Origin of the sequence: Pseudomonas californiensis (assembly GCF_021147775.1) — a bacterium.
GTDB classification, from domain to species: Bacteria; Pseudomonadota; Gammaproteobacteria; order Pseudomonadales; family Pseudomonadaceae; genus Aquipseudomonas; species Aquipseudomonas californiensis.
In genome coordinates this window covers 1-54,038 of sequence record NZ_JAGTPK010000037.1, presented here as the reverse complement: position 1 = coordinate 54,038, position 54,038 = coordinate 1, and the positions used below count along the sequence as shown (strand labels likewise).

Sequence of the window (54,038 nt, the reverse complement as noted above, 5' to 3'; positions counted from 1 at the left end):
TACCGCCCAAGGCCGGGAAGGCCAAGGACGGTGAAGATTTCTAAAACCCGGTACCCAGTGGACCGTAAGGCTGCTCCGCTTAAGTGAACAGCATTACGCACAAGGCGGGGCTTCTTTGACGCTCAATACACTTACATGAAGTTGTAGGTGTAGTTGAAGATGACGCGAGCCTGGTCGGCGTTAGTCGAGTTGTTCAGGCCGTCGTCAGCACGGTAGGTGCCGTAACGTACGGTAGTGCCGAAGCCTTTCAACAGGCCGCTCTGAACGACGTAGTCAACACGCATGTCGCGTTCCCACTCTGAGTACTCTTTGCCGAAGGCAGTAGTACCACGAGCGCCTTTGATGTCATCGGCGTGCAGGTAAGCGATAGCAGCTTTCAGGCCTGGAACGCCCAGCTTGGCGAAGTCATACGAGTACTGACCGAAGGTGGTGTTTTCACCGGCACGGTTGAAGCCGTTGATCATCGAGTCAGTGAACGAGTAGAAGCTTGCGCCGCCGTTGCCTTCTGGACGACCGCGACCGTCAACAACGTTGCCCTGGTTCAGGAACACCATGCCGCCGTCGTCGCCAACCTGCTGGTGACCCAGCAAGAACGCGTGGCCGCCGAGGGTGTAGGTGAACATGGCAGACCAGGTCTGGTTATCAACTTCACCGATGGTTTTTGCATAGCCGCTGTTGTTGTTGAAGCCATAGCCAGCGGTGTTGCTGCTGTTCTTGCCGTCAGAGCTGCTGTTGAAGTAGCGCAGGTCAGTCTTGAAAGATTGGTTGTCGGCGATCTGGTAAACGTGAACCAGGCCCAGGAAGTGTTGCTTGTAGAAGTCTTCCAGGTTGGCGAAGTAGTACTGCAGGGTCAGGTCTTTGGTGACTTTCCAGTCAGCGCCTGCGAAACGGAACGCGTCGCTGCCCTGAGTGGCGCCGGCAACGGACAGGTCAGCCCAGTTGCTCGATGCACGGCCGCTCGACTTGGTCAGTTGGCCGCCGGTGAAGGTCACGTTGTCCAGGTCTTTGGAGGTGACGATGCCACCCTCGAAAGCCTGTGGCAGCAAACGACCGTCGTTGCTGACCAGGATTGGCAGGTTAGGTGCCAGAGCGTTACCGACTTTCAATTCGGTTTTGGAGAAGCGAGCTTTCAGGTTGCCACCGGCACGGGACCAGTCGCTGACCGAGGAGCCGTCTGTGTCAGTCGGCACAACGGTGTTGGCCGTTGCAGCGCTGTGGTGATCAATGCCACCGCCCAGATGAACACCCACAACAGCCTGGGCATCAAGACCAAAGCCTACAGTGCCCTGAGTGAAGCCAGAGATGTAGTCGAACTTCAGGCCAGTAGCGGTTTCACGCTGATCTGACGCACGAACGCCTTCACGCAGATCGTTGTTGAAATACAGGGTACGAGAACTGACGGACGCCTTGCTGTCTTCAAGGAAACCAGCTGCACCGGCCTGCTGGGCCAATACACCGACGGTAACGGCCAAGGCCAGGGTGGACTTCTTCATTGCTACGCTCCTCGTGAATCTAATTTTTTATGTCCATGGTGCCGAGCGAAAGCTCTGACCCACGGATTTGCGATAGGCGACAGTCCCGACCTTGAGGTCAATGGTTTCTGTACGCCCCGACTTCTTGACTAGACCGCGTATGTCGGTGGCAGCACGGTAGTGAAAAATCTTCAGGTCCAAAAGAAACTATTTCCGCGCTCTTAAGAACTATTGGATATATGTCACAACCCGTGTCTGCACCGACGTCACGGAGTGTATCGACCTGTATCGCTAATTCCCAAAAAATATTTCACGACCATTCGTCAGATCATTTGGTTTTTGGTAACCAAGCGGCCAAATCGGGACCCGTCAGTCAGCAGCCTCAAAAGCCAAGCCCGCCGGCAAAGCCCTTAAAACCCTTATAAAACGGGTACTTCCAAGAGAATAGAAAACCAATGTTACAGTTGTCATCATTACGCCACCCGCCGTTTAAAAAACGACGAAATAGACTGAAAAAAACCATTTTCCAAGTCAGACGGCGGCGATTTTCGGTCCGCAACGGTCTGCCACGCCACCAATGAACAAAGCGTGTATTTCAGTGTCCTCGGTCGAGCTTTCAGCCTGTCAGCTTTAAAAAATCAGAACGCCAGCCCGTGGTGAAAACGGGCACTCATCCATTCGGCATGCCTGTATCCCTCATAAGCTAATACCTAAACGTTATTTATAATGTGATTCTTAGATCATCTAGTCTCCGTATTCGGCCTGCCCCCTGCCCGCCCGATTCGGAGCATCACCATGAAACTGCACTTTTCCTTACGCCTGCTGACTGCGCTTTCGCTGACCAGCGCAACGTTTCTGGCCAACGCCGCTGACTTTACCGTTGCGTACCAGACCACGGTCGACCCGGCAAAGGTGGCTCAGGCGGACAACGCCTACGAAAAGGCCACTGAGTCTAAGATTGCCTGGCGCAAATTCGATAACGGTGCAGATGTCATTACGGCCATTGCTTCCGGCGACGTGCAGATCGGTTATCTGGGCTCGAGCCCGTTCACTGCTGCCGCAACCCGCAAGCTGCCGGTGGAAACCTTTCTGATTGCCACCCAGATTGGCGCCGCTGAAGCACTGGTCGCCCGCAATGGCTCGGGTATCAACTCTCCGCAGGACCTGATCGGCAAGAAAGTCGCCGTTCCGTTTGTTTCCACCGGCCACTACAGCCTGCTCGCGGCCCTCAAGCACTGGAACATCGATCCGTCGAAAGTGACCATCCTCAACCTAGCGCCACCAGCCATTGCCGCTGCCTGGAAGCGTGGCGACATCGACGCAACCTATGTCTGGGACCCAGCGTTGGGCGTGGCCAAGGAAACCGGCAAAGTGCTCATTACCTCTGGCGAGCTGGCCAAAGTGGGCGCCCCGACATTCGACGCCTGGATCGTGCGCAAAGACTTCGCCGCCAAGCATCCAGAAGTAGTGCGCGCGTTCGCCAAAGTGACGCTCGACGCCTATGCCAGCTACCGCCAGGACCCGAACGCCTGGATCGCCAACCCCGCTAACATCGACAAGCTGACCAAGCTATCGGGCGCCAAGGCGTCAGACATTCCTGGTTTGCTGCAAGGCAACGTTTACCCGCTGGCCAGCGATCAGACGGCACTGCTGGGTACACCGACCATAGAAGCCGTGACCAAGACCGCAGCCTTTTTGAAGGAGCAGGGCAAGGTGGATGCTGTGCTGCCTGACTACTCGCCTTACGTCAGCGCCCAATTCATCACTCGCTGACTGACCGGACCACCAGGAGACACCGTCATGGCCCTACTGCAACTGGAGCGCATCTGCGCACAGTACCCCGGCGCATCCCAGCCGGTGCTCGCAGACATCAACCTCAGTCTCGGCCCGGAGCAATTGCTGGTTGCACTCGGGCCGTCAGGCAGCGGCAAAACCTCGCTGTTGAATCTGATTGCCGGCTTCGTCACGCCGAGCAGTGGTCGCATCACGCTGGACGGCGTAGCGGTAAACGGCCCTGGCGCAGAGCGTGGCGTGGTGTTTCAGGATGACGCCCTGTTGCCATGGCAGGATGTGCTGGCCAATGTCGCATTTGGTCTGGAGCTGGCCGGTGTGGCTCGCGCTGAACGTGAGGCACGGGCGCGGGAGATGCTCGCGCTGGTGGACCTGGTCGGCTTCGAGCATCGCCGCATCTGGCAACTGTCCGGCGGTCAGCGCCAGCGTGTCGGCCTGGCACGAGCACTGGCAGCGGACCCCAGTGTTCTGCTGATGGATGAGCCATTCGGCGCACTGGATGCCTTTACCCGCGAGCACATGCAGGAGTTGCTGCTGCAAGTCTGGCGACGTACCGCCAAACCAGTCTTTCTGATTACGCACGATATAGAAGAAGCGGTTTTTCTGGCCACTGACCTGATCCTGCTGACCCCAAACCCGGGCCGCGTCGCTGCGCACCTGAAACTGGACTTTGGTCAGCGCTACAGCGCAGGCGAGTCTGCGCGTGCGATCAAGTCCGATCCGCGCTTCATCGAGACCCGTGAACACGTGCTGTCCAGTGTCTTTTCCCAACGTACAAGGGAGCAGCGAGCATGAGCGGCTACGAACTGACAAGCACGGCCAAGCCTGACAAGGCCACACCACAGGTCAGTGCTCCACGCGTTTACCTGAGCACTCAAGCCATCAGTGTGGTGACGCTTGCCTTACTGCTGACGACCTGGTGGGCGGTCACTGCAGCCGGCTGGATTGAACCGTTGTTTCTGCCTCCGCCATCAGACGTACTGGAAAAAGGCTGGTTGCTGGCAACCAGGGGCTACATGGACTCAACGCTCTGGCAGCATCTGGGCGCCAGCCTCCAACGCATTGGCATCGCCCTGGGCGCAGCGATATTGACTGCGATTCCAGTCGGCATTGCCATCGGGCACAACCGTATCGCACGCGGCATTTTTGATCCCCTGATCGAATTCTATCGGCCAATCCCGCCGCTGGCCTATCTGCCGCTGATCGTGATCTGGTTCGGCATCGGCGAGTTCTCCAAGGTGCTGCTGATCTACCTGGCGATCTTCGCGCCCATCGCCATTGCCACGGCCACCGGTGTTCGTACTGTGGACCCGACAAAACTGCGCGCAGCGCAATCGCTGGGCGCCACCCGGTGGCAATTGATCCGTCATGTGATCCTGCCCAGCGCCCTGCCGGACATTCTGATCGGTATACGCATTGGTCTGGGTGTGGGCTGGTCGACACTGGTCGCGGCCGAACTCATTGCCGCCACCAGCGGCCTGGGGTTCATGGTGCAGTCCGCCGCGCAGTTTCTGGTGACCGATGTGGTGGTGCTGGGGATCCTGGTGATTGCCGTGATCGCCTTCGCAATGGAGTTGAGCCTGCGCGCGCTGCAACGTCGTCTGGTGCCCTGGCATGGCCAAAGCCATTGACTGCCGCACCCTCAGCACACTGACCACGCCGACAGCTCGGCGCCTTATAGATAGAGAGCAACCATGAGCCTGCACATCACCCCGTTGAGTTTCGCCTTGGGCGCGCAGATCAGCGGTGTCGACCTCAGCCAACCTTTGACCGATGAACAACGCGATCACATCGAGCAGGCCCTGCTTGAACATCATGTGCTGTTCTTCCGTGACCAACCGCTAACGCCTCAACAGCAGGCACGATTCGCGGCGAGCTTCGGCGATCTGCACATCCATCCGATTTACCCGAACGTCCCCGAACAGCCCGAAGTGCTGATTCTGGATACCGCCCAGACCGATGTGCGCGACAACGCCATCTGGCACACCGACGTGACCTTCCTGCCAACGCCTGCGATGGGCGCGGTGCTCACTGCGCAACATCTGCCAGCGTATGGCGGCGACACATTGTGGGCCAGCGGGGTTGCAGCTTATGAGGCGCTCTCGAAACCGCTGCAATTATTACTCGACGGCCTGAGCGCAACGCATGACTTCACCCGGTCTTTCCCGCTGGACCGCTTCGGCACTACCCCGCAAGACCTTGCGCGCTGGGAAGAGGCCCGGCGCAAAAACCCGCCGCTGTCACACCCGGTCATTCGCACACACCCGGTCAGCGGCCGCAAGTCGCTGTTCGTCAACGAAGGCTTCACCACAAGGATCAACGAGCTGGAGGCAGCAGAGAGCGAAGCGATTCTCAAGCTGCTGTTCAGCCACGCCACGCGCCCTGAGTTTACGATTCGCTGGCGCTGGCAGGAAAACGACGTGGCGTTCTGGGATAACCGCTCAACCCAGCACTACGCAGTGGACGACTACCGGCCGCAACGCAGAGTGATGCACCGCGCGACGATCCTGGGTGACGTGCCCGTCTAGGAATACAACCTGGAGCGCTCTCATGCGGCCTGAATCAAAACGTGCATCAGCTTGGTGTGATGCAGCGTTTCGGTGCGCACATTGGGTGCAAAAACCGGCAAGGGGATAACGGGCCAAACATGGTTCCGGATGCTGCAATCTGCCCTGCGTGCATTCAAGCCCCTCTAATCAAGGGTTTCAGGCCCGGAAAACAGTCTTTATCAGTTGGTTTCTCAAAACTGGCACGAGCTCTGCATTAGGTTAACTATCACCAGTTTTGGGGACCTTGGTACAGGCAGGCCGGGGATTCCCCTCTTTTATTCCTCCCGGAGACTGACCTCCAGTCTCCAGCGCCCGTCCACCTTCTCTGTGCGCCAGTCGCCGTGAAGTGGACGGGCCGCCAGGAGCGTCAGCACCAACCCCTTCTCACCTCGCTCCACCTTCCAGCGCGCAACTTTGTTGTCCAGCTTCAATTGACCATTCCACGGCTGTCCATACGCCTGCACGTTGAGCACTACAGCGCCGTCCACGTTCGCGCTCTGGTAACGGGGCTCTTCGTTGAACCACAGTGCCAGCCCGGCGGGCAGCTCTTCAATCTGCTCCAGCTCAAGCGGGTCAGGTTGCTGCAAGCGACCGATAATCGTACCCACCGTAAAGCCGACAATAGCCATCGAACCCAGAACTCGCGGCCATAGCTTCGGTCTTGGGTCCTCTTCAAGGGTAGAATGCTCGTCGTCCTTTCGTTCGGAGCCGTGCATGTTTCACGTCATCCTTTTTCAACCAGAAATTCCGCCGAATACCGGCAACGTCATCAGGCTGTGCGCCAACAGTGGCTGCACCCTGCATTTGATCGAGCCGCTGGGTTTCGAGCTGGACGACAAGCGCCTGCGTCGTGCGGGTCTCGACTACCACGAGTATGCCACGCTGCAGACCCATCCTGACCTGCCCAGTTGCCTGGAAAAGATCGGCAATCCCAGGTTGTTTGCATTCACAACCAAAGGTTCGCGGCCTTTTCATGACGCAAGCTTCGAGCCGGGCGATGCGTTTCTGTTCGGCCCTGAAAGCCGTGGGCTGCCTGCTGAAGTTCTGGATTCATTGACCAGCGAACACCGACTGCGCCTGCCAATGCGCGAAGGCTGCCGCAGTCTGAACCTGTCAAACACCGTGGCCGTGGCGGTGTATGAGGCCTGGCGTCAACACGGGTTTGCCTAGATAGCAATCAGCCGGACGGCGCACTTCAGGCAGCCTTCGCGAGCGAACGGAACGCCGCCCGGCTCGCTTCAATGGCGAGCTCTCTGTCAGAAACACCCTGCCAAACCCTTACTCCCGGCCAGTAAACCCTGCTTCTACAGTCAGTTGTCCAGGACTGAAGCAAGGCTCAAAGGACGACAGGAAAAGCAGCGTCGCATTGTTTACGCACCGGCAGGGCGTCAAGGGCGCAGGTACACGAACTGGCCCATTCCTTGGCATGGGTAGTGATGCCGGATCATTTGCACTGGTCAATGGAGCTGAGAAACGGAACCCGCCAGAACGCAAAAAACGCCCCGAAGGGCGTTTTTATTGGCAACAGCGCTTACTGGACGGTCGGCGTTTCGCCGGCTTCCTGCATGCGTTGCAGCTCTTGCGCGTACAGTGCGTCGAAGTTCACCGGGGCCAGCATCAGCGCCGGGAACGAGCCGCGGACAACCAGGTTGTCGATGGCTTCACGAGCGTACGGGAACAGGATGTTAGGGCAGAACGCACCCAGTGTGTGGCTCATCGCGCCGTCGTCCAGCCCCTTGATCAGGAAGATACCGGCCTGCTGCACTTCAACGATGAAGGCCACTTCGTCGCCGTTGTTGACGGTTACGGACAGGGTCAGCACGACCTCGTAGAAATCGCCTTCCAGCGGCTTCTGACGGGTGTTGAGGTCGAGGCTGACAGTCGGCGTCCACTCCTGACGAAAAATCGCCGGGCTTTTCGGTGCTTCGAAAGACAGGTCGCGAACATAGATACGCTGCAGGGAGAATTGCGGAGCGTTGTCTTCTTCGTTGGCCACGGCGCCGTTGTTCGGTTGATCGGTCATTTCGGATCCTTCTCAAATGGGGCTGTTAAGTAGGGGGAATCAGGCCAGCAGCGCATCGAGCTTGCCAGCGCGCTCCAGAGCAAACAGGTCATCGCAGCCGCCCACGTGGGTGGAACCGATCCAGATCTGTGGCACTGAAGTGCGCCCGGCTTTCTTGGTCATCTCGGCACGAACCTGTGGTTTGCCGTCGACCCTGATTTCCTCGAAGGCCACGCTCTTGCTTTGCAGCAACTGCTTGGCGCGTATGCAATACGGGCAGTAGTCACTGGAATAAACGATGACTTGAGCCATTTTTCATTTCACCAGGGGAAGATTGTCACCACGCCAGCTGGAAATACCGCCGGACAGTTTGGCCGCCTTGAAGCCGGTCTTGAGCAGCTCGCGAGCAGTGCTGCCCGCATGCTGCCCCATTGCGTCGACTATGATCAACGTCTTGTCCTTGTATTTCTGCAGTTCGGCGGTGCGGGTCAGCACCTTGTCCTGCGGAAAGTTCAGGGAGCCAACGATGTGGCCAGCGGCAAAATCCTTCTTGGAGCGCACGTCGATGACCACGCCCTGGTCGTTGTTGACCAGTGCGGTCAGCTCGCGGGTGCTCAGGCTGGCGCCGCCTTTGCTCAGTTCGTAAGCGATCAGCAGTCCCAACAGAATGACGAAGGCACCGGTGATCAAATAGTGGTTAGTAGCGAATTCAAGCAGATGAGCAACCATCGGTAGGTTCCAGGGCGTTAAAATGTCGGCCAGTATACACAGCACCCAAGGTCGGCCAAAGTCCGTACGGCAGTGACGCCGTTTGAACTTGTCCTTAAAATGCCGATCCCTTGTACTTTCACCAACCAGCCTCGAGTGGGTTCTATGACTGCCACGCCAAAACCTCTGGTCCTAATCATCCTGGATGGCTTCGGACACAGCGAAAGCCACGAAGGCAATGCGATCCTGGCCGCGAAGATGCCAGTCATGGATCGCCTCTACAAAACCATGCCCAACGGCCTGATTTCCGGGTCGGGCATGGATGTCGGACTGCCGGACGGGCAGATGGGCAACTCCGAAGTCGGCCACATGAACCTGGGCGCCGGACGCGTGGTGTATCAGGATTTCACTCGAGTGACCAAAGCGATTCGCGACGGTGAGTTCTTCGAGAACCCGACCATCTGCGCCGCAGTGGACAAGGCCGTCGGCGCTGGCAAGGCCGTGCACATCATGGGCCTGCTGTCCGATGGCGGCGTTCACAGCCATCAGGACCACCTGGTAGCCATGGCCGAGCTGGCCGTGAAACGCGGTGCTGAAAAAATCTACTTGCACGCCTTTCTCGACGGTCGCGACACACCGCCTCGCAGCGCGAAGAAATCCCTTGAGCTGATGGACGACGCCTTTGCCCGCCTCGGCAAGGGCCGTACCGCGACAATCATCGGCCGCTACTTTGCCATGGACCGCGACAACCGCTGGGACCGCGTTTCCACGGCCTATAACCTGATCGTCGACAGCACCGCAGAATTCCACGCTGACAACAGCGTTGCCGGCCTTGAAGCTGCCTATGCCCGCGACGAAAACGATGAGTTCGTCAAAGCCACCCGTATTGGCGACCCCGCAAAAGTCGAAGATGGCGATGCCGTGGTGTTCATGAACTTCCGTGCCGACCGTGCTCGCGAACTGACTCGTGTATTCGTTGAAGACGATTTCAAGGATTTCGAGCGCGCCCGTCAGCCGAAGGTCAATTACGTGATGCTGACCCAATACGCAGCGAGCATTCCTGCGCCATCGGCTTTTGCAGCCGGCAGCCTGAAGAATGTGCTGGGCCAATACCTGGCCGATAACGGCAAGACTCAGTTGCGCATCGCCGAGACCGAAAAGTACGCCCACGTGACGTTCTTTTTCTCCGGCGGCCGCGAAGAGCCGTTCCCAGGCGAAGAGCGCATCCTGATCCCGTCGCCAAAAGTCGCCACTTACGATCTTCAGCCAGAAATGAGCGCACCGGAAGTTACCGACAAAATCGTCGACGCCATCGAGAACCAGCGTTACGACGTGATCATCGTCAACTACGCCAACGGTGACATGGTCGGCCACAGCGGGATAATGGAAGCAGCGATCAAGGCCGTTGAATGCCTGGACGTGTGTGTCGGCCGTATTACCGACGCCCTGGAAAAAGTCGGCGGCGAAGCGCTGATTACAGCCGACCATGGCAACGTCGAGCAGATGACCGACGATTCGACCGGTCAGGCGCACACTGCGCACACCTCCGAGCCGGTGCCTTTCATCTACGTTGGCAAGCGCCAATTGAAGGTCCGCGAAGGCGGCGTTCTGGCTGACGTTGCGCCGACCCTGCTGCAACTGCTGGAAATGGAAAAACCGCAAGAGATGACCGGTCATTCGATCCTCGTCGCGGAGTAAAGGGTGAAAACCGGCGATCCGCCACCAGGCATTGCCGGTTTTTTCATGTTCGAGCCCCAAAGCAGTGGCTTCGGGGCGTTTTTTTTGCAACGCGTGGCGGGCATACTAGGCCTGACATTTTTTCTCACAATTCCTCGGTATCGCCCACCCACATGCTTCGCGCCCTGATCGCCCTTGCTCTGATTTGCCTGCTCAATCCGGCGTTTGCCGAAGATGATCGTGTGCAAACCCAAAAACAGATAGATGCTGCGCGTCAGGATGTGGCAGAGCTGCAAAAAGTCCTGGGCAAACTTCAGGAAGAACGCGCCGGCGTCCAAAAGGACCTGCGCACCACTGAAACTGACATGGGCAAGTTGGAAAAGCAGGTCGAGGTCCTGCAAAAGGAACTAAAAAAGACGGAAGCCGAGCTGCAAAAGCTCGACAGTGAAAAAAAGAAGCTCAACCAGGCCCGTGTAGAACAGCAACGTCTGATTGCGATCCAGGCGCGCGCCGCGTACCAGAGTGGCCGCCAGGAATACCTCAAGCTGTTGCTCAACCAGCAACACCCCGAGAAGTTCGCTCGTACCCTCACCTATTACGACTACCTGAGCCAGGCGCGCCTGGAGCAGTTACGCAACTTCAATGAAACCCTGCGCCAGTTGGCCAATGTCGAAAAAGACATCGACCTGCAACAGGCACAACTGCTGGTGCAAAAGAGCAATCTGGACAGCCAGAGCGAAGAGCTGGCCAAGGTACGTCAGGAGCGTCAGCAGGCATTGGCCAAGCTGAATCAGGACTACAAGGCTCGCGATCAGAAGCTGCAGGCCCGCCAGCAGGATCAGGCTGACCTCGCCAAAGTGCTCAAAACCATTGAAGAAACCCTCGCCCGTCAGGCACGCGAAGCCGAAGAGGCGCGCCAGAAAGCCCTGGTCGCAGCACGCGAGGCTGAGGAAAAACGTCAGCGCGAGGCCGAAGCCGTCGCCCGCAACAGCCACGATAACGATGATGAACCCGCACCACGACGCCCGGTCAAAAGCCCCGGCGCGCTGGTTTCCAGTGCTGGTGTCTCGTATGGCGGTCCTTTTGCTGACGCAAAGGGAAAACTTCCATGGCCTATCAATGGTCGATTGCTTGCACGCTTTGGTGAAGCGCGCGGTGATGACGAGCGGACCAAATGGGACGGTGTCATGATCAGCGCGGCAGCCGGAAGCCAGGTACATGCCGTGCACGGTGGACGAGTGGTTTTCGCTGACTGGTTGCGTGGCGCTGGGCTTCTGGTCATTCTCGACCATGGCAATGGCTATTTGAGCCTGTATGGGCACAACCAGAGCCTGCTCAAATCGGCAGGTGACATCGTGAAAGCCGGTGAAGCGATTTCCACGGTAGGCAACAGTGGCGGTCAGGATACATCAGCGTTGTACTTTGCAATTCGTCAGCAGGGTCGCCCCAGCGATCCAGCCCAATGGTGCCGCACTCAAGGATAAGTCGGCGCCAATACCCGTAGGAGTTCGTTAGACATGCTGCATTTGTCCCGCCTCACCTCGCTGGCCATGGCTATCGCCATCGTTATCGGCGCGCCTCTGGCGCACGCTGCCGAAAAAACCACGCCAGCCCCGGCAGCAGCAGCCGCGCCCGCCAACGTCAATGCGAAGCCGCCATTGCCGCTTGAAGAACTGCGCACGTTTGCCGAAGTCATGGATCGGGTAAAGGCGGCTTACGTAGAGCCGGTGGACGATAAAACGCTGCTGGAAAATGCCATCAAGGGCATGCTCAGCAACCTCGACCCGCACTCGGCCTATCTCGGTCCGGAAGACTTCCAGGAACTGCAGGAAAGCACCAGCGGTGAGTTCGGCGGGCTGGGGATCGAGGTTGGCGTCGAGGACGGCTTCGTCAAGGTGGTATCGCCTATCGACGACACTCCGGCGTCCAAGGCAGGTATCGAGGCTGGCGACCTGATCGTCAAGATCAACGGTACGCCGACTCAGGGTCAGACCATGCAGGAAGCGGTCGACAAGATGCGCGGCAAGATCGGCGAGAAGATCACCCTGACGCTGGTACGCGACGGTGGTACCCCGTTCGACGTGACGCTGGCACGCGCCACGATCCAGGTCAAAAGCGTGAAGTCGCAGATGCTGGAAAACGGCTACGGTTATATCCGCATCACCCAGTTCCAGGTCAAGACGGGCGATGAAGTCGGCAAGGCACTGGCCAAGCTGCGCAAAGACAACGGCAAGAAGATGAGCGGCCTGATCCTGGACCTGCGCAACAACCCGGGCGGCGTTCTGCAATCAGCTGTGCAAGTGGCGGATCACTTCCTGACCAAAGGTTTGATCGTCTACACCAAAGGCCGCATCGCCAACTCTGAACTGCGCTTCTCGGCCGACCCGGCGGATGCCAGTGAAGGCGTACCTCTGGTGGTGCTGATCAACGGCGGCAGCGCCTCGGCGTCAGAAATTGTCGCCGGTGCACTGCAAGACCAGAAGCGCGGCATCCTGATGGGCACCGACACCTTCGGCAAAGGCTCGGTGCAAACCGTTCTGCCGCTGAACAACGACCGCGCCTTGAAGATCACCACGGCGCTGTACTACACGCCTAACGGCCGCTCCATTCAGGCACAGGGGATCAACCCGGACATCGTGGTGCGTCGCGCCAAGGTCACCAACGAAACGGACGGCGAGAACTACAAGGAAGCCGACCTGCTAGGCCACCTGGGCAATGGCAACGGCGGTGCAGACAAGCCGACCCTCAAAGGCGGCGCAGCGGCCAAGGCCCGTCCGCAGGATAATGACTTCCAGCTCAGCCAGGCGCTCAGCCTGCTCAAAGGGTTGAGCATCACTCGCGGCAACTGACGGATGCGTTTTCTTGCCCCGTTATTGCTGGCCTTCACGATCGCTGGCGTTGCTCAGGCAGCGCCAGCGAGCAGTGATGGCGGTAACGGCAAACCTGCTGTCGCCTACCTCAGCCTGATCATTGATGACCTGGGTCAGAACCCGGCGCGGGACAGCCGCACGCTGGCGCTTCCCGGCCCGGTGACACTGGCGATCATGCCTGACACGCCAAATGCGACCGAATTTGCCCGTGAGGCACACCGCGCGCGTAAAACCGTGATGCTGCATATGCCAATGGACCCGGCAACAGGCCCCTACGCCTGGCACCCGGAACTGCCTTTGCCGGAACTTGAAAGCCGTCTGAATGCAGCACTGTTGAAAGTGCCGTACGCAGCTGGCATCAACAACCACATGGGCAGCCGCATGACGGCTGAGCCCGTCGCCATGGGCTGGCTGATGGCAGAGCTGCAGCGTCGACATCTGTTTTTCGTCGACAGCCGCACCAGCGCCAAAACCGTCGCCGCCGCTCAGGCCCAGCGCATCGGCCTGGCCAGCGTTTCCAGGGATGTATTTCTGGATGACGAGCGCACCGCTGAAGCCATCACCCGCCAGTTACAGACCGCCATCAAGCTGGCGCACAAGCAAGGCTCGGCCGTGGTCATCGGCCACCCCTACCCCGTTACGCTCGACGTACTGGAACGCGAACTGCCGAAACTGAAAGCACAGGGCATCGAGTGGATTGAATTGCGGCACATGATCAGCCTGCGCGGCAATCAGGCAATGGCGGGACACGGGAAAGACGGCACTTACCGGTAAGCCTTACAGATACCGGTCGCGAATTTTCTCCAGCAAGCCCTCGCTGCGCATGGTGTCCAGTGCTGACTGCAAGCGATCGACAACACTTTGCGGCGTGTCCTTGTTCAGTGCCAGGTACAACTGGGCGGTATTGAAGCGCAATACAGTTTTAAGCCCGGTAATGCCTTCCTGCTTGGCCAGGTAACGCCCGACCGGATCAGCAGTCGCCCACAGATCGATCTGACCGGTGACCAGCTTTCTGGCGTTGTCCTGATCGCGCAGCGTGACCACAGGCTCAAAGCCCTTCAAGGTCAGGTGCTCTGCCAGCGCATCGCCCTTGTAGGCGCCCACCTGATAAACCTTGGCCTGTTCAAGACTGGTCAAGGCAATCTGACTGTTGGCCGGGGCCAGCAACACCCACTCGACCGGACCGATAGGGCCTACCCACTTGAACAGTGGCTCGCGCTCAGCGGTGCGCACCGTGGAGAACACGCCATAGCCGTGTTTTTCCGACGCAAGCTTGTAGACGCGCTCCCAGGGGAAACGCAGGGTCATGCTGTAGCCAATACCCGCACGCTTGAACATTTCGCGCACTACATCGACAGAGATACCGTCGATATTGTTTTCCTGAGCGAAGTTCTTGCCATCTACCGCCATGTTGTATGGCGGATAATTTTCGGTCAGCAACACCATTGAATAGGCGGGAGCGTCACCGCCGTGGGCAACTTCGCTCAATAGAACGCCCGTCCCGACAAGTGCTAGAGAAAAACGTTTGAACATGTTCCGGCACTCGATCCTTGACGACGCATGCAGAGTGCCGCGAACCTGCAGCAGTGTCTAGCTCGCTGTTCTGCGATGTCGCTTTAAGACAACCCTTACCGACAAAGCCGCCGCCTTGTGGCTAAAGCGCTGATCCGTATAACTATGTAAATCACACCGCAGGCGGAACAGGTATTTGATGGCGCACTAACCCTGCCCTATCAAGGAACGATAATGAGCATCACAAACACGTTTTTTCTCGCCCTGGCCTCAGCATGCGTGGCAACAGCGGCATCGGCGCAAGTCGACGATTATGGCAACGGCATGCTCCCCTTCACGCCTTCTGTATTGCTGGAAAACAAAGACGGGCATTTCAATCACTGGAGCGGTATCGGACGCCTCGAAAGCCTCGGCAACCGAATGTGCACCGCAGTACTTATCGACAGCCATACGACATCTTCTGCCGCCGAAAGCCCGGCCTACGTGCTGACCAGCGGCCATTGCGCCTACACCCGGCCAAGCCAAATGGGCGCGGACATGGAAATTGAAGGGCATGTCGAGTTCAACTACTTCAAGGACACACCAGTTCAGCGCAAGGTGTACCGCCTGAAAAGAATCAACTGGAGCAGCCTGCGCGGCATCGATCTCGCCCTGCTGGAGCTGGACGCACCCCTGTCGCGCTTGCGCGAAGACGGTATCACGCCCATGAAGCTTGCCGAGGGTAGCCCCCAAACAGGCGGTGACGTGCTTTCAGTCAGCGCGCCGCTGGCCTCCAACGGCAATACATTGCGTCTGTCCGCGTGCACGCTGGACTCGATCGCAAACATCATCGAACACCCCTACGCCTGGAATGCCAACCTCAGCAACCGATGCGAAGACGTGCTGCCAGGCAGTTCTGGCAGCCCGCTTATCGATCGTCGTGACAACACCGTAATCGGCATCATGGGCACCACCACGCGGGGCGCGACGCAGCAAAGCCGCTGTTTTGCCGACTCGCCCTGCGAGATCAATAACGGCGAAGCGCTCTGGCGCCCCGATACCAACTACGCGAGCCCGGTAGACGCGCTGCAAACCTGTTTTGCCGAGGGAGTCTTCACGCCTTCACGAGCTGCCTGCACCTTGCAGTCCACTGCCCAGGTGACGCTGCCCAACCCGTATTACCGCAAGAAGCTGATCCGGCTTGAACGCGACGAGCAAGGCGCTGTAATTGCACCGCGCTGGGACATGCAGTTCACCATCAACACGTCGCAGCTCAAGTTCAAGACCACCCGCAACCCTGATGAATGCCGCAAGGCGGACGGCTATCGCAGCTCGCGAGACTCACGCACTGCGCACATCAACTCGGTGATTGGCACCGAGCCAGGCGTGTACTCGTTGTGTATCGTCGGCCACAACGGCAACGAGGGCGATGCGCCGGGCGTAAGAGAAAACGCTTTTATCCATAGCGTAGAACTGATCGAGGGAGGTGAAACACCAGCGCCAAATGTGACGGTTCAGCGCCTGGATAACGGCAAGCACCATGTCGCCTTCAGCCAAAGCGTACCGACGCACAGTAACCATGCCTATAAATTCGGCGCACCGGATTCGACCGACTGCGCGGCCCCGAACGGCTACAAAACGGTTTACTACAATTTCACCATCAGCCAGCGCCTGCTGTCGATCAAGCTGTGCACCCTTGCACGAGACGAATCAGGTCAGGCGTCGGCGCCTCGGACCGATCTGCTGATCGAAGCAGATAAAGCCAGCTGAAACGAAAACGAGCGCCCCGGCAGGCTGCCGGGGCGCTCGTTTTAATCAGCTGCAGACTCAGCGCACGACGATACCGCGGCTGGCCATGTAGGCTTTTGCTTCAGGCACCGTGTATTCACCGAAGTGGAAAATACTCGCCGCCAGCACCGCGCTGGCGTGGCCTTCGATCACACCGGCAGCCAAGTGCTCAAGGTTACCGACACCGCCCGAGGCGATCACAGGGATGCCCAGTGCGTCGCTGATGGCGCGGGTAACGCCCAGGTCGAAGCCGTTCTTCATGCCGTCCTGATCCATGCTGGTCAGCAGAATCTCGCCAGCACCCAGGCCTTCCATCTTCATGGCCCACTCCACTGCGTCCAGGCCAGTCGGCTTGCGGCCACCGTGGGTGAAGATCTCCCAGCGCGGGGTTTCGCCCGGGCCGGACACCTTCTTGGCATCGATAGCCACCACGATGCACTGCGAGCCGAAACGCGCAGCGGCTTCGCCCACGAACTCGGGTGTAAACACCGCAGCCGTGTTGATCGAAACCTTGTCTGCACCGGCGTTGAGCAGGTTACGAATGTCCTGAACGGTACGCACGCCCCCGCCCACGGTCAGCGGAATGAACACCTGGCTGGCCATACGTTCTACGGTATGCAGCGTGGTATCCCGGCCATCGACACTGGCGGTTATGTCCAGAAAGGTGATCTCGTCGGCGCCCTGCTCATCGTACCGACGAGCGATCTCGACCGGATCGCCAGCATCCCGGATGTTCTCGAATTTGACGCCCTTGACCACACGACCGTTGTCGACGTCCAGGCAAGGGATGATGCGTTTGGCTAGGGCCACTGAATCAATCTCCGGTTAATGGGAACCGCGTGCTCCGTCAACGGACGCTCAGCGCTGTTCCAGATCGCACAGCGCCTGTGCTTCGGCCACGTCCAGCGTACCCTCATAGATCGCACGGCCGGTGATTGCGCCGATGATCCCCGGTGCCTTGGCATCCAGCAAGGCCTTGATGTCGCCCAGGTTGTGAATGCCACCCGACGCGATGACCGGAATCCGCGTGGCCGCTGCCAGCGCAGCCGTGAACGGAATGTTGCAGCCCTGCATCATGCCGTCTTTGGCGATGTCGGTGTACACGATGGCCGACACGCCATCGGCTTCGAAGCGCTTGGCCAGGTCGATGACCTGAACGGTGCTGACTTCAGCCCAGCCGTCGGTGGCCACGAAACCATCCTTGGCGTCCAGACCGACAATCACCTTGCCCGGGAAAGCGCGGCACGCCTCTGCGACAAACTCGGGCTCTTTGACTGCCTTGGTACCGATGATGACGTAGCTCACGCCGGCCTTGATGTAATGCTCGATGGTTTCCAGCGAGCGGATGCCACCACCGATCTGGATCGGCAGGTTCGGGTAGCGTTTGGCAATGGCCGTGACCACGTCACCGTTGACCGGCTGACCTTCGAACGCACCGTTCAGGTCGACCAGGTGCAGACGGCGGCAACCGCCCTCAACCCACTTGGCAGCCATTGCCACCGGGTCATCGGAAAAGACGGTGGAGTCTTCCATGCGGCCTTGGCGCAGACGTACGCAGGCGCCGTCCTTAAGGTCGATAGCGGGGATAATCAGCATGCTTTTTCCTTCGTCAAAGAGCCGCACGCTGCATGTTGCAGATGTGCGTATCTACCAATTCCTGCGGCTTCAGGCATCGGGCCTGAAGCTGCTTGTATTTAGTTTTTTTCGAGCGCCCACAAATCGCTTTCGATGCTCTCGAAACGCTCTTTGAGGTGCTGCTGAACATCGAAAATCGCCCGATTGTAATAGTGCGGGGCAATTTCCCGGGTAAACAGCTCAAGGACTTCGGCGACTTCGAACGAACCCAGCTCCATCTCGAAGCGCTGCGAAAACAGCCGTTTGAGCTTGTCGATGGCCTGCTGCTCCTGCTCGGGGCTGAGCGTCAGGATCGGGGGTTTGTTCTTCGCGTTGGCCATGATGATTACCAGCGGCCATCCCACGCGGCGAAGTTCTGCAGCAATTGCAGGCCATGGGTATGGCTCTTCTCCGGGTGAAACTGCACGGCAAAGCGTGAGCCTTCGGCAAGGGCTGCGGCAAAATCGATACCGTAACGGCCGCTCCCTACCACCTGACGCTGGTTGGCAGCGTCGATGTAGAAGCTGTGCACGAAATAGAAACGCGCCATGTCCGGGATGTCGTGCCACAACGGGTGGTCCACTGCCTGAGCGACATGGTTCCAACCCATGTGCGGCACCTTGAGGTGCTCGCCGTCTTCGTGCAGATCCTTGCCGAAGAACTTCACCTGGCCGGGGAACATGCCGATGCAGTCCACGCCACCGCTCTCTTCGCTGCTGTCGAGCAACGCCTGCATGCCGACGCAGATGCCGAGAAACGGACGGTCCTTGCTGACTTCCTGAACCAGCGAGTCAAAGCCCAGACGGCGAATCTCGGCCATGCAGTCGCGAATCGCGCCCACACCCGGAAAAACGACGCGGTCGGCTTCACGAATCACTTTGGCATCGCTGGTGATCAGCACACGACCTGCGCCAACGTGCTCCAGGGCCTTGGCGACCGAGTGCAGGTTGCCCATGCCGTAATCGATGACCGCAACCGTCTGCATCAGAGAACACCCTTGGTGGAAGGCATTTGCCCGGCCATGCGCTCATCCAGCTCGACAGCCATGCGCAGGGCACGACCGAACGCCTTGAAGACGGTCTCGATCTGGTGGTGAGTGTTATGGCCACGCAGGTTGTCGATGTGCAGCGTCACGTTCGCGTGGTTGACGAAGCCCTGAAAGAACTCCTGGAACAGGTCCACGTCGAAACCGCCAACGGTGGCGCGGGTATACGGCACATGCATCTGCAGGCCAGGACGGCCCGAGAAGTCGATGACCACACGCGACAGCGCTTCATCGAGCGGCACGTAGGCATGGCCGTAACGACGGATGCCTTTCTTGTCGCCGATGGCCTGGGCAAATGCCTGGCCTACGGTGATGCCGACGTCTTCCACGGTATGGTGGTCGTCGATTTCAAGGTCACCTTTGCATTCGATGTCCAGGTCGATCAGCCCGTGCCGGGCGATCTGGTCGAGCATGTGCTCAAGGAAAGGCACGCCGATATCGAATCGGGCCTTTCCGGTGCCATCCAGGTTGATCGAGGCTTTGATCTGGGTTTCCAGAGTATTGCGCTCGACGTAAGCCTTACGTTCGGCCATCACCAGCTCCGCAAAATCATTGGGCGAAAAAGGCGATCATTATAGGCCCAGAACGGCCCCGCATGAAGCAAACAGACGACAGACAGGGGATTTACTGTGCATCGTCGTCATATGCAAATTCTATGAACACAAACCTGCGCGCGAAGAGCCCATGCATTCAAGCAAGAGACAGCGCCTGGAACATAGCTTTCGCGAGCAAGAGAGCGTGGTCTGTCCCGCCCTTTCGCAGGTGCATTCAGATCAGGTCAGACGAAGAGGCTGGCGATGGCGTCGCACACTTTGTCGATGTTGCCTTCGTTCAGTCCCGCCAGGCACATGCGCCCACTGCGCAACAGGTAAACCCCATGCACATTCTTGAGCTCATCAACCTGCTCCGGGGTCAGGCCGGTGTAGCTGAACATGCCGTTCTGACGCAGGATGAAGCTGAAGTCATGCTGCGGGACTTTCTGCGCCAGCGCCGAGGCCAGACGGGTACGCATGTCGAGGATACGCACGCGCATGAGCTCGACCTCGGTCAGCCACTGGTCATGCAACTGCGGTGTGGTGAGCACCTGTGCAACTACGTGGGCGCCATGAGCAGGCGGACTGGAGTAATTGCGGCGCACGGTTGCCTTGAGCTGGCCGAGCACATTGGCAGCGCTCGCGGCGTCCTCGCACACAATCGACAAGCCGCCGACGCGCTCGCCATACAACGAGAAGATTTTCGAAAACGAGTTACTGATAACCGTAGTAACGCCGGCGTTGGTCATGGCTCTGATCGCGTAGGCATCTTCGTCCATGCCCTTGCCGAAACCCTGATAGGCGATGTCCAGGAAGGGATCAATTGGCCGGACTTGACGACCTCGACCACTTGGTCCCACTGCGCAGGCGACAGGTCGGCGCCGGTCGGGTTGTGGCAGCACGGGTGCAACAACACGATGCTGCGCGCCGGCAAACCTTGCAGCGCAGCGAGCATGGCGTCGAACCTGACGTCGCCGGTCTGGGCATTGAAATAAGGGTAGGCATGGACCTCAAAGCCCGCGCCGGAAAAGATCGCGTTGTGGTTTTCCCAGGTTGGATCGCTGACCCAGACCTGAGAGTCAGGGAAGGCGTATTTCAAAAAGTCGGCGCCAACTTTGAGCGCACCCGAGCCACCCACGGTCTGAATCGTCGCCACTCGATCCGCCAGCACGACAGGATGCCCGGCACCAAACAGCAAGGTCTGAATGGCGTGGCGATACGCCGCCAGGCCTTCCATTGGCAGATAGACAGATGCCGCCTGCTCGCCTTCGGCCAGTTGCTGCTGCGCCGTGACGGCGGCTGCCAGACGTGGAATACGACCTTGCGCGTCGTAATACAAACCGATGCTCAGATTGACCTTGCCTGCGCGAGAATCCTTGCCGAACGTCTCCATCAGCGAAAGGATCGGATCACCGGCGTATGACTCCACGTGGGCTAGCATTCAAACAACTCCTTAAATAATGAAATCAGGCCGAATAACGATCAGGTCTGTGGTTTTGCGCAATGATGAAGTTCAGCAGCACCGCGCCGAGTACAGAGCAGACGAGTATCGGCAGGCTGATGAACGTCAAGGAAGCCATGAGCACGCAGATGTCGACACCCATTTGCAGCCATCCCGCCTTGAAGCCGAACTTTTCCTGCACGTATAACGCAAGGATGTTTACGCCACCCAGGCTTGCCCTGTGGCGGAAAAGTATCAGAAAACCGACCCCAAGAATCAGATTGCCTAACGTAGCGGCATAGAAAGGTTGAAGCTGGTCAATGTGTATGAACAGTGCATGCCGATCAGAGAAAAACGACACCAGCCCCACGGCGCAAAACGTCTTGAGCGTGAACAGCCAGCCCATCCGCCGCAGCGACAGATAATAAAACGGCAGGTTGAGCGCGAAGAATGCGACACCAAACGGCAGCGCGAACGTGTAATGAATCAACAGGGCGATACCTGCCGTACCGCCGGTCATCACGCCTGCCTGACGCAACAGCGCCACGCCGAAGGAAACCAGTACGGTCGCGATGACCAGTGCAAACACGTCTTCTTGAATCGAGTGACGGCGCATATCGAGGCCGTCGGGGGCGTTGGTAAGAGTGGTCATGGCGATGCCTGCTGAGTTCATGATCAGTGAGTGAAGGCCGTTTTCGACCCGAACTCCTGTTCAGACTCACGTTATGCGCAGCAATCTATCCGCAAAGAACATTACGCGCAAACAAAGTCAAATAAATGCTTTGTTATTTCATTTATACAGAAAAAAATGCACTGTTTACGCACAAAAAACAGCCGGAGAACTATTTCAGTGCGCGGTTGCTGTCACCACGCTGTTGTCTTTCAACCGCTCCAGCACCACCGCTGTGTTGATGTGCGAAACACAGTCACCTGCGGTGATCTGCGCCATCAGTCGATTGAGGCTTTCAAGGTCTGCCACAGCGACCTTCAGGGTGTAGTCAGCATCGCCCGTTGTCTTGTAGGCATCGATGATCGAGTTGAGGTCGGCCACCAGCGTTTGAAAACCTTCCCGATGTTCCGCACGGTGGCTGATCAGACGCACTTCGACCATCGCCAGCACTTCACGGCTCATGGCCTGGGGCGCGATGCGAGCGTGGTAACCCAGAATCAGGTGAGCCTGCTCGAGGCTGATTCGGCGCCGAGAGCACTGCGAGGCCGAAAGCCCGACCAGATCGCTCAATTCCTGATTGGTCAAACGCCCGTTGGCCTGAAGCAAAGTCAGAATTTTCAGATCGTAATCGTCGATTTCATTTGCTTTCATGAGTCAATCGCTCGCGCTTGAGGGCTATAGGTCGCGAGCCTACCAGTTTCGCTGCACGATTCGCGAACGCCACACATGGCACCCCCGCTCAGCCTCCTCCGCCCGCTCGCGCAACGCACCGAAGACTGGCGGCCTGCCAAAACGCACGCAAAAAAAAGCGCCTGCACCGAAGTGCACGCGCTTTTTGGTTACCGGCAGGCTTTTAGTGGAACAGCACTGCGGTTTTTTGCAGGGTAATCCAAACGCCCCATGCCAGCGGAATACCGACCGCCAGCCAGGCCGCGATAACCAGCGGCTTGCTGCCTGGCGCTGCTTTCCACTCCAGCGAAGTGGTAGCGTCAGTGCCCTTGTCGTGGCCGATGGCTTGCTCAACGGCAAGCTCAGCGTCGGTCATGAAGTACTTGTCGGCAACCGGACGAATCAGCAGGTTGCAGATGAAGCCCAGTACCAGCAGACCGGCAAGGATATACAGCGTGATGTCGTAGGCATCGGCACGCGCAACACCATGGCTGAGTTGATACTCACGCAGGTAGTTGACCAGTACCGGACCGAGCACACCGGCCGCAGCCCATGCAGTCAGCAAACGACCGTGGATCGCGCCGACCATTTGTGTACCGAACAGGTCAGCCAGGTAGGCCGGAACAGTTGCAAAACCACCGCCGTACATCGACAACACGATGCAGAAGGCGGCAACGAACAGCGCGATGCTGCCCATGTGGCTCAATGTTGGTACCGACGCATAAAGCAAAAAGCCCAGTGCGAAGAACACGAAGTAAGTTGCCTTGCGACCAATAAAGTCGGAGCACGAAGCCCAGAAGAAACGACCACCAATGTTGAACAGGCTCAACAGACCGGTGAAGCCCGCTGCAATAGCGGCGATGGCTTTCAACTGGTCAGCATTCAGTTGGCTGAAGGTCAGATCATTGCCCAGCAACTTGCCGGCGAATACTTCCTGCAACAATGGCGACGCCATGCCCAGAATACCGATACCGGCCGATACGTTCAGGCACAACACCAACCACACCAGACGGAATTGCGGAGTCTTCCACGCCACGCTTACATGCACGTGACGGTTGGTGATCATTGCATTCTTGGCCTTGGCCGCTGGAGCGGTCCAGCCTTCAGGTTTCCAGCCGGTTGGCGGAACGCGGTAGCCCAGTGCACCGCCGATCATGAAGATGAAGTAGATCACCGCCATCACCACGAAGCTCTGCCAGACGCCCACGCCGTCAGCCGAAGCGAAATGGCCCATCAGTGCCGTGGCCAACGGTGCACCTACCATCGCGCCGCCACCAAAGCCCATGATCGCCATACCGGTCGCCATGCCGCGTTTGTCCGGGAACCACTTGATCAGGGTCGATACCGGGGAGATGTAGCCCAACCCCAGCCCGATACCACCGATCACGCCAGAACCCAGCCACATCAGCCAGATCTGGTGGGTATAAATACCGAACGCGGAAATCAGCAGACCGCCGCACCAGCACAGTGCCGAAACAACACCAGCCTTGCGCGGGCCTGCGTGTTCCAGCCAGCCACCCCAGATGGCAGCCGAGCAACCCAGGAAGATGAAGAACAGGGTGTAGATCCAGCCCAGCATGGAAATCTGCCAGTCACAGGTCGATGCAAACATCTGTGCAAAGAAACCCATGTCCGGTGTGCAGGCGACAGGTGCCGAAACACCAACTGCCTTCGACAGCGGCAGCCAGAACACCGAGAAACCGTAAGCCATACCAATACAAAGATGGATGGCCAGTGCAGCAGGAGGAACAAGCCAGCGGTTAAACCCCGGCTTGGCAATAATGCGCTCTTTGGACAAGAACGCAGGCTGAGCGGCATTGCCGCCCAAGGCTGTACTTGTGCTCATTATGATTAACCCCAATGTGTAAAGCTTGCAGAATGGTCCGCTGATCCGCCACAGACTCCATGCCAGGCGGCCATGTCTGTTTTATCGGCAGGTTGTTCAAATACGTGACAAAAAGACGCACCTGAATCAGCGAACGCGGAGATTATCACTTACTGACGGGCATTAACTATTTTGTTACACCCTTTTATCTGCAACTTAATCCGCCCCATCTATGACCTCATAGATGCAATCAATTAACCTGTTAAGGATGCCCATGCCGGTCTTAGTTGAATTAATAAGTTTGCCTACTTATCAGGATCAGGAAGACCTGCAAAAGATATATCGTGACGCTCCGGACGATCTGTTCGCGCCCTTTGTCGACGCCTCGCAATTGATCGAAACCGCCCTGACCGAACAGGCACTGCTGGCGGGCCGTTTCAATGACCGTCTGTTGGGTGCAGCCCTGTTGCAACGCTCGGAAAAAATCTGGTGGATGTCGCATCTGTGCGTCCGCAAACCGACCCGCCGGCGCGGGGTTGCCGAACGAATCGTCGTCCACGCTCAGAAACTGGCCCTTGAGGCGGGCTGCGAACTACGCTTGCTGACAACCGTCGAGCGTCCCGAAGTCCTCGCTCTGGCGGCCCGGCTCAATGTGCCGACCGTGCTTGAAAAACCTGCAGGATCAGGCACGTGTCAGCCATAAGAGCATCCGGAGCCCGAGACGCTCGCCAGAGCGGTATACTCGTGGGCTAATTTTGAACATCGACACAAGGACTCGCCCATGAAAGCGTTCGGCAAAATCCTGGGGCTGTTTATTCTCGGGCTGTTGCTGATCATCGTGGCTCTCGGCTTTGCCTTGACCCATCTGTTTGATCCCAACGACTACAAAGACGAGATTCGACAACTGGCACGCGACAAGGCGAATGTCGAGCTGACGCTCAACGGTGACATCGGCTGGAGCCTGTTCCCGTGGCTTGGCCTGGAACTGCACGACGCCCATGTCGCGACGCTCACCGCCCCTGACAAGCCGTTCGCCGACGTGCAGATGCTCGGTCTTTCGGTTCGTGTACTGCCCTTGCTGCGCCGTCAGGTGCAGATGAGCGATGTGCGCGTCGAAGGCTTGAACCTGACGCTTCATCGCGATGAAACAGGCCATGGCAACTGGGAAGACATCGGCAAGCCCGCAGTGGCGACGTCAGGGTCGACACCTGAAACCACGCCCGCCCCGACGCCTGACGCACCCAAATCGGAACGGCCTTCACAACCTCTGCGGCTGGACATCGACAGCCTGACGGTCAACAACGCCCGTGTGGACTACAGCGATGCCCGAAAAGGCCAGACTTTCATGGCCGAAAGCATCCAGCTGAGCACCGGACCGATACGCGAAGCGTCCGACATCCCGATCAAACTGACTGCATTCCTCAGCACCAATCAGCCGGTGGTGCGCGCCAAGACCGAGCTGGTCGGCGAATTGCGCATGGACCGTGTGCTCAAGCGCTATCAGTTCGAAGACATGCGCCTGTCCGGCGAAGTGGCGGGCGAACCACTGCAAGGCAAGATCGTGACCTTCTCGGCCCAGGGCCAACTGCTGGTTGACCTTGCCGCCAACATCGCCGAATGGAACAGCCTTAAAGTCTCGGCCAATCAGTTGCGGGCTCTGGGCGAATTGCGCGCACGCGATCTGGACAAAACTCCGCAGATCAGCGGCGGCCTGTCCATCGCTCAACTCGACGTGCGCACCTTCTTCGACAACATCGGCCAACCCCTGCCTGCCATGGCAGAAGGCGCGCTGAGCAAGGTCGAAATGGTCACGCGCCTCAGCGGCACGCCCAACAGCCTGGTGCTGGATGGCCTGAACCTGAAAGTGGACGACAGCACCTTTACCGGTCGCATTGCTGTGGAAGACTTCGCCAAACAGGCGCTACGCGTTCAGCTCAAGGGCGACACCTTCGACGCAGACCGCTATCGCCCGGCAGAAACCGAAGAAAGCAAAGGCGCCAAGGCAGCCCGCAAATCCGAAGTGCAGAGCGATGAAGCCGCCGCCATTGCAGGCGCTGGCACCACACCGCTGCCCGACCAGCCAACCAAGGCCGCCTGGAGCACGAAAAAACTGCTGCCACTGGAGCGTCTGCGCACGCTCGACGTCGAGGCCGACCTGAGCTTTGGCAAACTGACCGTCGACAAACTGCCGATCGCGAATGCCGCGTTCAAGACTCAGGCCTTGGGTGGCGTCATCAAACTCGACACCTTGAGCGGTGACCTCTACAACGGCAATTTCGACGTCAAAGGCAACCTGGACGCACGGGCTGATGTGCCTGTCATAGGCGTGCAGACCCGCATCAGCAAAGTGCCGGTCGAGCGCATCCTCGAAAGCCAGGGCCAGACCCCACCGGTACGCGGCCTGCTGACCCTCAACAGCGACCTCACGGGCAAGGGCAACAGCGAAAAAACCTTGATCGACAGCCTCAACGGCACCGCCAGCTTCGTGCTCAACAACGGTGTACTGGTGAACGCCAACCTGGAACAGCAGCTTTGCCAGGGCATCTCGACCCTGAATCGCAAGCCGCTGACCAGCGAGCCACGCGGCAAGGACACCCCGTTCCAGCAGCTCAACGGCAACCTGGTGCTGCGTAACGGTGTCGCCAGCAACCCTGATCTCAAGGTCCGTATTCCGGGCATGACGGTCAATGGCAACGGTGACATCGACCTGCGCGTCCTGGGCATGAACTATCGCGTCGGCATCATCATCGAAGGCGACAAGAGCGACATGCCTGACCCGGCCTGCGAGATCAATCCACGCTACGTCGGTATCGAATGGCCTGTGCAATGCCGCGGCCCGCTGGAGCTGGGTGCCAAGGCCTGCCGACTGGACAAGGAAGGCATCGGCCAGATCGCCGCAAAACTGGCAGGCGACCGCATCAGCGAAAAACTTGAAGAGAAGCTGGACGAGAAACTCGGCGACAAGGTCAGCCCGGAACTCAAGGATGCACTCAAGGGATTGTTCAAACGATAAGCGTACAGCACAGGCCTCGACAACGCAGTGTGTCTGACACACTGCGTTGTCGTTCGCCAGGGGCCTACGCGCTGCTGCATTGCGACTCACCGACACCCTGAATGACGAGAACCCGCCAAACCATGCAACCCGAACAATTTTCCAGCGCGGTACTGGACTGGTACGACCGTCACGGCCGACAGGACCTGCCGTGGCAGCAAGGCATCACGCCGTACCGGGTCTGGGTGTCGGAAATCATGCTGCAACAGACTCAGGTCAGCACCGTTCTCGGCTATTTCGACCGTTTCATGGAAGCCCTGCCAACCGTGCAGGCGCTGGCCGAAGCGCCTGAAGATGAAGTGCTGCACCTGTGGACCGGACTGGGTTATTACACCCGCGCCCGCAACCTGCAGAAGACCGCAAAGATTGTCGTCGCCGAGCATGGCGGCGAGTTCCCCCGTGACGTCGAACAGCTCATTCAGTTGCCCGGCATCGGCCTGTCCACCGCAGGCGCCATCGCCAGCCTGAGCATGGGCATTCGCGCCTCTATCCTGGATGGCAACGTAAAACGCGTTCTGGCGCGCTTCACGGCGCAGGAAGGCTATCCGGGCGAGCCCAAGGTCGCCAAGCAGCTATGGGCAACGGCCGAGCGCTTCACACCGCACAGCCGGGTCAACAATTACACCCAGGCGATGATGGACCTCGGCGCCACGCTCTGCACCCGCAGCAAACCCAGCTGCCTGCTCTGCCCGCTCGAACGCGGCTGTCAGGCGCACATGCTGGGTCTGGAGACCCGCTACCCCATTCCCAAACCGCGCAAGACCGTCCCGCAGAAGCGCACACTCATGCCGATGCTCGCCAACCGCGACGGCGCGATTCTGCTTTATCGTCGTCCGTCCAGCGGCCTGTGGGGAGGCTTGTGGAGCCTGCCAGAGCTGGACCATTTCGATGATCTGCAGCATTTGGCGACACAACACGGTCTGGAGCTGGGAAAACACCACGAACTGCCGGGCCTGATCCATACCTTCAGCCATTTCCAGTTAAGCATCGAACCCTGGCTGGTCCAGGTCGAAGAGTCCGCTCATCACGTGGCCGAGGATGACTGGCTCTGGTATAACCTCGCCACCCCGCCGCGCCTGGGCCTTGCCGCCCCGGTGAAAAAGCTGCTCAAACGCGCAGCCGACGTATTGAACGCAGGAGAGTCGTCATGACCCGCACCGTAATGTGCCGCAAATACAAAGAAGAACTGCCAGGCCTGGAACGCGCCCCGTACCCTGGCGCCAAAGGCGAAGACATCTTCAACCACGTTTCGCAAAAAGCCTGGGCTGACTGGCAGAAGCACCAGACCCTGCTGATCAACGAACGTCGCCTCAACATGATGAACGCCGAAGACCGCAAATTCCTGCAGACCGAGATGGACAAGTTCCTGTCCGGCGAAGAATACGCACAGGCCGAAGGCTACGTTCCCCCCGAGAAATAAAGCGTTTCACGCAGTGAAGGTCGTAAGCGACGGTAATAATTCAATTTTTTTCGATACCACGCTTGACGACCTCCTGAAAAACACGTTTAATGCGCCCCGTTGCCCAGATAGCTCAGTCGGTAGAGCAGGGGATTGAAAATCCCCGTGTCGGCGGTTCGATTCCGTCTCTGGGCACCACTAATTGATTTCAGGTGGTGTCAGCATCATCTGAAAGCCCACAAGAAGCCCGCCTCGTGCGGGCTTTTTGTTGTCTGTCGATTGGTAGTCCCGGCGTCCAAGGCAGCGACAACACGGAGGAACACATGACTCCAGGCGAAGAGGGACGGCCACTTCGTCTCGCTGCTGTTCCGTTGTGCGCAGGGCTGGTAAGCGCGAGTGCGCACGGCGTACTTCAGGGCTGGAATGACTCGATGTTGTTCTCAGGCTTTTTGCTGGGGACGATTATCGGGGTTGTGGTGGGAATTCCACTGTTGCTGCGTGGCGATGCGAAAAACACGAATTCCATCAGACTTCATTTGTTGAGCGCGCAGATACAAGCCCTGTTGGTATGGCTGCTGTCGGGCGCGTCGCTTGAAGATCTCCCGGTGGCAATCGGCGCCGGCACCCTGCTCGGTCTTTTGTTTTTGATCACCATCGCCTTCATCGAACACCTGAGCAAACGCAACGACGGTTTACCTCGCCCACAACAAGGGTGGGTATACGCCGTTCCGCTGTCAGGCGGGCTCACACTGGGCGCAGCCGCAGCGCTGAGCTTCGCGAGCCCTGAGGAGCGAGTGCCAGCATTCATCTTCGCGTTCATGGTTGGTGGATTACTGAGCATGCTGGTCGGATGGCCGGTTCTCTGGATAATCGAACGTTACCTGAGAACCCCTTTGCGCTACGTTGCCGGAGGCACGATCACAAGCATGGTGATCTGGACGCTCTCTGTCCTCCCCAACCTTCTCGAGGCCTTCTGGAGCCCAACGGCGCAAGCATTCGCCTGGCCGACACACTTTGTGGGAGGTGCCGCGACGTTCCTGCTGATTGGCGTGGTAGCGGGCTGCGTATGCACAGCCATCAACTGCTTCGCCAAAAAGATTGGCAAGTCGACAGAATAGAAAGCGGCGCGAGCGGCATCAGAGATCATGAGTAAACGCAGGTGCTCACGGGATGCGTTGCGAAACAGCGTCACCCGGAATTTTCACCCTCGAACTCCCCCACTCTAAGCTCTCGAACACCGGTTTGGGCATCTCACCGGATGACGGCGCCCTTTCCGCCGGTCATTGTCAGAACATGTTCGATAAGCGCTGCCTGATGATCGGCGTGCAGGATAGGTTTGTAACCGTGGACTTTAAGCAACGTCCATTGCCCGTCGTTGAACTCGATTCTGAAAACGTCCATTGCAGCAGCCTCCGCCCCCTTTCTCGGTGGATCAGTTGGCCGCGATGACGTTCCGCGTTTGCGCCGAACATCATTGAACTAATGCCACCTCATTTCCCTCGAATCGACTCATTTGCTTCGATTAGGAAAATTTCGTGCTCAAGTTTACTGCTTCCGCCCTCATCATCGCCGCCACGCTCGGTCTGGCTGCCTGCGACAGCAAATCCGAACAGAAAGCACAGGATGCTCAGGCTCACCAGGAAAATGCCCAGCAGAAAATGGAATCTGCTCAGGACAAAGTGAACGATGCAGCCAAAGAGAACAAAGAGGCCGCCAAAGACAAGGCGTCGTCCAAGGAGGCCGCTGCTGAAGAATCGAAAACGTTCGTGCCGACCTCGGAAGTGACCAATACGATTCAGACCCCTGAAAAAAAGTAAAAAAAGGCCCATTTCTTCACAAAGTTTTCACAGCCGGGTTGGCATTGTAGAGCTGCTCCCAAGTGTGAATCCTTAAGCCCGCTCCCCCATCGCGGGCTTTTCTTTGTCTGGAATTTGGCTACAACACTACGCCGTCGCCAACCGATGTCATCCGTCCTCCCTCAACCTCAACCTCACCCCTACCCCTGCAAGCACTGATCCAAAGCAGTTCCCACCACTGCCTGCATGATCATATTTTTGACGCCAGAATTCCTGATAACCATTGATCAGATCGCCGGCTCGACAAATTAATGTCGCCACATTCCGGGTCGATAGCCTTCAAGCGATAGTCTGCAAAAAACAACATCAGGGGCAGGTTATGTTCGGAAAAAAAACCAAGACTGAACTGGCAGCCATGAAGGCCGAAGTTGATGGAATCAAAGGACTGATGGGCGCGCTCGAACGATCAATGGCCGTTGTCGAGCTTGAGCTCGACGGGAAGATCATTCGGGCAAACGATAATTTTCTGACCACCATGGGGTATAGGGCAGAAGAGCTTCCAGGCAAAAACCACCGGGATTTCTGCGAGCCAGAGGTGGTGCGTAGCCGAGAGTACGCTGACTTGTGGGCATCACTGCGCGCAGGCAAATACATGTCGGGCACGTTCAAGCGCGTCAGCAAGCAGGGCAAGAACGTTTGGCTGGAAGCCAGCTACAACCCCGTTGTAGACGCTCAGGGCAAAGTGCTGAGAATCGTCAAGTACGCGTTGGATGTAACCAACAAGGTCATGCTTGAAAACGAAACTCACAGCAAGCTTGCCGCCGTTGATCGAGCCATGGCGGTATGCGAGTTTGATCCAGGCGGGCATGTTACTGCGGCCAATAATAACTTCCTGAATGTCATGGGTTATGCCTTGACCGACATCAAGGGCAAACACCACAAAATATTTTGCGAACAGTCACTCGTCAACAGTTCGGAATATGCCGAGTTCTGGCGCAAGCTGAATCAGGGCGAGTTCGTCGGTGGACAGTTCAAACGCCTGGGTAAACACGGCCGAATTGTCTGGCTGGAAGCGACTTACAATCCGGTCTTTGACGCCGAAGGCAAACTTTACAAGATCGTGAAGTTTGCCAGCGACATTACCGAGAAGGTTGAACGGCAGGAAGCAGACTCTCACGGTGCCTCACGCGCTTACCATATCTCGGCTGAAACCGAGAAAGTGGCCGAGCAAGGCACTCTGGTCATTCAGGAGACAGCCCGCGAGATGCGCCAGATTGCCGATAATATCGGTTCGTCCGCCAAGCTGGTCGGACAACTGGGCGACCGCTCGGAGCAGATCACGGCCATCGTCAACACCATTCGCGGTATTGCCGACCAGACCAACCTGCTGGCACTCAACGCGGCCATTGAAGCCGCTCGCGCGGGCGATCAGGGTCGTGGCTTTGCGGTGGTTGCCGATGAGGTCAGGCAACTGGCCGGACGCACCAGCGGGTCCACTACAGAAATCGCGGAGATGATCGGCAAGATCCTTGCCGAAACGCGAGAAGCCGTAGCGAGCATGAGCGCGACGCAGGAAGGCGCCATTCGTGGCGTGACGCTCGCCGATCAGGCGGGCCAGGTGATCGTTCAGATTCGTGACGGCGCCAGCGATGCGGTAGAAGCTGTCAGCATGTTTGCCAACCGAATGGACGAGGCTGACGTGTCTTCAACATTGAGCAAATACAAGTAGACGTTTCTGTACAACCAAAACCCGCCGAGTGCGGGTTTTTTTATCAGTGCAAACAGCCAGTAAAACAATAAGTTACACCAACGAAGTATTTAGCCCTGCACGTATATACAAGACCAGAGCAATCGCTGATCCGGACTGGAGTCAGAGAAAGGATTGCCCGCGATCTCCTGACAAAATCGACGCAAAGGGGATAAATCCGGCCAACTCAGAAATCACTTTGACGAAGGGTACCTAATGCAGGGATGGCATAGTAATATCGCACTAATACTTTCGTGTGATGTCCGCCCCTATGCGCGCCGCCCCTGCTTTTAAACCTGCCGGTTTCACCTTGATTGAGCTCATCATCACGGTCGCTATCGTGGGGATTCTCGCCGCCATCGCCATACCTGCTTATGACAGCTACATCACCAAGAGCAAGCTCAAGGCCGCGCAGACGGATCTGGTCGCGCTGAGCCTGGTGCTGGAAAACCGCTTTCAGAAACAGCTGGTTTATCCAACCACCACTGCCAGCACCACCGCCGAAACACGCTGCGTGTCCAGCAGCGGCAGCAGAACATGCACCAGCGCAGCATCGGCCTGGCAGCCCAGCCAGACTGACTCCTTCGTCTACAAGATCACCACCGCGACCACCACGACCTACAAGCTGGAAGCCACCGGCAGCTCTGGCAAGGTCAACGGTTGCAGCATCACGCTGACGCAGGACAACGTGCGCGCCATTGCCAGTTGTTCGCCTTACAACGGCGGCTGGCTGTAATGAATCGCAGCAAAGGCTTCACGCTGGTCGAACTGATGATCACGCTGGCCGTGTTCAGCTTCTTGCTGACCATGGGCGTACAACTCACAAGCGCCTGGATGGACAGCGCGAAACAGCGCGACGCAGCGGGGCTTTTGAAGCAAGGAATCAGCCGCGCCAAAGCCACCGCGCTGCGTAATCCGGGAGCCGCGCCCGAAGGTTCTTCTGCAGCAGTACTGTGCCTCTCGGGCCAGGCGCTCAAGCTGTTCGGCGCCACTCAAAGCGGTGCTATCAACTGCGCTTCGACCACCGGCGTTCTGTGGACCGCTCAATTGCCCGCGTCAGCGACGCTTCAGGCAAACGGCTCAGACCTGAGCTGCATCGCGTTCAACAGCCGAGGCCTGCCCAGCGCCGGAGGCAGTGCCTGCGCGACCAGCAGTGTCGATGTGACGGTCGGCAATGAGAGTGCTTTCAATGTCCTCATCATTTAGAACCGGCAGACGTCGTCAGCGTGGCGATATTCTTATCGAGTCATTGATCGGCGTTGTGCTGATGTCGATCATGGGGCTGGGCATCACCTACATCACGTCGCGGGCAGTGGTCAGCCAGCGTGACATGAAGCTACAGAACATCGCCGTCAGCCAGATGCGCAATCTGCTGGCCCTCAACGGCAAGGCGCTGTGCACCAACACTGCGCTGGCATCCATCACCCTGCCGACGCAAACCGCGCCGGTCCCGCTGAACGTCACCTGCGCGGCCGCCACTGCGGTGACCATCGGTGGGCGCTCTGTCACAGGTGGCAGCACACTGGGCAGCGTGGTCCTGACCACTCGCACAGAAGACACCAGCCTGTTCGACGGGGTCATCCGCGTGGGTGATGAAACATGAGGCGACCCCAACAGGGCTTCAACCTGATCAGCCTGATGATTGGCTCAAGCCTTTCGCTGGTCAGCATTCTGGCCATGCTTTCGCTGTACAAGAACATGGTGGGGATCTCTGTTTCGTCGATTCAGGATGCCCGCCAGGACGGTCAGATAGCCGCCAGCCTGCTGACCGCTCAGCAAGAACTGCGCAATGCCGGATTCCGGATTGATCCTGACGCGGTGCCGCTCGCCAGCCGCGTCTTGCTTGTCAGCGGTGCCGCACTGAACAACGGCACCCTGAGTGGTACAGCACAAACGCTGTCGACCGCTGCCAGAACAGGCAACGCAATTGTCTGGATCTACAAAACCAGCAGCACCGGCACCGCAACCTGCGCCGGGCTATTGGTGCAGAACGGGCAACTGAGTCGCCTGCAAGGCGCTACAGGCTGCACGCAGGTTTCGCAATGGAACAGCACAACCTGGACAACCACTCCGCTGATCGAGTCGGGGCAGCCCGCGAACTTTTTCAGCGTTCAATACACCGGCTGTTGGCCTTTCGGTAAAACGGCGGACACCACCAGCGGTACAACACGTGCTCAGGTCACCATGACCGCGCTCACCAGCACGGCCGACGCCAATAGCACCGATCCACAATCGCCGTACGTCAAAAATATAAGCACGGTCTGCCTGCCCAATCTTCAGAACACCTAGCAGGATGACCATGCCCACACACCGATTGTTCAAGACAACGGCCCGGTCCGCTCAGCGCGGCATGGCGACGACGCTGGTCATGATGCTGACAGGCGTGGCAATGACTGCCACAACGATGGGCATGATGTACGGCATCCGCAGCGCTCAGGAACAGCAGATGGCGAGCCACGCAACGGTGCCGTCCGAGTCTCGCGCCTGGGAAGGCGTCGAGCTGGTGCGTCTGTACTTGCAAGGTGTCTCGGTCGGCGACGTGGTACCGGGTGCGCTGGCGACCAGCGCGGCGGGCATCACCGCACAAATCATGAGCAAGGAGGCGGTTGGCAGCACCACTCAGGTCACCGTCAATATCACTGGCCGTGGCGCATTGGCGAGCTCCACGCTGCAAGCGGTCTATGTGCTGGGCGGCGCAGGCACCGCTGGCGTCAGCTCGACCAAGGCACTGGTGTTCAACGGCAACCTGAACTACACCGGCGGCTCGCTCTCGATTCTCAACGGCGCGCACATGGCCAACATCGCGCTGAGCGGCGTGCTGAGTATTTCCAACGGAGCCACGGCCTACGTGTCGGGCTGCGCCAAAGGCGGCATCGAGCTGTCGGGCGGCGGGGTTGCCGACAACGCCATCCTGCTCACCGAAGGCACGTTCAGCATGAGTTCCAGCTCGGCGGCCAGCAACATCACGGTAGGCGCCAAAACCGTCAACATTGCGCAGGAAGGCGGCAGCTATCTGTCGATCAAGGCCGGTGCGTTCACGGCGAATGTGTTGTCGGGCAGCACGAAGATCGGCACAGCGCTGGTGGGTGGCATCCGCAACACCGACAACTCGATCACCGCGCTCAACGAAGGCACGGCGTTGATCACCCTCACCAACGGCACGGTGTATACCCTCGACCTGTCCCAGGTGACGCAAAGCAACAACGTCATCACCACGACCGCTGGCGCGAAAAAGATCTCAGGCAGCGGGACGCTTCCCGCCACCATTGCCCTGACCTACAACGCTGTTTATGGCGGCGATGTGCAGTTCAAGACCGCGACGGTCAATACCTTCTGGGCAAACAACATTGCCTTCACTGGCTGGAGCGGCACCTATTCGCTGCTCAAGGCCCACGGCAACGTTTCGATCCTGACCGCCAACATCGGGCAGTTTCAAGGTGGCGGCAACCTGAGCGTCACGCAATACAACACGCCATCGTTCAGCAGCGCCAGCCGGATGACCGGCCTCGTACGTAGCGCCGACGGCAGCACTTACACCGGCACGCCGATCACCAACCTGAGCTTCAACGTGCCGAACGCCTCCCCCGGTTTGCCCGGAGTGCCGTATTGCGATCTCGACCCGCAACCGGTGGATGTCGACCCACTGAGGGATCAGGCCAACTATGTTTTCTACTTCGACGGCAACAAGCCGATGCTCAGGATTCAGAACGTCAACAAGGCCGATGGCACAGCGTTGCCCGCCGGGCCTTACGACCTGACCACGCAAGACTTGCGCAGGATCGGCGGGACCAACTTTTTGATGTGTGGCTACAGCTTCGAGGCCAATAACACCTGCGGCAAGAACGCGACCCGCAACAGTGGCTGGAACCTCAACGGCATCATCGCCTTCCCGCCTGGCGTGATGTGGTTTCAGGGCAACGTCACGTTCGACGGCGTGCAGGGCTCGCGGCTGACCAACACCATTCTGGCGACCGGCGACGTGACACTCACCAGCGGTGGCCACATCCCGCTTTACGCGCCCAATTTCTCCGGCTACAGCAACGTGTGCTCGGGCTCGTTCTACCCTTCCAATCTGTGTAACAAGACCGCCAGCCCGCCCGGCCTGACGACCTGGACAGACTCGGCCAATGTCGTTCACACCGGCATGCCCATCGGTAACCTGGCCATTGAGGCGGAAGGCTCGCTGTCCTCCGCTGGCTGGGACATTCACGGCAATGTGATTCTCGGCGGACTGGTCAGCACCACCGGCGCAACGACAACGATTCAAGGCGGGTTATCCACAGGCGGCAATGGCAGCGCGCCCACGTCCATCAATCAAGGCGGGCTGGCGCTCGATGTGTCCGGGCTGACCAAAGACCAGACCTTTACCGGCACGACCATCCCCGGCACCGGGTCGGGCACAGCCAGCGCAGCCACCGCCCGGTTGCTCTGGGTTCGTGCTTTGTAGCCAAAGCCTTGGCTATTACGGCCGTCTGCGCTTCAATAGTCGCCATTGCCCACATTGCCCGCCAAAGGAACGTTCATGGCTTCGCCAGACAAACAGCAGAAACGTGCCAAGCGCGCCAAGATCAAAGCCAAGCAGAATCGCTCCGCCAAAACCTCGACGAGCGCCGTGCACCCGGTCTTCAATTCGGCACTGGTCAACCAGCCGTTCGATGACGTCGAGCTGGATCTGAATACCTTTGATTTCAAAGACATCGTCGAAAACGGTTTCGACCCGGCCGACTACGATGATTTGTTCGAGGCCATGCACCAGGCCGAAGCTATCAGCCAATTGGCGATGTGCCTGGTCTTCCTGCAATTTCCGGTGCTGGCGATGGTCATTTCCGAGGAAGACGAAGAGCAGGCAACCGACTTCATGATGGGCCTGCTGATGGTCTACCGCGCCATTAACCACGACGAAGATGAAGACACCGCAATCGAATGGATCAGCAGCAAAGCCTTCCAGGCCGACTACAACCTCGCATCCGAACTGCTGGTGAAACGAGACAGCAAAGCCGCACGCTGAGGGATGCACAGGTGCTCAAGCCAGCCTGCAGGTTGAAGTGCGAGCCAGCTCTGCGGGAATCAGCTTACTGACAAAAAGGCCGGTACATCCGCTAAAAATGTACCGGCTGCACGTCAGTCTTCGCGTTCAGAACAATGCGTTCTGACACACACGCAAGCCCAGTCAGCCCAGCACTGCCCCGCCCACTCGGCCTGTCTTGCGGCGACGGGAGACGATCAGGCCGGCGCCGATAACCAGCAGGCTGAGCACACCGGTGGCGATGATTTCTACACGGTGGTCTTCCTGGACCAGCATGATCGTCAGCACCGCGACGATGAACACGATCACAGCCCAGGTCAGCCACGGGAACAGCCACATCTTGAAGTCGATGGCTTCGCCCGCTGCAATGCGCTTCTGGCGCATGCGCAATTGAGACACCGCAATCACCAGATACACCAGCAACGCGATAGCACCGGAGCTGGCGAGCAGGAAATCGAACACCGCCGCTGGCGCAATGTAGTTGGCGAATACGGTCAGGAATGCCGCCGCTGTCGACAACAGCACGGCCCAGTATGGCGTACCGCCTTTGCTGGTGCGCTTGGACAACGCAGGTGCATCGCCGCGCTTGCCCAGTGAGAACAGCATGCGCGATGCCGTGTACAGCGCCGAGTTCAAGCAACTGGTCACCGCCACCAGCACCACCAGATCGACGATCAGTTTGGCGTTGGGGATGCCCATCGCATCCAGCACGGTCTGGTACGAACCTACTTCTGCCAGACGCGAATCATTCCACGGCACCAGCGCCACGACGATGAAGATCGAAACCAGATAAAACAGGAAGATCCGCCATATCACCGAATTGGTGGCCTTGGTGATCTGCTTGCCCGGGTTCTTGGATTCCGCCGCCGCAATGGTGACGATTTCTGTGCCCATGAACGAGAACATGGTAGTCAGCATCGCCGCCAGCACTGCGCCCATGCCGTTTGGCAAAAAGCCGCCGGTGTCGAACAAGTGACTGACACCACTGACCTGACTGGTCGGCAGCAGACCGAAGATGGCCGCCACACCCAGCACTACGAAGGCAATGATCGCCACGACCTTGATCAACGCAAACCAGAACTCGAACTCACCGTAGTTCTTCACGCTGAACAGGTTGGTCGCGGTCAACAGCAAGGTAATCACCAGCGTAAACATCCAGATGGCGATGTTGGGGAACCAGGCATGCAGAATCGTCGCAGCGGCGTTGGCCTCCAGCGGGATCACCAATACCCAGAACCACCAGTACAACCAGCCGATGGTAAAACCGGCCCAGTGCCCGATCGCGCGGTCGGCGTACGTCGAGAACGAGCCCGTGTCCGGCGAGGCAACGGCCATTTCGGCCAGCATGCGCATGACCAGCACAACCAGCGTACCGGCGGCGGCGTAGGCCAGCAGCACGGCCGGCCCGGCTTCGGCGATGGCGTGGCCGGAGCCCACGAACAGACCGGCGCCAATAACGCCAGCAATCGACAGCATGGTGATGTGTCGAGGTTTCAGCCCTTGTTCGAGCTCGGAAGAATTAGCGGTACTGCTCATAAAACCACCTATACAAGACGAGCGGAGCACACCCAAGCGTTCGTAAAGAGAAAGCAACGGTGCCGTTCTTTATTTTTGACGCAAGAATTACGCCAAAATATTTCAAAAACGACGTCGCTCCTGAATCACAAGGGCTGTAGCCCTAGTCATAAATAAACGAAATGACGATTTTTTCTTTATCAACGCAGGATTTGTTACCGAACGCCTCAAAACCTCTCTCAAAATACGCACCGAAATAGACCTCTTGCGCACAAATGGTGCACGCCGAGTGCGAAACAGAGGGCGCTGCCCAGCAAAAGCTGCTTCCAACACCCGGTCAAAACTGGCAACATCGCGCCCTTTTCGCGCACGCCAACCTCAAACGGATACTCAAAACAGGCTCACGCTTGTCGTTTGGCGACAGTCGGCTGCTGCGATGCGACACCTTGGCAAACGCTGTCACATTGACCGTTCAACGCTGTTGGTTGTCTTTAAAACGCTGTGCTAGCTTGGCGCTCGCCAGCAGAAAGAGCGCACAACACTATGAGGACCCCACATGGCTGAGGCCACGCCCGCCCTGGAAATCCGCGATCTGCACAAGCGCTACGACCAGCTTGAGGTGCTCAAAGGCATCTCGCTGACCGCGCGCGACGGCGACGTCATCTCGATTTTGGGTTCATCCGGTTCCGGCAAATCCACCTTGTTGCGCTGCATCAACCTGCTGGAGAACCCGCACAAGGGCCAAATCCTGGTGGCAGGTGAAGAACTCAAGCTCAAGACCGCCCGTAACGGTGAACTGATCGCCGCCGACAACCGGCAGATCAATCGTCTGCGCAGCGAGATAGGCTTCGTCTTTCAGAACTTCAACCTGTGGCCGCACATGAGCGTGCTCGATAACATCATCGAAGCCCCACGTCGCGTGCTCGGCCAGAGCAAGGCCGAAGCCACCGAAGTCGCCGAAGCGCTGCTGGCCAAAGTCGGTATCGCCGATAAACGCCATGCGTACCCCGCTCAGCTGTCAGGTGGGCAACAGCAACGCGCCGCCATCGCACGCACGCTGGCGATGCAACCCAAGGTCATTCTCTTCGACGAGCCGACCTCGGCACTCGATCCGGAAATGGTTCAGGAAGTGCTCAACGTCATTCGTAGCCTGGCTGAAGAAGGCCGAACCATGCTGCTGGTGACTCACGAAATGAATTTTGCGCGTCATGTTTCAAGTGAAGTCGTGTTTTTGCATCAAGGATTGGTCGAAGAACAGGGCACACCACAGCAAGTATTCGAAGATCCGCTGTCGGTAAGGTGCAAACAATTCATGTCGAGTCACCGCTAACGGAGCAACATCCATGCAGACGTACAAAAAGATCTTGCTGGTCGCAGCTGCCACCCTGGCTTTCACGACCAGTGCTTTCGCTGAAACCCTGAAAATGGGCATCGAAGCGGCCTACCCTCCGTTCAACAACAAGGACGCCAGCGGCCAGGTGGTGGGCTTCGACGCGGACATCGGCAAGGCCCTGTGCGCCAAACTCAAGGTCGAGTGCGAAATCGTGACCTCCGACTGGGACGGCATCATCCCGGCCCTGAACGCCCAGAAGTTCGACTTCCTGATCTCGTCGATGTCGATCACCGATGAGCGCAAACAGGCTGTCGATTTCACCGACCCGTACTACTCCAACAAGCTGCAGTTCATTGGGCCGAAAACCTCTTCCTTTGATTTCTCGACGATAGACAAGGCCAAAGAGAGCCTGGCTGGCAAAGCTGTTGGCGCGCAGCGCTCGACGCTGGCCGCCACCTGGCTGGAAGACAAGCTCGACATTCTCGACCCCAAGCTCTATGACACCCAGGAAAACGCGTTCCTCGATCTGGTTTCCGGTCGCGTCGACGCCATGCTCGCCGACAAATATGTCAGCTACGAATGGCTGAAAAGTGATGCCGGCAAGAACTTCGAGTTCAAGGGCGAGCCTGTCGAGCAGAACGACAAGATCGGTATCGCTGTGCGCAAGGGTGACCCACTGCGCGAGCGTCTGAACGAAGCGCTGAAAGAGATCATCGCTGACGGTTCGTACAAGAAGATCAACGACAAGTATTTCCCTTTCAGCATCCTCTGATTCACCAGACGGTGCCGCCGCTGCTTTCTGAACCAGCGCGGCGGCCTGTCCTGACAAAGCCTGCCCATGAACATTGATTTACACGGATTCGGCCCGGCCCTCGCGGCTGGCGCGCTGATGACTGTCCAGCTTGCACTCTCGGCCCTTTGCCTTGGGCTGGTGCTCGGGCTGCTCGGCGCCTTGGCAAAAACTTCGCCCTACAAGCCACTGCAATGGCTGGGTGGAACCTATTCCACACTGGTGCGCGGCGTTCCGGAGTTGCTCTGGGTGCTGCTGATCTACTTCGGCACCGTCAACGGCATGCGCGCACTGGGCGAGCTGTTCGGCATACCTGATCTGGCCCTGAGCGCCTTCGCTGCGGGCGTCATCGCGCTGGGCCTGTGCTTTGGCGCATACGCCACCGAAGTGTTTCGCGGCGCGATTCTGGCCATCCCCAAAGGTAACCGTGAAGCAGGCCTTGCGCTCGGCATGTCGCGCCCGCGCATCCTGTTCAAACTGATCCTGCCGCAAATGTGGCGCATCGCCCTGCCCGGCCTCGGCAATCTGTTCATGATCCTGATGAAAGACACCGCACTGGTATCAGTCATCGGCCTGGAAGAAATCATGCGCCACGCGCAGATCGCGGTGGGCTTCACCAAAGAAGCCTTCACCTTTTATATGGTTGCCGCGTTCATGTACCTCGGCCTGACCGTGCTGGCCATGATCGGCATGTACTTTCTGGAAAAACGCGCCGCTCGCGGCTTTGCGAGGAGCGCGACATGAACTGGGAAGTCATCATCAAGTGGATGCCGCGACTGGCACAGGGTGCAACGCTGACGCTGGAACTGGTAGCGATTGCCGTCATCGCGGGCCTGATCATCGCCATCCCGATTGGCATTGCCCGCTCGTCACGGCACTTTCCGGTACGTGCCCTGCCCTACGCCTACATCTTTGTCTTCCGTGGCACGCCGCTGCTGGTCCAGCTGTTCCTGGTCTATTACGGCCTGGCGCAGTTTGATGCAGTGCGTGAGGGGCCGCTGTGGCCATACCTGCGCGACCCGTTCTGGTGTGCCGTCATCACCATGACCCTGCACACTGCTGCGTACATCGCAGAGATCCTGCGCGGCGCGATTCAGGCCGTGCCAGCGGGCGAAGTCGAAGCGGCGCGGGCGCTGGGCATGTCGAAATGGAAGGCGCTGTTCTACATCGTGCTACCGCGTGCCGCACGCATCGGCCTGCCCGCCTACAGCAATGAAGTGATCCTGATGCTCAAGGCCAGCGCGCTGGCGAGCACCGTGACCCTGCTGGAACTGACCGGCATGGCCCGCACCATCATCGCCCGCACCTATCTGCCGGTGGAGATATTCTTTGCCGCAGGCATGTTCTACCTCGTCATGGCGTTTGTACTGGTGCAGGGCTTCCGTTTGCTGGAAAAGCTCTTGCGCGTAGACGCCAGTCAAGGTCGCTGATATGAAGGGGGCTGGCCTTTTTCCTGCCAGCACTCCATCACGCGAAGTCTTCGACCATGGCCTCTGACACTTGCTTGCGGGACGAACACCTTCGTAGCCACTTTCGTGCGCTGGACAGCTTTCTGTTCGCGCATCAGGCATTGTGGCGCCCCAAACCCTTTACCCACCTGCGCCTGCCGTGGGAAGACACCTATCCCGAACTGGCTGACTGGCTGCGCCAGCAATCGCTGGAACAGGCGGAAGCAGCAGACCTTGGCACGCAACCGTCCGATGCGCCCTTTCCGTTCGCGCCGTTATTGGTTGAAGCCAATGAGCTGAGCCATGTTGCAGAACTGCCCAGCTACCCGCTGGAACCGGTCGAAGCGCGCATGAGTGTCGACGTACCGGGCCGCAAATGGCAGCAGATCGAAGCCTTCGCCCGCCACCTCGACACCCGTGATGTCGCCACCCACTGGCTCGACTGGTGCGCAGGCAAAGGGCATCTGGGACGTCGCCTGACCCGTCCTGGCCAACAGCTCACCTGCATGGAGCGTGATCCGGCGTTGATCGAAGCAGGCATTGCACTCAGTACCCGCCAAGGCATCCCGGCCCGGCACCTTCAGCAAGACGTCATGGCCGACGATACTTGGCGCACACTTCAGCCGGAACACAGCCCCGTCGCGCTGCACGCTTGTGGCGACTTGCATGTACAACTCATTGAATTGGCCAGCCACACCGGCTGCCAGCACATGGCAATAGCACCGTGCTGCTACAACCGCACCGAGCATGACCACTATCAGCCTCTTTCCGCCGAAGGCAAGGCGTCCGGCCTGAAGCTCTCGCGCGACGAACTCGGCCTGCCCCTGAGCGAAACTGTAACCGCTGGCGCGCGGGTGCGTCGCCAGCGCGACACTTCCATGGCGCGACGGCTGGGTTTCGATCTGCTGCAACGTACCTTGCGCGGCATCGATGATTACCTGCCCACGCCATCGCTGCCGGTTTCATGGCTGGATGCGAGCTACGAAGACTATTGCCGCCATCTGGCACAACTGAAAAAACTGCCTGCGCCGGACCGACAGGACTGGGCGAAACTGGAAGCGGCAGGCTGGCAGCGCCTGGCTCAGGTGCGCAACCTGGAACGGGTCCGCAATCTGTTCCGACGGCCGCTGGAAATGTGGCTGGTACTGGACCGGGCCATGTACGTGCAAGAGCACGGTTACAGCGTCAGCGTCGGAACCTTCTGTGACTGCCAGCTCACCCCGCGCAATCTACTGATACTGGCCCACAAGTCGTGATCCAAAACAACAGAATATCCTGTGGATAAGTCTGTTGATGAAAATTCCGATTGGTGCGTTAAAGCTTGGTGCGCCAGTAACTGAAGCCCCTGATTTTTTCTGCTATCGCGTATGAAGGGCCGCAAAAACAGTGCTTTGCGGCCGTATCACGCCCTTTGCATCCTTTCGGATGCATTCGCCCGTTGCTATAGCGCAATTGTGCATAACGATTTTGGCGAGGGCTCTGGCACAAGGCTGAAACGCCATCGGATCACACCTGCATGGCCGTGCGCACACGACCGGACCCGCTCAGGGTTTCAGTCCTCTTCGATGCATTCCAGAGAGCGTTCGACCATCACTTTGGCCATCTCGACCAGGTGCATGGACGCGAAAGCGAGGTCGCGACGCGAACCGGTAAGTTCATCGCCAAGTTCGTAGGCCGTGACGGATGCGCACCGCAGAAAATCCAGTGCGTGCAGTAGCGTTGCTTCGAGGCTGACGTAGTCGGTACTGCCGTCCTTGATGCTTTCTGCTGATCGGCCAACGGGCAGGTAACACGCCATGGCACGCTTGACCACGGCCTGGTCGAAGATCGGCTTGGACGACAGATTTACAGGCGGATCGGGGTTGACTTTGACCATGGTTTAGCTCTCCTCAATGAAACTGCCACTGAGTCGCGACTAAATGATAGAGGTGGCAGCTGTACGAAGGTTAGTCGACCGGGAGCTAAGACCGGCGCACCCGAGGGTGCCCTACGCACAGCCGCCATAAGCGGCGCGATGCGCCTTAACTCATATCCGGGCGACTAAACCCGATCGCTGATGAGCAGCGACGGCGGCAGAGTAGAAGCATGGAACGAGGGGCGCAAGCGGGCGGGGATTCTCTCGGAAATGTCTTTCAAAAGAAAGAGAAAAGCCCTTCAAAACAGGGCCTTAAACGTTGCAAATCGTCACAGATCAGAACATCGCAGCCACTTCCAGCCTGGGGCCGTCGGGACGACAAGCCATTACCGAGCGATCAGAACTGATCTTCCTTGAGCCTGGAAAACGGCACGTTGCGGCTCTGCAGTTTGCGCAGCGTCAATTTGTACACACTGGACTTGATCTGACTGCCCATTGGCGTCTCTTCCATCAGGATCCGCCCCGACGCAAACGCACAACCGGTGTCGAGCATCTTGTACTTGAGCAAATACAAGCCAGCGTCCATCTTGGCAAACGTGAACGCCGAACCCGCCGGAATGAACGCATGACGAAACGCCTTGCGCCCGACCGCGTCCGTCACCTTGGCGTAAACCGCTGAGCCGCCAGCAGTGTTGTCGATGGTGATCTGCGACCAGCCGTTATCCCTGAGCACCGGCATGTCGCTGACGTAACCCGCCTTCTTCGGCCATGGCGCCCCCATCGGGTCAAGGTCCGGCACCTGACACTCTGGCTCAGCCGGGTCGACCAACTTCACGGGAGTAGACGTTTCCTCGACGGGTTCCGGTAGAGGCGCAGGCTTGACCCACGTCTGCGCAACCGGCGGCGGTTCGCTCGGCACAAACGACTTGCCCGCGCCGGGGTCGTAACCCATCCATGCACCTGCCGCGCAAAAAATCACGAACAGCGACGCCCAGCGCAGCAGGCTTTTAGGCTTGCCACCGGGAGACCTGGGTACTGAGGATTTCGCCGACGACCCTGACTGAGCAGGACGCCGCGGCCCAGCAGAGGCCGTCTGAGCAGAACCAGCGGCTGCCGTGTCCGCCATCGACGCCGACGCCGACGCATAAACATGGACCGCACGCCCCCGCACTGCCTGCACCTGTCGACGGCGCGCAGCCTCCTCACGAGCCTTTTGCTCTTCGGCAACCAGCTGCGCGTCATAGGCCGCGCGCTTCGCGGTATCAGCCAACACATCGTGAGACGCGTTGACGATGCCCATCATGTCCGAGGCGTAAGGGTCGGAATTCCTGTCCGGGTGCAGCTTCTGCGCCAGCTTGCGATAAGCCCTCTTGATCTGATCAGGAGAGGCATCGCGAGCGACATTCAGCAGCTCGTAATGCGTAGGCGTTCTTTGCATTGCACTTGCTGTCCATGGCCGACTGCCATTTTGATACAGCTGTATCGGCCAAAACCGCCTGAACTCCAATCGCAATGCTACAGAGTGGATACAAACGCCAAAGAAAATGCCCGGATCGCGAGATCCGGGCATGTTTTTGCAGCATCGATTCAGTCAACGCATTGCCTGAGCAACCTTGACCGTACTCGACTCGGTGATGACTCCATCAACGTTCAGACGCACATTCATGCGATTCAAACGTTCATGCACAGCCTTGTATCACCAGACGCACTACCCGAAGGGCAAGGCGCGATCACGAATTTCTACAACCGCTTCTCAGTGAATGGCCGGCCTTCGGTGCACTGCACATCCGAAGCCCCGCTACGATCCTTCGTATCACTCATTGGATAATCCATTATCCGAACCTGAAAAGTGAACGCCCCGCGCCGCTGTCTCAGTGGCTTGGGCCGTTGAGAACAAGCCTATGCAAACCCGTCCGGTCACGCAAACAGCCAAAACCGCCCTGCCTCATCACCATCCCGACAACCACCCAAAAAGCCACCAGCGCCTAACTCGTTGATCTCAATCACCCACTCAAAAAAACCCGGCACCCAAACGCCGAAAACCACCTGCATCATCGAGCAAATCAACACCCACAAAACCCATTCTTACCCCCATCAAACAGCCCGATCCGCACAAACCAAAGGAAACGTCCTGCACCGCCAATCACCCGCTTCCGAGAAAGCCCTCTCCCGTCCAACCATCGGTCAAATTTTTTCAACTGAATCAGACAGCTAGGCTTTACAAGGTCAACAGAATCTATATACTCGCAGCCCAACACGCCGGTATAGCTCAGTTGGTAGAGCAACTGACTTGTAATCAGTAGGTCCCGGGTTCGACTCCTGGTGCCGGCACCACATTAGGCTCCATTGCATTCCACAGAATGCTCTGGAAGCTCCAAAAACCCGCCCTTTGGCGGGTTTTTTCGTTCCAGGACCCTCTGTCGGGATCCAACAAAATCCCCCTTCCCCGAGGGTATGTTAGGGGTACTGCGATTTCCCGGTCAGGAGCGCGTACCCCTATGCCACGTCTTGCGATCCCCCTCAGCGACCTGCAATGCCGCACCGCCAAAACTCGCGAACGCGCCTACAAACTGTTCGACGGCGGCGGCATGTACCTTTTCGTCAAACCCAATGGCGTGAAGACCTGGCGCTTGAAGTACACCAAGCCCAGCGGCAAGGAAGGGACGCTCATCATCGGCAATTACCCCATCGTTACCCTTTCCGTCGCGCGACGTAAGCGAGACGAAGCCAAGGCGTTGCTGCTCGACAACCTCGACCCAATGGAAGAAAAGAAGAAGGCCAAGATCGTAGCCCAGCGGGCGGCACTGCTTTTCGAAACCGTTGCTCTGGAGTGGCACGCCGACATGTCCCGTCGCTGGACCGAAGGACACGCAAAAACCGTGATGAGCCGACTGCGTACCCACGTCTTCCCGCTGATCGGCCAACGACCCATCGCTGAACTCGATACCCATGACCTGCTAGAGATCACCCAGCGCATCAAGGAACGCGGCACCATGGATGTGGCGTTAAGGGTACAGAACTACTTATCCACCATCATGCGCGGGGCCAAAAGGGCTCGGCAGATCACCATGAATCCTGCACTGGATCTGGCAGGCTCGATTCACGCGCCGCGCACAGTCCATCGCCCCGCCCTATCCCTCAACCGCCTACCCGAACTGCTACAACGCATCGACAACTACAACGGCCGCGAGCTGACACGCCTTGCCGTCCTACTCACGCTGCATGTATTCGTCCGCTCCAGCGAACTGCGCTTCGCGCGATGGAGTGAGTTCGACCTCCAACGCGCCATGTGGGAAATCCCCGATACACGCGCACCGATTGAAGGGGTACGCAACTCCACGCGCGGGACTAAGATGAACGGCGACATTCAAATGGTTCCGCTATCGCCGCAGGTCATCGAAATACTGGAGCGCCTGCGCAGCCTCAGTCGCTTTTCAGAGTTGGTCCTACCGGGCGACCACAAGTACTGGAAGCCCATGTCCGAGAACACGGTGAACACCATGCTCCGCAACGTCGGCTATGACACCAGCAAGGACGTGTGCGGCCACGGCTTCAGGACCATGGCCTGTAGCGCCCTGCTGGAGTCCGGGCTATGGACCGACGCAGCCATCGAAAGACAAATGAGCCACAAGGAACGCAACCGTGTGCGCGCCGCGTATATCCACAAAGCTGAATTTCTGGAGCAGCGCCGGCTGATCATGGCGTGGTGGAGCAACTACATTGATGCCAATCGCAGCGGCCATGTAACGCCTCACGAATTCGCTCACCCAGTCGGCAACAACATCACCGCCCTACAAAATAGCCGTGGCGCATCCAAACGTGGGTAAGCCAATGAGATCACCGCAGTCAGCCCTTCCACGCGGGTCCATCCAAGCGGGGCTGCAAAGCCGCCCTGCTTGGATGGACCTCACTTAAAAAATCTAAAGCCCACGCAATTGTCTGTGGAAAACCACAGATTTCCACCGGTGGATAATTTCATCCACAGCCGCAGAATTCCCGAAAATTCGAGCCTTGACCCAAATTATCCACAAGCGTAGAAAAGATCGGGCAAGTGCTGTCGTTGACAGCAACCCAGGTAGCCAGAACCTTTAAGGCTACGCCACACCGTGGTGGTTCTCCCAAAGTGCGATTAGCGTCCGGCGGCTCGCACGGTCACTCGCCGAGTGATGGATGCCTACTCCAGATCATTGCCATTGCGGCAAATACATCCCCCTACCCAGCTGCCCTGCAGCAACCTTTCCGCTTGGCCATTCCACTGCGCCAACCTGCGCCCGTCTCTTTCTTCTGGAAAGAGACGGGCGCTCCTAACGCTGCTGCAGCCCAACTCGTACAAAGCATTGCGGCATTTCCCCTCGTGACAATCGGCGTGACAAACACCGAAGTCACCAGCAACAGCGACGCAAATGATGGTGCCGCAGCCCAGGCAATGGACTGCACCTGACTGACAGTCAGGCATGCCCCGGTCATCGCATCACTGCTTTTACCTGACTCAGGATCTCGCGGCGTTGGATTCGTCAGCCGATGCAGCCACCACCCGCCCACTTCCTCGGAAGTGCTCAGGAGGCCAGATCATGAGATGCCCAAGCTCCCGGTCGTCAAGAGCCGCCAGTCCCGCGTTAGTGGACAACCCTCACAAGTCGCAGGGGCCTTGATCCCTGATAACACTCAACATTCGTGGCGGGATGACGTGGGGCGAGGATCGGAGAACGGGAGATGAGGTGATTGAGATGGCATTGGTGGGTAGACGCGATGGCCGCAATTTCGGCTACGGCAGGCAATTGAGCTACGCAGGACCGCAGGCATTGAAAGACATGTTCGGCGGTGGCCACTACGGCACGGTCAAGGCGCATTCTGATCGGTGGCAGGCATTTGTGAAGTGGTGCCGATCCGAACAGGGGCCCGGTATCAATGATGCGCGACAGGTTGATCGGAAGGTGTTGGCCAACTATGCGGCGTATCTCCATGACCTGGTTGGGCGCGGTGACCTCGCCATCAGCACCGCGCAAAATCGGCTATCCAGCGTTAACAGGACCATGGCGGCGCTTCGCGGTGATCAGTGCGTGAAACTGCCAAGCCCGAGCAAGGCGTTGGATATGCAGCGCACCGGGGTTCGACACTCGGTGCCGCAGGGCCAGGACCACGAACAGGTTAAGCAGATCGTCGATGCGCTTTGCAGCCATCATCAGCTAAGGGCCGCCGCTATCGTTCTATTGGCGCGAGCCACCGGCATGCGCTTGCGTGAGGCCATCTTGGCGGATCTGCCACGATTAAATCGGGAGGCTAGAGAATTCGGCAAGATCAACATCCAAGACGGCACTAAGGGCGGCCGCGCCGGTGCATCCGCTCCCCGCTGGATTATGGTGGATGAGAAAGTTCGAATAACGCTGGGATTTGCGGAGCAGGTATCGCCTGCGGGTAGCCACAACCTGATTGCGCCAAGCGAAAGTTACTTGAGTGTTCTGCAGAAAGTCGTCCGCCCGACACAGGACGTCCTACACGCACAAAACCTCAAAGGCTTCCATGAGCTACGAGCGGCCTATGCATGTGAGCGCTATGAGCAAATCACCCAACACCGCGCGCCTATTAACGGTGGCCAATGCTGCCAGTTAGATCAGCGTCTTGATCATGAAGCCCGACGGCAAATCAGCTATGACCTGGGGCACGGTCGGATTGACGTGGTCGCTGCCTACATTGGGGGGCGGGCATGAGCAAGCCATTCGATATGGAACTGTTCTTGGCTGGAGTGCTGACCGGATCGCACGCGACGCGGCAACGTCACTTACGGCAGGCACAAACCATACAGAATAAAATTGCACTGCGCTGGTAGCGAGCGACACCCTGGGCTTGGCAGCGAAAGCATTTGACTTGGTTCATAGAGCATTGTCTCGCCAACCATGACGAGACGACACGATACTACTATCTGCTTACTATCCGACTGCTCGCTCGGCGCCTAGAAACGTCATGGGCTTTCAATCTCAAACTGGGATGTGATTCAGATAGTCACGACCGACAGCAACCGGCTCAAAGCAGACGTCAACATGAGTAGGAAATGCCTGCTCTGCGTCAAAGTGAATAAATCCTCTCGTGCACGCCACTCTTCTTGACTTTCGACGATTCGAACGCATAGTCATGTTCATCAAAATTACACTCCGAAATAAAATGAGTGTATTTCAAACTCTTCACGCGAGCCATGGTCTTGCTTTTACGCAACTCCGTTGTTTTATTCTGAACATTCATTTCAGGTTTGAAGTAATTGATCAAACCGGCCTCGGCGGCGAGCACAAGATTTTCTTCCCCTAAGGTCATATAGTCGTTAGGTTGTTTGATGACCATGCCGTCGCGAGACGCCATCGCCTCGAACTGTGGCGTGAAGAAGTACAGATAGATTTCCGCATTGTCCTCGCATTCTGCTTGGGCTTGCTGCACACGCTTGTGCCCGTCCATTCGATCAGACAACTCCATGGCCTTGCCGATGTACATAACTTCGTACTTTTCCGGAAGGTCATCGGTAACACGCAGCAGTTGATGAGCAAAGATGATATGCCTATTTTCATCCTTGGGCATCGGGTCCACAGGTGTCAGAAAATGGTAGGCGATTGCCCGATCCGCACGCTCCTTCTCCCCGCTTCCCGGCATGACGGCTGCAACCATGGGCTCTCGCTTCAACAGGCGCTCATACTCATCTGCGGACTCGACATATTGAATCTTTGATTGCAGATGGGCCGGTGTCGGAAAGAATTCTTTATTGATAGCCGGCGCGCCGTGCATCAGTTGAGCAATGTCGACCTTGTGAGGACGCGACAGCATGCCCTGTGAGGCATACTTAAACACGATCTGGCACTTTTTGCTCAGCGAGGCACTGGAGAATCGCACTTTACGTCGTTTTACGAGAAAATAGATTCGCCCGCTTCTGAATCTATCCACCGCTTCTAGAGGCACTTCGAATTCGCGATACAATTTATCAGGCGTAATAAAAAATGCGTCTACCAAATGAGACTTAAGAATTTTGAACGGTGGCTTTATCATAACTAATCCTTAGGCGATATAATCCCACGACACCGGGCCAACTATATCGATTCACCTAACACTCTATAGATATTTAATGACAACCTGCGGCCAATTACCAATGGCAATTATCGAGCCAAAGCTGCTACACCCGAGCGCTACGCTGCCAACCGACCCTTAGCTGCTCTTTACAGAGAGCAGATAGGGATCGGAAACAGGCTCCAACTCTTGCGCTAACAGTTTCTCCAGCGGTCAGTCTATTCGAATAAAGCGGAGAACTTTTTGACGCAAGCGCAGCAGGATAACGAACCAACTGATTGCCAAATCTAGAACGCGACCAACTCGGCAATCTTTTCAGCTATCACCGACATCGAATCTTCAGCGGTGTCCAGGCCGCTTCGGGAAGCGAGTAACGGGCTGACATTGCGAAGTGCGTCGTATGTAGTGTTATGCACGATGGGAACTAGTTGGTTACTCGCCAAGAGCGTGGAAAGCTCTTTGTCGGCAACGCTTTCTTTGGGGAGGCGAGCCAACAGCGCGGGAGTCACCAGCACGAGTCCAATTCGCGAATTTGCTAAGCCTTTGTCGATGGCGCGCATCATCGGAACACCGAGCCCAAGATCCTTCTCGCTAAACCAAACCTTGACACCAGCAGCTACTAGAAGCGCGTGCAGCTCTTTGGCCGCCCCTTGCCGATCGTCCCACGCGTGGCACAGAAATACGTCACGCAGGTCAGGTTGCGCCGCTGCTCGCGTCTCAACGGTCTGGCGAATTGGTTGAAGTGATTGCACTTGATCCAATGTATATGACACGGACGAACCAGCTTTGGACCAGCGTGGCCTTGAACCACCGCCCGATCTACCAGCCCCACCATTATTGCTATAGCTGCTATAGCTACTCCCGCTGCTACCAAATGATGGGGTGTAGGAGCGAGAGCTGCTGCGGTAGCGGCACGCAGGGCAGGCTGCCGCCGCCGCCGCTGAGCTATGTCCGCGTATCGGTGCTGTACATCTAGACATTTCTTAACCCTTTCATATACGGAGCGAGTGGCCTTCAGGACACAAAAATGTGTCCTGGGCTCTTTTTAAGCGAATATCAACTGGTCGCTTTTGGGCGAATGACGATACGGAACGGTTGCCCGTTAGCACGTCGAATCACCTTCCCCGACTTGGTGGTGATGGTCATCCGGTAGATAACCTCGCCTTCCCCATCGGGTTTTTCGAACATCTCAAGCTGGGACATGGAATGCCTCCTTCGAGATGGCTCAAACACAGAACTCGCTCCCTTGCGAAAGGACCCCATAGGGGCTACCATCCACAAGCTTTTTCCACAAAGCGCGAGAGACATCTGGAGCCAATTCAGACGTCTTTTTCCGAAGGCCGGTCAAGTTCGTACCTTGACCGGCTTTTGTGTTTCTGGCGTTCTGACATTTCACCCGAGCCACCATTTTGAAGCTCATAATGTGCTACAGATAGACACAACAGGAAACCACAACAGTAATGTATCATCGGCATTTTGATTACGTCAAGTGCTCTCATATGCTATCGTGGGATCTCAGATGCGCCCGGCCAGACGTTGGGGGCATTCCGCAAGGCAGGTAAGAAGGCAAGACCGTAAGAAGGCAAGACGGAGAGCAAATGATTGATTTGAGCGAATATAGCCAGGCGCAACGGGAGCGTCTGGTGTACATAGATTTCCGACTGTATTTCACGGGGACCGCTTCACGCACTGACCTCATGGATAGATTCGGGGTGGGCGCGGCTGCTGCCACTCGTGATTTCGCGCAGTATCGAGAGATTGCTCCTCAGAACACTGAGCTCGACAGTGTGACCAAGCATTACGTGATGCGCGAGACGTTCTCGCCTCTAGTCGCGCATTCGCCTGAGCGCGTGCTCACAGCTCTCTCCCATGGGTACGGATACAGTCTGGATGGAGACAAGCCATTCATCCTAAATGAATCGGTTTCGCTGCTCAGCAAGCCGAAAGTAGAAGTTTTGGCGCCAATCTCGCGCGCAATCAGCCTCAACCAAGTGGTGAAAATCAGCTACACCTCGGGCTCGGGAAAATCTGAACGGGAAATTGTGCCGTTCGCTATCAGTTGCGACGGTTTGCGCTGGCACGTCCGCGCGTACGATCGTAAGCGCGGAGAGTTTGTGGACTTTGTTCTAGCTCGAATCGGATCTGCTCAAATTCAACTGGGAGAAAAGCCACTCGCCAGAGAGAACCAGAAGAACGATGACCAGTGGAATCGAATGCTCGACCTCCCTCTTGTCCCTCATCCTGATAAGGATTGTGCACAGATCATGATGTGCGACTACGACATGCCTGACGGTGTCCTAAGGCTTCGAGTTCGTGCGGCAATGGCTGGGTACGTCTTGCAGCAGTACCACGTGGACTGCTCGCCTGACCACAGCATCAACGACAAGGCCTACCGCCTATGGCTTAGCGATCCCTTGGCTCTGTACGGGGTGGGGAGCTCAATGTTTGCGCCCGGATACAGAAGTCCAAATTTTGACGAGACGGAAAGCGATAAAGTTGAAGGCAGCTAAACGAGCTGCGTTATACGTAAAATCGCGTCCAGGTATTTTCACTTTGCGAGGCAGAGTTTTCTTCGGGCTCACTATCATCTTTGCGATCATTTGGTGGTTTGGCTCTGATGCAGAACCTACTACGTTCATAGTGGAAGACAATCGGACCAGTGCCTGAGGATAGTTTTAGAGATAGAAGCGCATAAACCTAACAATAAATAGATTATAAATCATATAGATATAAAGTCTTTCGACTCCTGGTGCCGCACCATACAAGGTTCCAGAGAAGGCTTTCACAATGTAAGCGTCCGGGCATCACGCCTTGCGTGATTAAATCGGTCGCCACTTATGCGGCAGCAACTGGTCGATTTCACTCGCCCGCTGAGTCGGCAGCCGCGT

Annotated in this window: 51 protein-coding genes, 2 tRNA genes and 4 pseudogenes; 35 read left to right on the top strand and 22 right to left on the bottom strand. The window is 57.9% G+C overall.

All coding sequences use genetic code 11. The features are described 5' to 3' along the window. Nucleotides 1-131: 131 nt before the first annotated feature. Entirely contained in the window at nucleotides 132-1,493 is a 1,362-nt protein-coding gene (locus KDX37_RS24610; protein WP_231655665.1) for an OprD family outer membrane porin, read from the bottom strand. 774 nt (nucleotides 1,494-2,267) lie between these two features. Between KDX37_RS24610 and tauA the strand changes: the two genes are divergently transcribed. The 4 genes from tauA (at nucleotide 2,268) to tauD (ending at nucleotide 5,791) form a co-directional block, all read left to right on the top strand. Then, on the top strand, nucleotides 2,268-3,245 hold the full coding sequence (gene tauA, locus KDX37_RS24605) for a taurine ABC transporter substrate-binding protein (protein WP_231655664.1): 978 nt from the start codon (nucleotides 2,268-2,270) through the stop codon (nucleotides 3,243-3,245). Between the two features lie 27 nt (nucleotides 3,246-3,272). Next, the gene (gene tauB / locus KDX37_RS24600; RefSeq protein WP_231655662.1) at nucleotides 3,273-4,058 is read left to right on the top strand and encodes a taurine ABC transporter ATP-binding subunit; all 786 of its coding nucleotides are present in this window, start codon (nucleotides 3,273-3,275) and stop codon (nucleotides 4,056-4,058) included. Beyond that, nucleotides 4,055-4,894: a taurine ABC transporter permease TauC gene (tauC, locus tag KDX37_RS24595; RefSeq protein WP_231655660.1), complete on the top strand. Its 840-nt coding sequence runs from the start codon at nucleotides 4,055-4,057 to the stop codon at nucleotides 4,892-4,894. The genes tauB and tauC overlap by 4 nt, the downstream gene beginning before the upstream one ends. Nucleotides 4,895-4,957: 63 nt before the next feature. Then, the gene (tauD, locus tag KDX37_RS24590) at nucleotides 4,958-5,791 is read left to right on the top strand and encodes a taurine dioxygenase (RefSeq protein ID WP_231655659.1); all 834 of its coding nucleotides are present in this window, start codon (nucleotides 4,958-4,960) and stop codon (nucleotides 5,789-5,791) included. 296 nt (nucleotides 5,792-6,087) lie between these two features. Here the strand turns inward: tauD and KDX37_RS24585 are convergent, their stop codons facing one another. Then, nucleotides 6,088-6,528 carry a hypothetical protein gene (locus KDX37_RS24585; RefSeq protein WP_231655658.1) on the bottom strand — a complete coding sequence of 147 codons (441 nt, stop codon included), beginning with the start codon at nucleotides 6,526-6,528 and terminating at the stop codon, nucleotides 6,088-6,090. On the opposite strand from KDX37_RS24585, the gene KDX37_RS24580 reads away from it, so the two are divergent. Next, on the top strand, nucleotides 6,527-6,982 hold the full coding sequence (locus KDX37_RS24580) for a tRNA (cytidine(34)-2'-O)-methyltransferase (protein WP_231655656.1): 456 nt from the start codon (nucleotides 6,527-6,529) through the stop codon (nucleotides 6,980-6,982). The genes KDX37_RS24585 and KDX37_RS24580 overlap by 2 nt on opposite strands. A gap of 361 nt (nucleotides 6,983-7,343) precedes the next feature. Here KDX37_RS24580 and secB read toward each other — a convergent pair whose 3' ends face one another. From secB to KDX37_RS24565, 3 genes are read right to left on the bottom strand one after another with little or no spacing between them, the layout of a single operon-like run. After that, nucleotides 7,344-7,835 carry a protein-export chaperone SecB gene (gene secB / locus KDX37_RS24575; protein ID WP_231655655.1) on the bottom strand — a complete coding sequence of 164 codons (492 nt, stop codon included), beginning with the start codon at nucleotides 7,833-7,835 and terminating at the stop codon, nucleotides 7,344-7,346. Nucleotides 7,836-7,874: 39 nt separating this feature from the next. Then, a complete protein-coding gene (gene grxC, locus KDX37_RS24570) occupies nucleotides 7,875-8,126 on the bottom strand; it encodes a glutaredoxin 3 (protein ID WP_231655654.1) in 252 nt (83 codons plus the stop codon). 3 nt (nucleotides 8,127-8,129) lie between these two features. Then, a complete protein-coding gene (locus KDX37_RS24565; RefSeq protein ID WP_231655652.1) occupies nucleotides 8,130-8,543 on the bottom strand; it encodes a rhodanese-like domain-containing protein in 414 nt (137 codons plus the stop codon). A 144-nt stretch (nucleotides 8,544-8,687) separates the two neighbouring features. Between KDX37_RS24565 and gpmI the strand changes: the two genes are divergently transcribed. The 4 genes from gpmI (at nucleotide 8,688) to KDX37_RS24545 (ending at nucleotide 13,843) form a co-directional block, all read left to right on the top strand. Continuing rightward, nucleotides 8,688-10,220 (top strand): 2,3-bisphosphoglycerate-independent phosphoglycerate mutase, encoded by a 1,533-nt coding sequence (gene gpmI / locus KDX37_RS24560; RefSeq protein ID WP_231655649.1) that lies wholly within the window; start codon nucleotides 8,688-8,690, stop codon nucleotides 10,218-10,220. Between the two features lie 152 nt (nucleotides 10,221-10,372). Next, nucleotides 10,373-11,683, top strand: coding sequence for a murein hydrolase activator EnvC family protein (locus KDX37_RS24555; protein WP_231655647.1), 1,311 nt, complete (start codon nucleotides 10,373-10,375; stop codon nucleotides 11,681-11,683). 33 nt (nucleotides 11,684-11,716) lie between these two features. After that, nucleotides 11,717-13,048 (top strand): S41 family peptidase, encoded by a 1,332-nt coding sequence (locus KDX37_RS24550; RefSeq protein ID WP_231655646.1) that lies wholly within the window; start codon nucleotides 11,717-11,719, stop codon nucleotides 13,046-13,048. Nucleotides 13,049-13,051: 3 nt separating this feature from the next. Next, nucleotides 13,052-13,843 carry a divergent polysaccharide deacetylase family protein gene (locus KDX37_RS24545; RefSeq protein ID WP_231655644.1) on the top strand — a complete coding sequence of 264 codons (792 nt, stop codon included), beginning with the start codon at nucleotides 13,052-13,054 and terminating at the stop codon, nucleotides 13,841-13,843. A 3-nt stretch (nucleotides 13,844-13,846) separates the two neighbouring features. Here KDX37_RS24545 and KDX37_RS24540 read toward each other — a convergent pair whose 3' ends face one another. Next, complete coding sequence (locus tag KDX37_RS24540; RefSeq protein ID WP_231655643.1) at nucleotides 13,847-14,602, bottom strand: substrate-binding periplasmic protein; 756 nt, start codon at nucleotides 14,600-14,602, stop codon at nucleotides 13,847-13,849. A 213-nt stretch (nucleotides 14,603-14,815) separates the two neighbouring features. On the opposite strand from KDX37_RS24540, the gene KDX37_RS24535 reads away from it, so the two are divergent. Next, nucleotides 14,816-16,330, top strand: coding sequence for a trypsin-like serine peptidase (locus tag KDX37_RS24535; RefSeq protein WP_231655641.1), 1,515 nt, complete (start codon nucleotides 14,816-14,818; stop codon nucleotides 16,328-16,330). A gap of 57 nt (nucleotides 16,331-16,387) precedes the next feature. Here the strand turns inward: KDX37_RS24535 and hisF are convergent, their stop codons facing one another. The 9 genes and pseudogenes from hisF to KDX37_RS24490 form a co-directional block, all read right to left on the bottom strand. Then, the gene (gene hisF / locus KDX37_RS24530) at nucleotides 16,388-17,158 is read right to left on the bottom strand and encodes an imidazole glycerol phosphate synthase subunit HisF (protein ID WP_231655640.1); all 771 of its coding nucleotides are present in this window, start codon (nucleotides 17,156-17,158) and stop codon (nucleotides 16,388-16,390) included. Between the two features lie 48 nt (nucleotides 17,159-17,206). After that, nucleotides 17,207-17,944: a 1-(5-phosphoribosyl)-5-[(5-phosphoribosylamino)methylideneamino]imidazole-4-carboxamide isomerase gene (gene hisA, locus KDX37_RS24525; RefSeq protein ID WP_231655638.1), complete on the bottom strand. Its 738-nt coding sequence runs from the start codon at nucleotides 17,942-17,944 to the stop codon at nucleotides 17,207-17,209. Nucleotides 17,945-18,042: 98 nt separating this feature from the next. Continuing rightward, a complete protein-coding gene (locus KDX37_RS24520) occupies nucleotides 18,043-18,303 on the bottom strand; it encodes a DUF2164 domain-containing protein (protein WP_231655637.1) in 261 nt (86 codons plus the stop codon). 5 nt (nucleotides 18,304-18,308) lie between these two features. After that, nucleotides 18,309-18,947, bottom strand: a complete 639-nt coding sequence (gene hisH / locus KDX37_RS24515; RefSeq protein ID WP_231655636.1) for an imidazole glycerol phosphate synthase subunit HisH — start codon at nucleotides 18,945-18,947, stop codon at nucleotides 18,309-18,311. Further along, nucleotides 18,947-19,540: an imidazoleglycerol-phosphate dehydratase HisB gene (gene hisB / locus KDX37_RS24510; protein WP_231655634.1), complete on the bottom strand. Its 594-nt coding sequence runs from the start codon at nucleotides 19,538-19,540 to the stop codon at nucleotides 18,947-18,949. Before hisB ends, hisH begins: the two co-directional genes overlap by 1 nt. A gap of 245 nt (nucleotides 19,541-19,785) precedes the next feature. After that, nucleotides 19,786-20,981: pseudogene (locus KDX37_RS24505) on the bottom strand (amino acid aminotransferase). Between the two features lie 25 nt (nucleotides 20,982-21,006). Beyond that, nucleotides 21,007-21,633 (bottom strand): YitT family protein, encoded by a 627-nt coding sequence (locus KDX37_RS24500; protein WP_231655633.1) that lies wholly within the window; start codon nucleotides 21,631-21,633, stop codon nucleotides 21,007-21,009. A 195-nt stretch (nucleotides 21,634-21,828) separates the two neighbouring features. Further along, nucleotides 21,829-22,302, bottom strand: a complete 474-nt coding sequence (locus tag KDX37_RS24495) for an Lrp/AsnC family transcriptional regulator (protein WP_231655631.1) — start codon at nucleotides 22,300-22,302, stop codon at nucleotides 21,829-21,831. 202 nt (nucleotides 22,303-22,504) lie between these two features. Then, nucleotides 22,505-24,166, bottom strand: a complete 1,662-nt coding sequence (locus tag KDX37_RS24490; RefSeq protein WP_231655630.1) for an OFA family MFS transporter — start codon at nucleotides 24,164-24,166, stop codon at nucleotides 22,505-22,507. Between the two features lie 253 nt (nucleotides 24,167-24,419). Here KDX37_RS24490 and KDX37_RS24485 point away from each other — a divergent pair, with 253 nt between their 5' ends. The 6 genes from KDX37_RS24485 (at nucleotide 24,420) to KDX37_RS24460 (ending at nucleotide 29,714) form a co-directional block, all read left to right on the top strand. Further along, nucleotides 24,420-24,848, top strand: coding sequence for an acetyl-CoA sensor PanZ family protein (locus tag KDX37_RS24485; RefSeq protein ID WP_231655628.1), 429 nt, complete (start codon nucleotides 24,420-24,422; stop codon nucleotides 24,846-24,848). 78 nt (nucleotides 24,849-24,926) lie between these two features. Beyond that, a complete protein-coding gene (locus tag KDX37_RS24480) occupies nucleotides 24,927-27,158 on the top strand; it encodes an AsmA family protein (RefSeq protein ID WP_231655627.1) in 2,232 nt (743 codons plus the stop codon). A gap of 122 nt (nucleotides 27,159-27,280) precedes the next feature. After that, nucleotides 27,281-28,348 (top strand): A/G-specific adenine glycosylase, encoded by a 1,068-nt coding sequence (gene mutY / locus KDX37_RS24475; protein ID WP_231655669.1) that lies wholly within the window; start codon nucleotides 27,281-27,283, stop codon nucleotides 28,346-28,348. Continuing rightward, on the top strand, nucleotides 28,345-28,617 hold the full coding sequence (locus tag KDX37_RS24470) for an oxidative damage protection protein (protein WP_002555777.1): 273 nt from the start codon (nucleotides 28,345-28,347) through the stop codon (nucleotides 28,615-28,617). The genes mutY and KDX37_RS24470 overlap by 4 nt, the downstream gene beginning before the upstream one ends. Nucleotides 28,618-28,718: 101 nt before the next feature. Further along, a tRNA-Phe gene (locus KDX37_RS24465) sits at nucleotides 28,719-28,794 on the top strand. Between the two features lie 233 nt (nucleotides 28,795-29,027). Beyond that, on the top strand, nucleotides 29,028-29,714 hold the full coding sequence (locus KDX37_RS24460) for a hypothetical protein (protein ID WP_231655626.1): 687 nt from the start codon (nucleotides 29,028-29,030) through the stop codon (nucleotides 29,712-29,714). A 133-nt stretch (nucleotides 29,715-29,847) separates the two neighbouring features. Here KDX37_RS24460 and KDX37_RS24455 read toward each other — a convergent pair whose 3' ends face one another. Further along, on the bottom strand, nucleotides 29,848-29,997 hold the full coding sequence (locus tag KDX37_RS24455; RefSeq protein WP_231655624.1) for a hypothetical protein: 150 nt from the start codon (nucleotides 29,995-29,997) through the stop codon (nucleotides 29,848-29,850). A gap of 134 nt (nucleotides 29,998-30,131) precedes the next feature. Between KDX37_RS24455 and KDX37_RS24450 the strand changes: the two genes are divergently transcribed. From KDX37_RS24450 to KDX37_RS24410, 9 genes and pseudogenes are all read left to right on the top strand, one after another. After that, on the top strand, nucleotides 30,132-30,413 hold the full coding sequence (locus KDX37_RS24450) for a hypothetical protein (RefSeq protein WP_231655623.1): 282 nt from the start codon (nucleotides 30,132-30,134) through the stop codon (nucleotides 30,411-30,413). Nucleotides 30,414-30,771: 358 nt separating this feature from the next. Next, nucleotides 30,772-31,548, top strand: a pseudogene (locus tag KDX37_RS29885) (PAS domain-containing protein); the annotation flags it as partial. A 63-nt stretch (nucleotides 31,549-31,611) separates the two neighbouring features. After that, a complete protein-coding gene (locus KDX37_RS29880) occupies nucleotides 31,612-32,121 on the top strand; it encodes a methyl-accepting chemotaxis protein (RefSeq protein ID WP_406643295.1) in 510 nt (169 codons plus the stop codon). 328 nt (nucleotides 32,122-32,449) lie between these two features. Then, nucleotides 32,450-32,875: a type IV pilin protein gene (locus tag KDX37_RS24435; RefSeq protein WP_406643280.1), complete on the top strand. Its 426-nt coding sequence runs from the start codon at nucleotides 32,450-32,452 to the stop codon at nucleotides 32,873-32,875. Further along, the gene (locus tag KDX37_RS24430) at nucleotides 32,875-33,345 is read left to right on the top strand and encodes a type II secretion system protein (protein ID WP_231655621.1); all 471 of its coding nucleotides are present in this window, start codon (nucleotides 32,875-32,877) and stop codon (nucleotides 33,343-33,345) included. Before KDX37_RS24435 ends, KDX37_RS24430 begins: the two co-directional genes overlap by 1 nt. Then, nucleotides 33,329-33,742 (top strand): type IV pilus modification PilV family protein, encoded by a 414-nt coding sequence (locus KDX37_RS24425; protein ID WP_231655620.1) that lies wholly within the window; start codon nucleotides 33,329-33,331, stop codon nucleotides 33,740-33,742. Before KDX37_RS24430 ends, KDX37_RS24425 begins: the two co-directional genes overlap by 17 nt. After that, nucleotides 33,739-34,428, top strand: a complete 690-nt coding sequence (locus KDX37_RS24420) for a PilW family protein (protein WP_231655618.1) — start codon at nucleotides 33,739-33,741, stop codon at nucleotides 34,426-34,428. The genes KDX37_RS24425 and KDX37_RS24420 overlap by 4 nt, the downstream gene beginning before the upstream one ends. A gap of 10 nt (nucleotides 34,429-34,438) precedes the next feature. Next, the gene (locus KDX37_RS24415) at nucleotides 34,439-36,586 is read left to right on the top strand and encodes a hypothetical protein (protein WP_231655616.1); all 2,148 of its coding nucleotides are present in this window, start codon (nucleotides 34,439-34,441) and stop codon (nucleotides 36,584-36,586) included. Between the two features lie 75 nt (nucleotides 36,587-36,661). Next, nucleotides 36,662-37,147: a hypothetical protein gene (locus KDX37_RS24410; protein ID WP_231655614.1), complete on the top strand. Its 486-nt coding sequence runs from the start codon at nucleotides 36,662-36,664 to the stop codon at nucleotides 37,145-37,147. Nucleotides 37,148-37,309: 162 nt separating this feature from the next. Here the strand turns inward: KDX37_RS24410 and gabP are convergent, their stop codons facing one another. Next, entirely contained in the window at nucleotides 37,310-38,701 is a 1,392-nt protein-coding gene (gene gabP / locus KDX37_RS24405) for a GABA permease (RefSeq protein ID WP_231655612.1), read from the bottom strand. A gap of 535 nt (nucleotides 38,702-39,236) precedes the next feature. Between gabP and KDX37_RS24400 the strand changes: the two genes are divergently transcribed. The 5 genes and pseudogenes from KDX37_RS24400 (at nucleotide 39,237) to KDX37_RS24380 (ending at nucleotide 43,507) form a co-directional block, all read left to right on the top strand. Then, nucleotides 39,237-40,010 carry an ABC transporter ATP-binding protein gene (locus KDX37_RS24400; RefSeq protein ID WP_231655611.1) on the top strand — a complete coding sequence of 258 codons (774 nt, stop codon included), beginning with the start codon at nucleotides 39,237-39,239 and terminating at the stop codon, nucleotides 40,008-40,010. Between the two features lie 13 nt (nucleotides 40,011-40,023). Then, a complete protein-coding gene (locus KDX37_RS24395; RefSeq protein WP_231655609.1) occupies nucleotides 40,024-40,785 on the top strand; it encodes an ABC transporter substrate-binding protein in 762 nt (253 codons plus the stop codon). A gap of 66 nt (nucleotides 40,786-40,851) precedes the next feature. Continuing rightward, nucleotides 40,852-41,547 (top strand): ABC transporter permease, encoded by a 696-nt coding sequence (locus tag KDX37_RS24390; protein WP_231655607.1) that lies wholly within the window; start codon nucleotides 40,852-40,854, stop codon nucleotides 41,545-41,547. Continuing rightward, nucleotides 41,544-42,233 carry an ABC transporter permease gene (locus KDX37_RS24385; RefSeq protein ID WP_231655606.1) on the top strand — a complete coding sequence of 230 codons (690 nt, stop codon included), beginning with the start codon at nucleotides 41,544-41,546 and terminating at the stop codon, nucleotides 42,231-42,233. The genes KDX37_RS24390 and KDX37_RS24385 overlap by 4 nt, the downstream gene beginning before the upstream one ends. Before the next feature lies 1 nt (nucleotide 42,234). After that, a pseudogene (locus KDX37_RS24380) lies at nucleotides 42,235-43,507 on the top strand (methyltransferase). 296 nt (nucleotides 43,508-43,803) lie between these two features. On the opposite strand, the gene KDX37_RS24375 reads toward KDX37_RS24380, so the two are convergent. Beyond that, a complete protein-coding gene (locus KDX37_RS24375; RefSeq protein WP_231655605.1) occupies nucleotides 43,804-44,127 on the bottom strand; it encodes a DUF6124 family protein in 324 nt (107 codons plus the stop codon). A gap of 376 nt (nucleotides 44,128-44,503) precedes the next feature. Next, entirely contained in the window at nucleotides 44,504-45,544 is a 1,041-nt protein-coding gene (locus KDX37_RS24370; RefSeq protein ID WP_231655603.1) for a J domain-containing protein, read from the bottom strand. An 820-nt stretch (nucleotides 45,545-46,364) separates the two neighbouring features. Here KDX37_RS24370 and KDX37_RS24365 point away from each other — a divergent pair. The 4 genes and pseudogenes from KDX37_RS24365 to KDX37_RS24350 all read left to right on the top strand — a co-directional run. After that, nucleotides 46,365-46,440 (top strand) — tRNA-Thr (locus KDX37_RS24365). Nucleotides 46,441-46,604: 164 nt separating this feature from the next. Continuing rightward, entirely contained in the window at nucleotides 46,605-47,933 is a 1,329-nt protein-coding gene (locus tag KDX37_RS24360) for a tyrosine-type recombinase/integrase (RefSeq protein WP_231655602.1), read from the top strand. A 900-nt stretch (nucleotides 47,934-48,833) separates the two neighbouring features. Further along, nucleotides 48,834-49,814: an integrase domain-containing protein gene (locus KDX37_RS24355; protein ID WP_231655600.1), complete on the top strand. Its 981-nt coding sequence runs from the start codon at nucleotides 48,834-48,836 to the stop codon at nucleotides 49,812-49,814. After that, nucleotides 49,811-50,080, top strand: a pseudogene (locus KDX37_RS24350) (hypothetical protein); the annotation flags it as partial. The gene KDX37_RS24355 and the pseudogene KDX37_RS24350, both read left to right, overlap by 4 nt. 89 nt (nucleotides 50,081-50,169) lie before the next feature. Here the strand turns inward: KDX37_RS24350 and KDX37_RS24345 are convergent. The 3 genes from KDX37_RS24345 to KDX37_RS24335 all read right to left on the bottom strand — a co-directional run bounded on the left by KDX37_RS24345 (nucleotide 50,170) and on the right by KDX37_RS24335 (nucleotide 52,353). Continuing rightward, nucleotides 50,170-51,132: a GIY-YIG nuclease family protein gene (locus KDX37_RS24345; RefSeq protein ID WP_231655598.1), complete on the bottom strand. Its 963-nt coding sequence runs from the start codon at nucleotides 51,130-51,132 to the stop codon at nucleotides 50,170-50,172. Nucleotides 51,133-51,437: 305 nt separating this feature from the next. Beyond that, nucleotides 51,438-51,923 (bottom strand): toll/interleukin-1 receptor domain-containing protein, encoded by a 486-nt coding sequence (locus tag KDX37_RS24340; protein WP_231655597.1) that lies wholly within the window; start codon nucleotides 51,921-51,923, stop codon nucleotides 51,438-51,440. A 283-nt stretch (nucleotides 51,924-52,206) separates the two neighbouring features. After that, complete coding sequence (locus KDX37_RS24335) at nucleotides 52,207-52,353, bottom strand: hypothetical protein (RefSeq protein ID WP_177323902.1); 147 nt, start codon at nucleotides 52,351-52,353, stop codon at nucleotides 52,207-52,209. 395 nt (nucleotides 52,354-52,748) lie between these two features. Between KDX37_RS24335 and KDX37_RS24330 the strand changes: the two genes are divergently transcribed. Further along, complete coding sequence (locus tag KDX37_RS24330; protein WP_231655596.1) at nucleotides 52,749-53,660, top strand: helix-turn-helix transcriptional regulator; 912 nt, start codon at nucleotides 52,749-52,751, stop codon at nucleotides 53,658-53,660. The last annotated feature ends 378 nt before the right edge of the window (nucleotides 53,661-54,038 follow it).

What these genes read in the sequence shown, in the direction of transcription:
- hisH (WP_231655636.1), bottom strand. Translation starts at nt 18,947, where the DNA reads ATGCAGACGGTTGCGGTCATCGATTACGGCATGGGCAACCTGCACTCG.
- KDX37_RS24410 (WP_231655614.1), top strand. Translation starts at nt 36,662, where the DNA reads ATGGCTTCGCCAGACAAACAGCAGAAACGTGCCAAGCGCGCCAAGATC.
- tauA (WP_231655664.1), top strand. Translation starts at nt 2,268, where the DNA reads ATGAAACTGCACTTTTCCTTACGCCTGCTGACTGCGCTTTCGCTGACC.
- tauC (WP_231655660.1), top strand. Translation starts at nt 4,055, where the DNA reads ATGAGCGGCTACGAACTGACAAGCACGGCCAAGCCTGACAAGGCCACA.
- KDX37_RS24550 (WP_231655646.1), top strand. Translation starts at nt 11,717, where the DNA reads ATGCTGCATTTGTCCCGCCTCACCTCGCTGGCCATGGCTATCGCCATC.
- mutY (WP_231655669.1), top strand. Translation starts at nt 27,281, where the DNA reads ATGCAACCCGAACAATTTTCCAGCGCGGTACTGGACTGGTACGACCGT.
- KDX37_RS24500 (WP_231655633.1), bottom strand. Translation starts at nt 21,633, where the DNA reads ATGACCACTCTTACCAACGCCCCCGACGGCCTCGATATGCGCCGTCAC.
- KDX37_RS24585 (WP_231655658.1), bottom strand. Translation starts at nt 6,528, where the DNA reads ATGCACGGCTCCGAACGAAAGGACGACGAGCATTCTACCCTTGAAGAG.
- KDX37_RS24400 (WP_231655611.1), top strand. Translation starts at nt 39,237, where the DNA reads ATGGCTGAGGCCACGCCCGCCCTGGAAATCCGCGATCTGCACAAGCGC.
- KDX37_RS24580 (WP_231655656.1), top strand. Translation starts at nt 6,527, where the DNA reads ATGTTTCACGTCATCCTTTTTCAACCAGAAATTCCGCCGAATACCGGC.
- KDX37_RS24535 (WP_231655641.1), top strand. Translation starts at nt 14,816, where the DNA reads ATGAGCATCACAAACACGTTTTTTCTCGCCCTGGCCTCAGCATGCGTG.
- secB (WP_231655655.1), bottom strand. Translation starts at nt 7,835, where the DNA reads ATGACCGATCAACCGAACAACGGCGCCGTGGCCAACGAAGAAGACAAC.
- KDX37_RS24360 (WP_231655602.1), top strand. Translation starts at nt 46,605, where the DNA reads ATGCCACGTCTTGCGATCCCCCTCAGCGACCTGCAATGCCGCACCGCC.
- KDX37_RS24390 (WP_231655607.1), top strand. Translation starts at nt 40,852, where the DNA reads ATGAACATTGATTTACACGGATTCGGCCCGGCCCTCGCGGCTGGCGCG.
- KDX37_RS24610 (WP_231655665.1), bottom strand. Translation starts at nt 1,493, where the DNA reads ATGAAGAAGTCCACCCTGGCCTTGGCCGTTACCGTCGGTGTATTGGCC.
- KDX37_RS24420 (WP_231655618.1), top strand. Translation starts at nt 33,739, where the DNA reads ATGAGGCGACCCCAACAGGGCTTCAACCTGATCAGCCTGATGATTGGC.
- KDX37_RS24370 (WP_231655603.1), bottom strand. Translation starts at nt 45,544, where the DNA reads ATGCAAAGAACGCCTACGCATTACGAGCTGCTGAATGTCGCTCGCGAT.
- KDX37_RS24485 (WP_231655628.1), top strand. Translation starts at nt 24,420, where the DNA reads ATGCCGGTCTTAGTTGAATTAATAAGTTTGCCTACTTATCAGGATCAG.
- gpmI (WP_231655649.1), top strand. Translation starts at nt 8,688, where the DNA reads ATGACTGCCACGCCAAAACCTCTGGTCCTAATCATCCTGGATGGCTTC.
- KDX37_RS24345 (WP_231655598.1), bottom strand. Translation starts at nt 51,132, where the DNA reads ATGATAAAGCCACCGTTCAAAATTCTTAAGTCTCATTTGGTAGACGCA.
- KDX37_RS24385 (WP_231655606.1), top strand. Translation starts at nt 41,544, where the DNA reads ATGAACTGGGAAGTCATCATCAAGTGGATGCCGCGACTGGCACAGGGT.
- KDX37_RS24430 (WP_231655621.1), top strand. Translation starts at nt 32,875, where the DNA reads ATGAATCGCAGCAAAGGCTTCACGCTGGTCGAACTGATGATCACGCTG.
- gabP (WP_231655612.1), bottom strand. Translation starts at nt 38,701, where the DNA reads ATGAGCAGTACCGCTAATTCTTCCGAGCTCGAACAAGGGCTGAAACCT.
- KDX37_RS24355 (WP_231655600.1), top strand. Translation starts at nt 48,834, where the DNA reads ATGGCATTGGTGGGTAGACGCGATGGCCGCAATTTCGGCTACGGCAGG.
- KDX37_RS24545 (WP_231655644.1), top strand. Translation starts at nt 13,052, where the DNA reads ATGCGTTTTCTTGCCCCGTTATTGCTGGCCTTCACGATCGCTGGCGTT.
- KDX37_RS24565 (WP_231655652.1), bottom strand. Translation starts at nt 8,543, where the DNA reads ATGGTTGCTCATCTGCTTGAATTCGCTACTAACCACTATTTGATCACC.
- KDX37_RS24460 (WP_231655626.1), top strand. Translation starts at nt 29,028, where the DNA reads ATGTTGTTCTCAGGCTTTTTGCTGGGGACGATTATCGGGGTTGTGGTG.
- KDX37_RS24480 (WP_231655627.1), top strand. Translation starts at nt 24,927, where the DNA reads ATGAAAGCGTTCGGCAAAATCCTGGGGCTGTTTATTCTCGGGCTGTTG.
- KDX37_RS24490 (WP_231655630.1), bottom strand. Translation starts at nt 24,166, where the DNA reads ATGAGCACAAGTACAGCCTTGGGCGGCAATGCCGCTCAGCCTGCGTTC.
- KDX37_RS24555 (WP_231655647.1), top strand. Translation starts at nt 10,373, where the DNA reads ATGCTTCGCGCCCTGATCGCCCTTGCTCTGATTTGCCTGCTCAATCCG.
- tauD (WP_231655659.1), top strand. Translation starts at nt 4,958, where the DNA reads ATGAGCCTGCACATCACCCCGTTGAGTTTCGCCTTGGGCGCGCAGATC.
- KDX37_RS24470 (WP_002555777.1), top strand. Translation starts at nt 28,345, where the DNA reads ATGACCCGCACCGTAATGTGCCGCAAATACAAAGAAGAACTGCCAGGC.
- grxC (WP_231655654.1), bottom strand. Translation starts at nt 8,126, where the DNA reads ATGGCTCAAGTCATCGTTTATTCCAGTGACTACTGCCCGTATTGCATA.
- KDX37_RS24335 (WP_177323902.1), bottom strand. Translation starts at nt 52,353, where the DNA reads ATGTCCCAGCTTGAGATGTTCGAAAAACCCGATGGGGAAGGCGAGGTT.
- KDX37_RS24455 (WP_231655624.1), bottom strand. Translation starts at nt 29,997, where the DNA reads ATGGACGTTTTCAGAATCGAGTTCAACGACGGGCAATGGACGTTGCTT.
- hisA (WP_231655638.1), bottom strand. Translation starts at nt 17,944, where the DNA reads ATGCTGATTATCCCCGCTATCGACCTTAAGGACGGCGCCTGCGTACGT.
- KDX37_RS24495 (WP_231655631.1), bottom strand. Translation starts at nt 22,302, where the DNA reads ATGAAAGCAAATGAAATCGACGATTACGATCTGAAAATTCTGACTTTG.
- KDX37_RS24330 (WP_231655596.1), top strand. Translation starts at nt 52,749, where the DNA reads ATGATTGATTTGAGCGAATATAGCCAGGCGCAACGGGAGCGTCTGGTG.
- KDX37_RS24540 (WP_231655643.1), bottom strand. Translation starts at nt 14,602, where the DNA reads ATGTTCAAACGTTTTTCTCTAGCACTTGTCGGGACGGGCGTTCTATTG.
- KDX37_RS24520 (WP_231655637.1), bottom strand. Translation starts at nt 18,303, where the DNA reads ATGGCCAACGCGAAGAACAAACCCCCGATCCTGACGCTCAGCCCCGAG.
- KDX37_RS24415 (WP_231655616.1), top strand. Translation starts at nt 34,439, where the DNA reads ATGCCCACACACCGATTGTTCAAGACAACGGCCCGGTCCGCTCAGCGC.
- KDX37_RS24395 (WP_231655609.1), top strand. Translation starts at nt 40,024, where the DNA reads ATGCAGACGTACAAAAAGATCTTGCTGGTCGCAGCTGCCACCCTGGCT.
- tauB (WP_231655662.1), top strand. Translation starts at nt 3,273, where the DNA reads ATGGCCCTACTGCAACTGGAGCGCATCTGCGCACAGTACCCCGGCGCA.
- KDX37_RS24425 (WP_231655620.1), top strand. Translation starts at nt 33,329, where the DNA reads ATGTCCTCATCATTTAGAACCGGCAGACGTCGTCAGCGTGGCGATATT.
- KDX37_RS24375 (WP_231655605.1), bottom strand. Translation starts at nt 44,127, where the DNA reads ATGGTCAAAGTCAACCCCGATCCGCCTGTAAATCTGTCGTCCAAGCCG.
- hisB (WP_231655634.1), bottom strand. Translation starts at nt 19,540, where the DNA reads ATGGCCGAACGTAAGGCTTACGTCGAGCGCAATACTCTGGAAACCCAG.